The organism is Pseudoselenomonas ruminis (genome assembly GCF_008271295.1).
GTDB classification, from domain to species: Bacteria; Bacillota; Negativicutes; order Selenomonadales; family Selenomonadaceae; genus Selenomonas_A; species Selenomonas_A ruminis.
Genome location: NZ_VTOY01000004.1, coordinates 115,343 through 171,753, shown reverse-complemented (window position 1 = coordinate 171,753; position 56,411 = coordinate 115,343). Strand labels below are relative to the sequence as shown.

At 50.6% G+C, this 56,411-nt stretch carries 66 protein-coding genes and 1 other RNA gene (2 of these 67 running past the window's edge); 61 read left to right on the top strand and 6 right to left on the bottom strand.

Annotated features, from left to right (window positions below; translation table 11 throughout):
* Positions 1–2,950 carry the 3' end of an MBG domain-containing protein gene (locus FZ040_RS07570; protein ID WP_187620279.1) on the top strand. Its footprint begins 7,229 nt before the window's first position, so the window shows 2,950 of its 10,179 coding nt (coding positions 7,230–10,179); its start codon lies beyond the left edge, outside the window; it ends in the stop codon at positions 2,948–2,950.
* A gap of 92 nt (positions 2,951–3,042) precedes the next feature.
* Here FZ040_RS07570 and FZ040_RS07565 read toward each other — a convergent pair whose 3' ends face one another.
* From FZ040_RS07565 to FZ040_RS07555, 3 genes are read right to left on the bottom strand one after another with little or no spacing between them, the layout of a single operon-like run.
* On the bottom strand, positions 3,043–4,320 hold the full coding sequence (locus FZ040_RS07565) for a TRAP transporter large permease (protein ID WP_149171421.1): 1,278 nt from the start codon (positions 4,318–4,320) through the stop codon (positions 3,043–3,045).
* 2 nt (positions 4,321–4,322) lie between these two features.
* Positions 4,323–4,871: a TRAP transporter small permease subunit gene (locus FZ040_RS07560; protein ID WP_149171420.1), complete on the bottom strand. Its 549-nt coding sequence runs from the start codon at positions 4,869–4,871 to the stop codon at positions 4,323–4,325.
* Between the two features lie 15 nt (positions 4,872–4,886).
* Positions 4,887–5,927: a DctP family TRAP transporter solute-binding subunit gene (locus tag FZ040_RS07555; RefSeq protein ID WP_149171419.1), complete on the bottom strand. Its 1,041-nt coding sequence runs from the start codon at positions 5,925–5,927 to the stop codon at positions 4,887–4,889.
* A 202-nt stretch (positions 5,928–6,129) separates the two neighbouring features.
* Between FZ040_RS07555 and FZ040_RS07550 the strand changes: the two genes are divergently transcribed.
* A complete protein-coding gene (locus FZ040_RS07550; RefSeq protein ID WP_149171418.1) occupies positions 6,130–6,891 on the top strand; it encodes a class I SAM-dependent methyltransferase in 762 nt (253 codons plus the stop codon).
* Between the two features lie 74 nt (positions 6,892–6,965).
* Here FZ040_RS07550 and ssrA read toward each other — a convergent pair.
* Positions 6,966–7,319, bottom strand: a transfer-messenger RNA (tmRNA) gene (gene ssrA / locus FZ040_RS07545).
* A 345-nt stretch (positions 7,320–7,664) separates the two neighbouring features.
* Between ssrA and FZ040_RS07540 the strand changes: the two genes are divergently transcribed.
* Positions 7,665–8,618 (top strand): magnesium transporter CorA family protein, encoded by a 954-nt coding sequence (locus tag FZ040_RS07540; RefSeq protein WP_149171417.1) that lies wholly within the window; start codon positions 7,665–7,667, stop codon positions 8,616–8,618.
* Positions 8,619–8,631: 13 nt separating this feature from the next.
* Entirely contained in the window at positions 8,632–8,856 is a 225-nt protein-coding gene (locus FZ040_RS07535; RefSeq protein WP_149171416.1) for a hypothetical protein, read from the top strand.
* Between the two features lie 49 nt (positions 8,857–8,905).
* Here the strand turns inward: FZ040_RS07535 and FZ040_RS07530 are convergent, their stop codons facing one another.
* Entirely contained in the window at positions 8,906–10,165 is a 1,260-nt protein-coding gene (locus FZ040_RS07530; RefSeq protein WP_149171415.1) for a purple acid phosphatase family protein, read from the bottom strand.
* 18 nt (positions 10,166–10,183) lie between these two features.
* Complete coding sequence (locus tag FZ040_RS07525; RefSeq protein ID WP_149171440.1) at positions 10,184–10,867, bottom strand: TVP38/TMEM64 family protein; 684 nt, start codon at positions 10,865–10,867, stop codon at positions 10,184–10,186.
* Positions 10,868–11,034: 167 nt separating this feature from the next.
* On the opposite strand from FZ040_RS07525, the gene FZ040_RS07520 reads away from it, so the two are divergent.
* From FZ040_RS07520 to FZ040_RS07245, 57 genes are all read left to right on the top strand, one after another.
* Positions 11,035–12,321, top strand: a complete 1,287-nt coding sequence (locus FZ040_RS07520; protein ID WP_149171414.1) for an NCS2 family permease — start codon at positions 11,035–11,037, stop codon at positions 12,319–12,321.
* 76 nt (positions 12,322–12,397) lie between these two features.
* On the top strand, positions 12,398–13,162 hold the full coding sequence (locus FZ040_RS07515) for a glucosaminidase domain-containing protein (RefSeq protein ID WP_149171439.1): 765 nt from the start codon (positions 12,398–12,400) through the stop codon (positions 13,160–13,162).
* Positions 13,163–13,213: 51 nt separating this feature from the next.
* Entirely contained in the window at positions 13,214–14,833 is a 1,620-nt protein-coding gene (locus tag FZ040_RS07510; RefSeq protein ID WP_033169674.1) for an ABC-F family ATP-binding cassette domain-containing protein, read from the top strand.
* A gap of 32 nt (positions 14,834–14,865) precedes the next feature.
* Positions 14,866–16,467: an ABC1 kinase family protein gene (locus FZ040_RS07505; protein WP_149171413.1), complete on the top strand. Its 1,602-nt coding sequence runs from the start codon at positions 14,866–14,868 to the stop codon at positions 16,465–16,467.
* 14 nt (positions 16,468–16,481) lie between these two features.
* Entirely contained in the window at positions 16,482–16,844 is a 363-nt protein-coding gene (aroH, locus tag FZ040_RS07500) for a chorismate mutase (protein WP_033169672.1), read from the top strand.
* 183 nt (positions 16,845–17,027) lie between these two features.
* Entirely contained in the window at positions 17,028–19,016 is a 1,989-nt protein-coding gene (gene tkt / locus FZ040_RS07495) for a transketolase (RefSeq protein WP_439653912.1), read from the top strand.
* Between the two features lie 239 nt (positions 19,017–19,255).
* On the top strand, positions 19,256–19,501 hold the full coding sequence (locus tag FZ040_RS07490; RefSeq protein ID WP_149171411.1) for a ribosomal L7Ae/L30e/S12e/Gadd45 family protein: 246 nt from the start codon (positions 19,256–19,258) through the stop codon (positions 19,499–19,501).
* A gap of 90 nt (positions 19,502–19,591) precedes the next feature.
* Positions 19,592–19,969, top strand: coding sequence for a 30S ribosomal protein S12 (rpsL, locus tag FZ040_RS07485; RefSeq protein WP_021771527.1), 378 nt, complete (start codon positions 19,592–19,594; stop codon positions 19,967–19,969).
* Between the two features lie 41 nt (positions 19,970–20,010).
* Positions 20,011–20,481 (top strand): 30S ribosomal protein S7, encoded by a 471-nt coding sequence (gene rpsG, locus FZ040_RS07480; protein WP_005842089.1) that lies wholly within the window; start codon positions 20,011–20,013, stop codon positions 20,479–20,481.
* Positions 20,482–20,516: 35 nt separating this feature from the next.
* Entirely contained in the window at positions 20,517–22,595 is a 2,079-nt protein-coding gene (gene fusA, locus FZ040_RS07475; protein ID WP_149171410.1) for an elongation factor G, read from the top strand.
* A gap of 17 nt (positions 22,596–22,612) precedes the next feature.
* Positions 22,613–23,806, top strand: coding sequence for an elongation factor Tu (gene tuf / locus FZ040_RS07470; protein ID WP_033169668.1), 1,194 nt, complete (start codon positions 22,613–22,615; stop codon positions 23,804–23,806).
* A gap of 178 nt (positions 23,807–23,984) precedes the next feature.
* On the top strand, positions 23,985–24,296 hold the full coding sequence (gene rpsJ, locus FZ040_RS07465; RefSeq protein WP_014423834.1) for a 30S ribosomal protein S10: 312 nt from the start codon (positions 23,985–23,987) through the stop codon (positions 24,294–24,296).
* An 18-nt stretch (positions 24,297–24,314) separates the two neighbouring features.
* Positions 24,315–24,959 carry a 50S ribosomal protein L3 gene (rplC, locus tag FZ040_RS07460; protein ID WP_033169667.1) on the top strand — a complete coding sequence of 215 codons (645 nt, stop codon included), beginning with the start codon at positions 24,315–24,317 and terminating at the stop codon, positions 24,957–24,959.
* A 23-nt stretch (positions 24,960–24,982) separates the two neighbouring features.
* On the top strand, positions 24,983–25,606 hold the full coding sequence (gene rplD / locus FZ040_RS07455) for a 50S ribosomal protein L4 (protein WP_033169666.1): 624 nt from the start codon (positions 24,983–24,985) through the stop codon (positions 25,604–25,606).
* Positions 25,606–25,887: a 50S ribosomal protein L23 gene (gene rplW / locus FZ040_RS07450; RefSeq protein ID WP_149171409.1), complete on the top strand. Its 282-nt coding sequence runs from the start codon at positions 25,606–25,608 to the stop codon at positions 25,885–25,887. The genes rplD and rplW overlap by 1 nt, the downstream gene beginning before the upstream one ends.
* 23 nt (positions 25,888–25,910) lie before the next feature.
* The gene (gene rplB, locus FZ040_RS07445) at positions 25,911–26,738 is read left to right on the top strand and encodes a 50S ribosomal protein L2 (RefSeq protein ID WP_033169664.1); all 828 of its coding nucleotides are present in this window, start codon (positions 25,911–25,913) and stop codon (positions 26,736–26,738) included.
* 52 nt (positions 26,739–26,790) lie between these two features.
* Positions 26,791–27,072, top strand: coding sequence for a 30S ribosomal protein S19 (rpsS, locus tag FZ040_RS07440; RefSeq protein WP_033169663.1), 282 nt, complete (start codon positions 26,791–26,793; stop codon positions 27,070–27,072).
* A gap of 21 nt (positions 27,073–27,093) precedes the next feature.
* The gene (rplV, locus tag FZ040_RS07435) at positions 27,094–27,429 is read left to right on the top strand and encodes a 50S ribosomal protein L22 (RefSeq protein ID WP_033169662.1); all 336 of its coding nucleotides are present in this window, start codon (positions 27,094–27,096) and stop codon (positions 27,427–27,429) included.
* 16 nt (positions 27,430–27,445) lie between these two features.
* A complete protein-coding gene (rpsC, locus tag FZ040_RS07430) occupies positions 27,446–28,114 on the top strand; it encodes a 30S ribosomal protein S3 (protein ID WP_033169661.1) in 669 nt (222 codons plus the stop codon).
* Positions 28,114–28,557: a 50S ribosomal protein L16 gene (gene rplP, locus FZ040_RS07425; RefSeq protein ID WP_033169660.1), complete on the top strand. Its 444-nt coding sequence runs from the start codon at positions 28,114–28,116 to the stop codon at positions 28,555–28,557. The genes rpsC and rplP overlap by 1 nt, the downstream gene beginning before the upstream one ends.
* Positions 28,547–28,741: a 50S ribosomal protein L29 gene (rpmC, locus tag FZ040_RS07420; RefSeq protein ID WP_033169659.1), complete on the top strand. Its 195-nt coding sequence runs from the start codon at positions 28,547–28,549 to the stop codon at positions 28,739–28,741. The genes rplP and rpmC overlap by 11 nt, the downstream gene beginning before the upstream one ends.
* Positions 28,742–28,777: 36 nt before the next feature.
* Entirely contained in the window at positions 28,778–29,035 is a 258-nt protein-coding gene (gene rpsQ / locus FZ040_RS07415; RefSeq protein WP_033169658.1) for a 30S ribosomal protein S17, read from the top strand.
* Between the two features lie 30 nt (positions 29,036–29,065).
* Complete coding sequence (gene rplN / locus FZ040_RS07410) at positions 29,066–29,434, top strand: 50S ribosomal protein L14 (RefSeq protein WP_033169657.1); 369 nt, start codon at positions 29,066–29,068, stop codon at positions 29,432–29,434.
* Between the two features lie 18 nt (positions 29,435–29,452).
* Positions 29,453–29,785 (top strand): 50S ribosomal protein L24, encoded by a 333-nt coding sequence (gene rplX, locus FZ040_RS07405; protein ID WP_033169656.1) that lies wholly within the window; start codon positions 29,453–29,455, stop codon positions 29,783–29,785.
* Positions 29,786–29,805: 20 nt separating this feature from the next.
* Complete coding sequence (gene rplE, locus FZ040_RS07400) at positions 29,806–30,345, top strand: 50S ribosomal protein L5 (protein WP_033169655.1); 540 nt, start codon at positions 29,806–29,808, stop codon at positions 30,343–30,345.
* A 14-nt stretch (positions 30,346–30,359) separates the two neighbouring features.
* Complete coding sequence (locus tag FZ040_RS07395) at positions 30,360–30,545, top strand: type Z 30S ribosomal protein S14 (protein WP_033169654.1); 186 nt, start codon at positions 30,360–30,362, stop codon at positions 30,543–30,545.
* A 32-nt stretch (positions 30,546–30,577) separates the two neighbouring features.
* Positions 30,578–30,976, top strand: coding sequence for a 30S ribosomal protein S8 (gene rpsH / locus FZ040_RS07390; RefSeq protein WP_033169653.1), 399 nt, complete (start codon positions 30,578–30,580; stop codon positions 30,974–30,976).
* A 24-nt stretch (positions 30,977–31,000) separates the two neighbouring features.
* Positions 31,001–31,552, top strand: a complete 552-nt coding sequence (gene rplF, locus FZ040_RS07385; protein WP_149171408.1) for a 50S ribosomal protein L6 — start codon at positions 31,001–31,003, stop codon at positions 31,550–31,552.
* A gap of 30 nt (positions 31,553–31,582) precedes the next feature.
* Positions 31,583–31,942 (top strand): 50S ribosomal protein L18, encoded by a 360-nt coding sequence (gene rplR / locus FZ040_RS07380; RefSeq protein ID WP_033169651.1) that lies wholly within the window; start codon positions 31,583–31,585, stop codon positions 31,940–31,942.
* Between the two features lie 25 nt (positions 31,943–31,967).
* Positions 31,968–32,474, top strand: coding sequence for a 30S ribosomal protein S5 (gene rpsE / locus FZ040_RS07375; protein ID WP_149171407.1), 507 nt, complete (start codon positions 31,968–31,970; stop codon positions 32,472–32,474).
* Between the two features lie 14 nt (positions 32,475–32,488).
* Positions 32,489–32,674: a 50S ribosomal protein L30 gene (gene rpmD / locus FZ040_RS07370; RefSeq protein WP_033169649.1), complete on the top strand. Its 186-nt coding sequence runs from the start codon at positions 32,489–32,491 to the stop codon at positions 32,672–32,674.
* A 23-nt stretch (positions 32,675–32,697) separates the two neighbouring features.
* Positions 32,698–33,138: a 50S ribosomal protein L15 gene (rplO, locus tag FZ040_RS07365; RefSeq protein ID WP_033169648.1), complete on the top strand. Its 441-nt coding sequence runs from the start codon at positions 32,698–32,700 to the stop codon at positions 33,136–33,138.
* A 1-nt stretch (position 33,139) separates the two neighbouring features.
* Positions 33,140–34,396, top strand: coding sequence for a preprotein translocase subunit SecY (gene secY / locus FZ040_RS07360; protein ID WP_033169647.1), 1,257 nt, complete (start codon positions 33,140–33,142; stop codon positions 34,394–34,396).
* A gap of 14 nt (positions 34,397–34,410) precedes the next feature.
* Complete coding sequence (locus FZ040_RS07355; RefSeq protein WP_149171406.1) at positions 34,411–35,055, top strand: adenylate kinase; 645 nt, start codon at positions 34,411–34,413, stop codon at positions 35,053–35,055.
* Positions 35,056–35,245: 190 nt separating this feature from the next.
* Entirely contained in the window at positions 35,246–35,464 is a 219-nt protein-coding gene (gene infA, locus FZ040_RS07350; protein WP_009645081.1) for a translation initiation factor IF-1, read from the top strand.
* Between the two features lie 126 nt (positions 35,465–35,590).
* Positions 35,591–35,704, top strand: coding sequence for a 50S ribosomal protein L36 (gene rpmJ / locus FZ040_RS07345; RefSeq protein WP_014423857.1), 114 nt, complete (start codon positions 35,591–35,593; stop codon positions 35,702–35,704).
* Positions 35,705–35,730: 26 nt separating this feature from the next.
* Entirely contained in the window at positions 35,731–36,102 is a 372-nt protein-coding gene (gene rpsM, locus FZ040_RS07340) for a 30S ribosomal protein S13 (protein WP_033169645.1), read from the top strand.
* 17 nt (positions 36,103–36,119) lie between these two features.
* Positions 36,120–36,512, top strand: coding sequence for a 30S ribosomal protein S11 (gene rpsK, locus FZ040_RS07335; protein ID WP_005842142.1), 393 nt, complete (start codon positions 36,120–36,122; stop codon positions 36,510–36,512).
* 19 nt (positions 36,513–36,531) lie between these two features.
* Positions 36,532–37,125: a 30S ribosomal protein S4 gene (rpsD, locus tag FZ040_RS07330; RefSeq protein ID WP_074513525.1), complete on the top strand. Its 594-nt coding sequence runs from the start codon at positions 36,532–36,534 to the stop codon at positions 37,123–37,125.
* 58 nt (positions 37,126–37,183) lie between these two features.
* Positions 37,184–38,143 (top strand): DNA-directed RNA polymerase subunit alpha, encoded by a 960-nt coding sequence (locus FZ040_RS07325; protein ID WP_074513524.1) that lies wholly within the window; start codon positions 37,184–37,186, stop codon positions 38,141–38,143.
* 14 nt (positions 38,144–38,157) lie between these two features.
* On the top strand, positions 38,158–38,496 hold the full coding sequence (rplQ, locus tag FZ040_RS07320) for a 50S ribosomal protein L17 (RefSeq protein WP_033169642.1): 339 nt from the start codon (positions 38,158–38,160) through the stop codon (positions 38,494–38,496).
* 124 nt (positions 38,497–38,620) lie between these two features.
* The gene (locus FZ040_RS07315) at positions 38,621–39,469 is read left to right on the top strand and encodes an energy-coupling factor transporter ATPase (protein ID WP_149171405.1); all 849 of its coding nucleotides are present in this window, start codon (positions 38,621–38,623) and stop codon (positions 39,467–39,469) included.
* Positions 39,454–40,323, top strand: coding sequence for an energy-coupling factor transporter ATPase (locus tag FZ040_RS07310; protein WP_149171404.1), 870 nt, complete (start codon positions 39,454–39,456; stop codon positions 40,321–40,323). The genes FZ040_RS07315 and FZ040_RS07310 overlap by 16 nt, the downstream gene beginning before the upstream one ends.
* The gene (locus tag FZ040_RS07305; RefSeq protein ID WP_149171403.1) at positions 40,313–41,113 is read left to right on the top strand and encodes an energy-coupling factor transporter transmembrane component T family protein; all 801 of its coding nucleotides are present in this window, start codon (positions 40,313–40,315) and stop codon (positions 41,111–41,113) included. Before FZ040_RS07310 ends, FZ040_RS07305 begins: the two co-directional genes overlap by 11 nt.
* Positions 41,114–41,130: 17 nt before the next feature.
* Entirely contained in the window at positions 41,131–41,907 is a 777-nt protein-coding gene (gene truA / locus FZ040_RS07300) for a tRNA pseudouridine(38-40) synthase TruA (protein WP_149171402.1), read from the top strand.
* 171 nt (positions 41,908–42,078) lie between these two features.
* Positions 42,079–46,335 (top strand): 2-hydroxyacyl-CoA dehydratase, encoded by a 4,257-nt coding sequence (locus tag FZ040_RS07295; RefSeq protein WP_149171401.1) that lies wholly within the window; start codon positions 42,079–42,081, stop codon positions 46,333–46,335.
* Between the two features lie 162 nt (positions 46,336–46,497).
* Entirely contained in the window at positions 46,498–47,370 is an 873-nt protein-coding gene (locus FZ040_RS07290) for a phosphoribosylaminoimidazolesuccinocarboxamide synthase (RefSeq protein ID WP_149171400.1), read from the top strand.
* Between the two features lie 73 nt (positions 47,371–47,443).
* Positions 47,444–47,929 carry a 5-(carboxyamino)imidazole ribonucleotide mutase gene (purE, locus tag FZ040_RS07285; protein WP_149171399.1) on the top strand — a complete coding sequence of 162 codons (486 nt, stop codon included), beginning with the start codon at positions 47,444–47,446 and terminating at the stop codon, positions 47,927–47,929.
* Between the two features lie 87 nt (positions 47,930–48,016).
* Complete coding sequence (gene purF / locus FZ040_RS07280; protein WP_149171398.1) at positions 48,017–49,456, top strand: amidophosphoribosyltransferase; 1,440 nt, start codon at positions 48,017–48,019, stop codon at positions 49,454–49,456.
* 12 nt (positions 49,457–49,468) lie between these two features.
* Positions 49,469–50,521 (top strand): phosphoribosylformylglycinamidine cyclo-ligase, encoded by a 1,053-nt coding sequence (purM, locus tag FZ040_RS07275; protein ID WP_149171397.1) that lies wholly within the window; start codon positions 49,469–49,471, stop codon positions 50,519–50,521.
* Entirely contained in the window at positions 50,514–51,131 is a 618-nt protein-coding gene (gene purN, locus FZ040_RS07270; RefSeq protein WP_149171396.1) for a phosphoribosylglycinamide formyltransferase, read from the top strand. Before purM ends, purN begins: the two co-directional genes overlap by 8 nt.
* Before the next feature lie 26 nt (positions 51,132–51,157).
* Positions 51,158–51,751, top strand: a complete 594-nt coding sequence (locus FZ040_RS07265) for an IMP cyclohydrolase (RefSeq protein WP_149171395.1) — start codon at positions 51,158–51,160, stop codon at positions 51,749–51,751.
* A gap of 12 nt (positions 51,752–51,763) precedes the next feature.
* The gene (gene purD / locus FZ040_RS07260) at positions 51,764–53,038 is read left to right on the top strand and encodes a phosphoribosylamine--glycine ligase (protein ID WP_149171394.1); all 1,275 of its coding nucleotides are present in this window, start codon (positions 51,764–51,766) and stop codon (positions 53,036–53,038) included.
* 187 nt (positions 53,039–53,225) lie between these two features.
* Positions 53,226–54,659, top strand: a complete 1,434-nt coding sequence (locus tag FZ040_RS07255; protein WP_187620278.1) for an alanine/glycine:cation symporter family protein — start codon at positions 53,226–53,228, stop codon at positions 54,657–54,659.
* 15 nt (positions 54,660–54,674) lie between these two features.
* Positions 54,675–55,304 (top strand): C39 family peptidase, encoded by a 630-nt coding sequence (locus FZ040_RS07250; protein ID WP_149171393.1) that lies wholly within the window; start codon positions 54,675–54,677, stop codon positions 55,302–55,304.
* 286 nt (positions 55,305–55,590) lie between these two features.
* Positions 55,591–55,764: a hypothetical protein gene (locus FZ040_RS13985; RefSeq protein ID WP_187620277.1), complete on the top strand. Its 174-nt coding sequence runs from the start codon at positions 55,591–55,593 to the stop codon at positions 55,762–55,764.
* Positions 55,765–55,973: 209 nt separating this feature from the next.
* On the top strand, positions 55,974–56,411 hold the start of the coding sequence (locus tag FZ040_RS07245; protein ID WP_149171392.1) for a class I SAM-dependent methyltransferase. Its footprint extends 471 nt past the window's final position; the window shows 438 of its 909 coding nt (coding positions 1–438); the start codon lies at positions 55,974–55,976; the stop codon falls past the right edge of the window.

Below are 56,411 nucleotides of genomic sequence, written 5' to 3'. Positions count from 1 at the left end.
AAATGGCCCTGCATCTGGTGCTGTATATGGTACGAATGCCGGTGCATCCGATAAGGACCGTTTGGTGCAGTATGTGGGCGATAATAACCTCAATGCGACGGTAAATATCGATTTCAAGATTACGCCGCGCAAGGTAACGGTGACGGCTGGCAATGACAGAAAGACCTACGACGGTACGGCCTATACCAGCATTGGCAATGCCAATACCAAGGTGAGTTATGAAGGCTTCATCGGAGCGGATAAGAATGCGGATGGCACTGTCAAGAGTGGTGTTATCCAAGCAGGAAGCATCCGGTATGGCAAGACAGCAGCCGGGAAGTTTTCGGCTGAGGGTGCCAAAGATGCTGGCAGCTATGCAATCGGGATTCAGGATAGCAACCTGGTATCCAACGGCAACTATGTATTCGAATATAAAGATGGTACCCTTATTATTGATAAGCGCGCTTTAACGATTGGTGCAGGTGATGTTGTCAAAACGTATGGTGCGGACGATCCGGCAAATGTAACTGGTACGGTTACGCAGGGGAGTCTGGCAGCCAACCAGCAGTCGCATATGGAAATAACGACTGCTGGCAGAAAATATCAGAATGTCGGTGAGGTAACCGATGTAAGCGTCAAGCGTGTAACGGTTTTCGATGAAAATGGCCGTGATGTTACCAATAACTATGAGATTACTACGACAGGCGGTACCTTGAAGGTTACACCGCGTGAGGTAGTGGTAAAGGCCGCTGACCGTGAGCGTGTCTATGGGGAAGACAATTCGAAATTTGTCAGTGCAGATGGTCGGGACTATATCATTGAGGATGCTGTCGATCAAGATGGTGTCCATACCGGCCTGGTAAATGGCGACACGATTACGGGCATTAAAGTCAGTACGGTGCTGCCGGGACTGGATGCTGCCAGCAATGCTGGAACTTATGAGGGGAAATCCCAGGTAAGCGGCGGTTCGGTTACAGGTGACACCGTGGGAAACTACAAGATTACCTATAAAAATGGTGACGTAATCATCCGAAAGAAAAAAGTAACGGTAAAAGCCCAGGATGACAACCGCAAATACGATGGTACAACGTATCATGGTGGCAATGGCGTTACTTTTGAAGGCTTCGTTGCCGGCCAGGATATCAGCAGTATTGCGGGCCGGACAGGTGATATCCGTTATGGAAGCCTGAAGGACGGCTCGGCAGAAAATGCGGAAGGTGCAGTTCATGCTGGAACTTATACCATTGGCATTCAGGGCAGTGACCTTGCCTCGACGAACTATGCCTTTGAATTCCAGGATGGATCACTGACTATTACACCGCGCAAAGTAAAGGTGAAAGTGAACGATGCGGAGCGTGTCTATGGCCAGCCCAATCAGGTGGTTCAGACAACTGGTACGGTTGTCTGCGGCGAAGGTTATGATACGCTTCTGGATGGCGATACATTCAATAACTACACCATTACCTCCGAAGCTGATGAAAAATCGGATGTTGGGACTTATCGGATGCATGCAAATGGCGTGGGCCTTTCAGACGGCAGTATGAGTTTTGCTTCCGACTACCATATTATATCGGAGGATGGAAAACTTGTAGTCAAGCCGCGGCTGCTTACGTTATATGCCGGGGATAAATCCCGTGAATTTGGCGACGGAAATGATGCGGCAGTATATACTGCCGGCACATCAAAATTCCGTGAAGCGGCGGTGTCGGCCGATACTGGCCTGGTAAATGGTGATACCGTAACGGATGTGACCGAGCAGATTGATGCCCGGGCAACGAATCGGACCAATGCCGGGACAGCAGGTCTTTCCGTCGAGATCCGTGATGCCGTATTTGGGAAAGGGAAAGCCTCGAACTATGATATTCATTATGTAGGAGGGAATTTCTCAATCAAACCGCGGGAAGTGCTCATCAAGGCCGGTTCTGCATCGCGCAATTATGGTGAACAGAATCCAGTCGTGACGGAGTACACGATGACACGCAGCGGCAACAAAAGCGGAGAAGCCTTGCTGTTTGGTGACACGATTACTGGCGTTGCGATGTCGTATGATGCGAACATTACACCGGTTGTGTCTCGCGGAATCCATAGTGGCGTGATCCATGCCAATACGGATTGGAAATTCTCTGATAACAGCATGGATAACTACAGATTCAGTTATGCACCAGGGGACTTGGAAGTCAAATTCAATGGATTGCTTCCGGGAAGTCCTGAGCAGATTGGGGTAGATATTGGTACGCAGACAAGCACTGCCCATACAGCGACGGATTCAGTGGCTGTTCGGCCGATGGATCCGGTTGTATCGCCGGCTAAGGCAATAGTTCCCGAGCATAAGGATCCGGATGCTGGCGAAATATCTGTCAATACGGTCGGGACCATGGCACAGCCGGATTCGATTGTCATCATGTCGGAACACGGAGAGGTGTCGGCACAGACTTTCCAGAATAATGCAGATGGTTCCTTTGGCATCAAGACATGCAGCAATACGGAAAAGGCTGTTCCTTCGAATATGGGCGGCAGTGATACCAATTCGGTTCGAGTCGCTGGTTATGTAGAAAAGGGGGCAGGTCAGAGCGAGACACCGGGAGCTGTTCCGGTCCTTTATACGGATGGTGAAAAGCGTAAGCTGGATGGTATCTATACTATCAACTATAGTACAGAAGGCCTTTCGATTATGCCGTCTTCGCTGAAAGTTACGATTCCGGATCCCTCCGAAATTCGCAACGAATCTGTCAAGGGATATAACTTCATGTACCAGAGCTGTGAAGGAAGTTATACGGTCACGTACGGAAATGGTATTGTAGCAATTTATCCGCAGGATGAGTTGTCGCGGAAGATGCTCATGAATGGAAGCAAGAAGGCTGGCCGTGCTGTGCTGGCGACAGGTATCCTGTCGGCGGTTCAGGACCTCGGTGTCATGCCGGACATGATCCGTGCAGTCTACATGTTCACGAAAGTAGAAGACGAGGCATAAATTTATAGGAAACGGGATGGTGGAAACACTGTCCTCGAAAGGGGAAAGCCCGTTGACTCAAACTACGAGTCAACGGGCTTTCCTTTTTTTATTTATTGCAATACGGATGGGAGCCAGGTGCTAAACTGCGGTACAAAGCAGAGCAGGATGATTTCCAGAACCATGATGATGGCAAAGGGAATCGAACCGGCTATAATCTGCTGCAGGCGGCTGTCGGGACTGATTCCTTTTATAACGAAAAGGTTCATGCCAATGGGCGGGGTAATCAAAGCCAGCTCCATATTGATCAGCATGACGACATTGAACCAAATGAGATCAAACCCAAGCTGCTTGACAATGGGGAAGAGCATGGGCAGCGTAATGAGGATGATGGATACGGTTTCCAAGACACAGCCGAGCAATAGCAGGACGATGTTGATGCCGAGGAAGATTAGCCAGCGGTTGACGTCGCTTTCCGTGACCAGGGCGATCAAGGCCTGTGGTGCCTGCAACGCCGTCAAAATGAAACCAAACAGCATGGCACCAATCATGATGGCGAAAATCATGGAAGTCGTCTTGACGGTTTCGGTGAAGATAGCGGGCAGGTCTTTTAGCGAAACGGTGCGATAAAGGAAAAAGGTAATAAAAAGACTGTAAAGCGTGCCAATCGCGGCGGCTTCGGTTGGTGTGAAGAAGCCGGTGTAGATGCCGCCGACAACGATGACAGGCAGCATGAGGCCCCAGAAATTCTTGCCGAGGACATGCAGGCGTTCGGACCAGCTGGCTGGCTGCTGGCGCTTCATATGGCGGCAGCGGAAGACCAGATAGAGGATAAACAGCAGCGTCAGCAGTGCACCTGGAATGATACCCGAGAGAAAAAGTTTTCCGACGGACTCACCGGTAATGGAACCGAAAAGAATCATAGGGATGCTCGGCGGGAGCAGGATTCCCAGCGTACCGCCAGCCGCGACAGCACCCAAGACGGTTGTGCGCTCATATCCCCGCTTTAGCATTTCGGGAATAGCCATGGCGCCAATTGTAACAGCCGTGGCGACACTGGAGCCGGAAATGGCAGCAAAGATGGCACAAGCGAAAATGGTAGCGACGCCAAGCCCGCCGGGGAGATGCCCAAGCCATTTATTGCCAAGTTCAAAAAGGCCATTGCCGACTTTACCTTGCAGCAGGATATGGCTCATGAGGATATAGAGAGGGACGGCAACCAGCACAAAATCGTCCAGCGTTTTATAGGCAATGACCGGAATCTGCGTGAAAGCAGCAGGCCCGCCGAGAAACAGCAGCATGCCGAGGATACCGGCAAAAATCAGGGTAAAGGCAACGGGCATGCCCGCAAAAAGCAACAAGAGGATGAAAATACTGTAGAATAAGGCCATGGTCAGTGCGCCTCCTTATCGCTTTTGCCGGTGTTGTTTAATGGCGTGGGCATATCCGGCAGGCAGAGCAGGTCAAAGAGAAAACGGCGGATGATTTCTCCCAGCAGCAGGGCCGAACCGAGTACGAGAGCAAACTGTGGAATGTAGAGCGGGAAGCGAAGAATCGACGGAGATAGTTTGTGGTAAACAAACGATGCTGTGACCTGGTCCATGCTCTCGGTCATAAAGATAAGGAAGGTGAAGATGGCAAGCAGGTTTAAACAAAGATTGACATTTCGGCTATTTTTTTTCGACAATTTGCTGGCGAACAGATCAACCTGGATGTGTGCCTTTTGGCGGAAGGTAATAGCGAGGCCGAGGAATCCGGCTGTGATGATGAAATAGGTGGATATTTCGAGTACCCATTCCGTAGGGGAGTGAAAGAGGCCGCGCATAATTACTTCGTAGACGATGATAAACGCCGTAGCGAGAATGAAAATACCGGCGAGAATCGCGGCGGCTTTGCTGAGTTTTTCGAGAAATTTGTCAAAGGCTAAGAGGAATTGCTTCATAGTTTGTCTCCTTTTTTAATTGTTGGCAGCAAGGCATTGGTTGACGAGCTGCTGCCCGAGGTCACCGGTGTTGCGGATGAAGTTTTCCCGGACGGACATCGTGGCTTCCTGCCAAAGCGGAATATCTTCGGGAGGAATCGTATAGACATCCATGCCGTGTTCCTGTAAAAGCTTCATGGCTTTTAAATCTTCTTCTTTTGTTTGCTGGTGGATTTCTTCGCGTGTTTCTTCGGCACATTCCTCGAGAAGTTGTTTTTGTTCCTCGGACAGTTGCTCCCAGGCGGTATTGTTCATCGCCAGGACGAATTCACAAAAGGCGTGATTGGTCATCGTAAGGTACTTGCCAACTTCATAGATTTTTCGCTGATACATGGCCGTGGTGCCCGAGGTCTGTCCGTCGATCGTGCCGCGCTGCATTGCCATGTAGACTTCGCCAGAACTCATGGTGACAGGCGATGCGCTGAGGGCTTTGATGGTTTCAGCGGGAATCTGTCCATAGCCGCGCAGCTGAAGCCCTTGAAAGTCTTCCGGCTTTTTGAGCTGGCGGGAATTGTTGCAGAACTGTACATAGCCGTAATCAACCCAGATAAGAGGATGGACACCTTTTCGTTCCATTTCGGTAGTCAGTGTGTGTCCGAGACTGCCGTTCATAGCTTTGCCGACGGCTTCGTAGCTGTTGAGCAGGAAGGGGACGTCCAGCACGTTCAGCGAGGGGACAACGGTGGTCCACATGGCGGTGGAATTTAGTCCCATATCCAAACCGCCGGACATGATCGCGTCATTCATGCTTTTATCGGTATAAAGCTGTCCGGCAGGATAGGTGGTAATCTTGATGGTCCCTTGGGAGCGTTCATTCACCCGTTGGGCAAATCGCTCCATTCCTTGGGAAAGATAGTGATTGGCTGGCAGATGATAAGCCAGTTTTAACTCAACGCATCCGCTCTGCGCCTGCTGATGTTCCCGGGCCATTTTACCGAGTCCGCATCCGCTGAGTGTTAATGAGAAGATGCAGAGAAGAATGAGGATAAAGGGAGTAGAATTTGACTTTTGCGTCATAAAATGCGCCTCCTGCGTATAAAAGTAATAAAATAATACCATATAACAATAATATAAGTGTAAAGTTGTAAAGCAACATTGTTATACAGTGTATACCAATTGAAGGGGAAATGCAACAGGAAAAGAAAGATTCTGACAGCGGCAGGAAATTTCTCATTGAGGGCGAATAGCTTCTGATAGTGACTGAATAGGAGGGGATCTTGTGAATCTGAATTGGAATGCCAAAGATTACGGTAATGGATTTTCCTTTGTACACGAATATGGCGAGGATGTCATGAGCTTGATTACTGCGCCCAAGGGAAGTCAGGTGGTTGACCTTGGTTGTGGCAATGGTGCTTTAACGGCTAAGCTGGCCCAGGCCGGGTTCAAGGTGTTGGGAATTGACGCGTCAGCCACAATGCTTGAAGAAGCGAGGAAAAATCATCCGGAGTTATCCTTTAAGGAAGCCGATGCGTTATCCTTCCGTTTGGAAGAGCCTGCCGATGTAATCTTTTCCAATGCAGTATTTCACTGGATTGATGAAGATAAGCAGTATCTGATGTTGCGCAATATTGCCGCGAATCTTCGTACGGGAGGCCAGTTGGTAACCGAATTTGGCGGTATTGGCTGCGGGGCAAAGGTACATGGAATGTTGGCGGAGAAATTTGCAGAATATGGCTATAGCTACCATCCTATTCAATTTTTCCCCAGCATTGGCGAGTATACCCCGCTGGTCGATCAGGCAGGTTTGCGCGTGGACTACGCAATCCTGTTTGACCGCCCGACGCCGCAGCCGGAGGGGCTCAGTGTTTCCGACTGGATACGCATGTTTATCCAACAACCCTTTGACGGGATGGCGGAGGAAATGAAGGCGCGCATTATCCGGGAAACGGAGGAAGCACTAGCGCCAGAACTCTGCCAGGATGGGATCTGGACTATTGATTACGTCCGCATTCGCCTGCGGGCTGTGAAAATAGAAAACTGATTCAGGCACACAAAAAGGCCGCAACTGTAAAAAGTTGCGGCCTTTATCACAAGGCGAAAAATCGCCGTATATACTGGTGGAGATGAGGAGAATCGAACTCCTGTCCGAAAATACTGTTGCATAGATTTCTCCGAGCGCAGTTTGTGGTTAGATTTAAGAAATCGGCCATCCACAAACAAACGGCTTCATTCCGATCTCGATAAGAGTTCCCGTCAGCGCCTCCGAGAATTGGCACTGAGGTATCCCGCTGTTAGCCCCTTATCCGTCTTCGCGGGAGAAAAACAGACAGGGGTTAGCCTTAAGCGGCTAAAGCGTAATCTTCGTTAGCTTTTATATTTAAATAAAAGTTTTCACCTTACTAACGGGGTGATGACCCCCCGGCTCGCTATCCATGGAACATATATCCCCGTCGAGACCATTACATCCCCACGATGAAATCTGCCCATTCAAGCAGTATTTAGTTGTGTTCATATATTATAGTAATAATAAGTGATAATGTCAAGAAAAAAGAGGCGAGTCAGGGGAAGTTTCGCTAGACAAGATGCGGGGAAAAGGCATATAATGGAGGACGGGAAAAATAGCGGTGCTATAGTTCTCTTACTATGAAAGGAAAGGCTGGTGAGGAAAATGGACGATCACCCTGGTACGACAGACCCTAAACGATGCAAGTTAAATACCGATGGGGAACGTGTGCCATTTTCCTGCCGGCTGTTTGTATAATCCCGGCAAAAGGATAATGCTCCCTTCCTCATGAAGAAAGGAGACATTCCGCCATGCTTCAGATTTATAAATCCATGGAGAGTGGCCCTTTACAGGAGCTCACCTTGAAGACGCTGGAAAAAGGTGCCTGGATCAATATTGTTGATCCGACGCCTTATGAGCTGAAGGTAGTCAGCAATCTGACCGAGGTAGATTCGGATTTTTTGCGCTCTGCACTAGATGATGAAGAGCGCTCTCATACGGACGTCGAAGACGATTCGGTCATGGTCTTGACCAACGTCGCAATTTGCCGCGGACAGGACAGCTATGATGTTTTGCCGTTGGCTATTATTGTCACTGAGGAATATATCATTACTGTATGCCTCGAGGAAACGCCGGTTATGGCTGAATTCAACGAGCGCACGGCCAAACTGTTCCGCACGTATAAAAAGACCCGGTTCTTATTCCAGATTCTCTATAAGTCTATGACATTTTATCTGCGTTATTTGCGCCAGATCAGCAAGCTTTCCGATGAAATCGAGGAACAGCTTCGTCATGATATGAAAAATAGCGAAATCCTGCGCTTGTTGGAGCTACAGAAGGGCTTGACCTATTTTAATGCCGCTATCCGATCCAATGGTGCGGTGCTCGATAAACTGATGCGCATGCGCAACAATCCGCAGCTTACGCCAATCCTCAAGGCCTATGATGAGGATGAAGACCTGCTGGAGGATGTTATTATCGAGAATAAGCAGGCCAAGGAAATGGTGGAGATGTACAGCAAGATTCTGGCCCGCATGGCCGATACCTTTACCTCCATTATCGCTAATAACCAGAATTTGGTCATGAAATTCCTGGCCGCTATGACGATTATCATCGCTATTCCAACGGTTGTATCGAGCTTTTTCGGCATGAATGTGCCGGTTCCGTTTGCCGATGACGGTCATGGCTTCTTCTATGTTATGATTATTGCTTTCGGCATCAGCGTGTCTGGTGCTTATGCGTTGTGGAAAAAAGATATGTTTTGAGAGGGAACTTCTTATGATGGTCGAGTCGAAACTGAAAGCTGGTGTCATTTTTGGTGATGCGGCGAATCAGGAATATGTTTATATGCCCGGCAGCGAAGTCGGGATGGCCCAGCCAATCTGTGTGTATGAATCGGAAAAGGGACGTGAGGATGTCACGATGCGTGAGGCGTTGCGTCTGGTGACGGTTCGCAGCCTTCGTCCTATTAAACATCCGATTCTCGGAGATAGTTCCTGCTGAAATTTATTATGAAAAAAACTTCCCAATCGGGAAGTTTTTTTCGTTGCGGTTATTTTTTTAGTGTTACCGTATCGATATGTTCACCGCTGGCGGTGTAATCTTTTATCACCAGGCTGGTGGTGCTGGCATCGAGAACCAGATAATTTTCTGGTGTAGGCTGATAGATTGCACTGCGGTCATAGGTTTCATCGGCGGGAACATGATACTGTTCGTTGCCGGCAGGACCGCTCATGATGTATACCGGTCCCTGCTCGGCTGGTTTCATGTTTTTGATATGGCCACGGTTGCGGTAGGTATGCATATGACCGGTCAACACGAGGTCGATGGGCAATTCATCAAAGGCTTTCATGAAGGCATGGCCGACATCGCTGATGCCGCCAGCCTGTTTGGTGCCTTGCTGGTATTCGTCGTAGGAGAGGATATCCTTGTGCATGAGTACGACCTGCCATGGCTTTTGATGGTTGTGCACATCCTGCTTGAGCCAGTTTAGTTGTTCCTGAAGCAGGCCTGGGGCAAAGTCATTGAGTTCGAGCATCTGGGTATTCAACACAATAAAGTGGACGGGGCCGTAATCATAAGAGTAGTAGTAACCCTGATAGCGGCTGCTGCCGTTTTTCGGCAGGGTAAATGAGTCAAGATAACGCTCGGGACGGCAGAATTTCCAATCGAGACTGTAACATTCGTGGTTTCCCATTACGGGGACAAATAGATGGTTCTCGGGAATATCGCCCATGGCCGTAAAGAAACTTTCCCAATGCCAGTTTAACTGGCCGTTGTCGGTGAGGTCGCCAATATCGGTAAAGAAATGAGCTTCGGGATGGCGCTGCCAAGCGCTGGTAAGGGTGCGCGTCCACACGGAGTAATCCTGCCCGCATTGGGAATCGCAGAATATCAGCGCGGAAAAGGCCGTTACGGTAGCAGGCGAGGTGGTAAAGTGATGCCAGCCCGTGGCGCGGCTGCCGGAAATGATGCGGTATTCGTAATCGGCCGCTGGGGTGAGTCCGGTAAGTTCGGCCGTATAGTAGTAATTGGTGGTATTATCCTCCGTGAGTTTTTTACAGCTGACGGGGTGCGTTTTTAATGGAATATAGGTACTGCGGTATTCCAGCCGGCATTCGGGAAGTTCTTCGGTGGTTTGCCACATGATGGTGCGGCTTTTGGCTGGATTTTCCGTGATGATTTGGCGGAGGTATTTGATGGGGAGCGTGCCGTCAGCGGCGGCTGCTAAAGACGGGGCGAAATTTTCGAGCCCGAGAACAAGAAGTAATTGGCCGCAGCGCTTTAAAAAATTTCTTCGGGTGAGTTCCATGAGGCAAGGCCTCCTTTCTTATAAGTCCTTGGCTGCTTTTTTGGCGGCGCTTCGCTCATACCACCAGGCGCCGGCAATCAGCAGAATGGCAAAGATGATGACGACAACAAGACGCGTCGGGTCTTCCTGATGCGTGATGGTATCGTGACCGATGATGGCCTCGATTCCCGTCGAGGGGAATTTGCCAACAAATGAAGCGATGACGTAGTCACGGAAACTCATGGCAGATAGAGCACCGAGCGCATTGAGCATAACCGATGGGAAGTAGGGAACCATGCGGGCAATCAGCATGACCACGAACCCGCGGCTGCCACTGTATTTGTCAATGTTTGACAGCGTTTTGTTCTTGCTGATGATTTTTTCTGCAGCATCACGAAAGAAAAAGCGCATCAGGATAAAACTGAAGGCAACGCCGATTGTTTCGGCGATGACCGAAAGTACAATCCCCCAGACAATGCCGAAAATCAAGGTGTTGGCCGTGGAGAAAATGATGGCTGGCGGGAAGCCAAGGGCGTTGACGAAAAGCGTCAGGAGAAAGCTGAATACTACTGCCCAGGAACCAAATGAGGCGATATAGCTGGCAGTTTCCTGTATGTCTCCGCGCGCCAAAAGGCCAAACATGTGTGGCAAAAAAGCGGGATTGATAAGATGGATGATGGCAAAAAGCAGAAGAATTGCCAGAGCAGCGCCAGCTTTTACCATTCCCATCGAAAATCTGGTTTTCAAAAAAATACCTCCTGTTGCTGTGTTTAATTTCTATTATAGCATTAAAAGTGTGTCTGTGAGCTGAAAATACGCGCGGGAAACTGTTATTTTCATGCGGGGTGTGATAGAATAAAATTGTTATATAATGGGAAAGGTGAAAGTTCATGACAGTTCATGGGGGAGAGCAACAGGATAGATGGCAGGATTTTGGCGCCGGCATTGTTATGGGAGCTGCTATGATTCCGGTGTTTGTTCTGGTGCCGCTTATGCTCCGTGAAGTGGGCATGGACTTTGCCGGTGCATATACAGCTGCTATTTTAGCCGCACTTTTAGGAACGCTCGTCATGGGGCTGATGCATTTGCCGGTGGCGGTGATGCCGTCGGCAGCGCTGACCAGTTATCTGGTATATCTGGTGGGAATATCCCAGGGGCTTTCCTGGCAGCAGCTTTTGGGGGCGGGGGGTGCGGCCTCCGTGCTGGGCATGCTTTTGTCGGTTCCTGCTATTGGCAGGTATTTTAGCGGGGCGGTTCCTTCGGTTATCGGCCGATTGATTCCTGGTGGGATTGGCGTTATGCTTATTGTCATGGGGTTGATAAAGTCCCGAATCCTTATCCGCTCTCCGTGGACCGTTTCGATGTTAGGTAATTTTCAGGATCCTATGGCATACTTAGGTCTTATGGGGATTTTGCTCACCTTAGCTATGATGGCGATGCAGTTTCGCGGGGCTTTGCTTTGGGGCTTTGTGCTTACAGCGGCTGTATCCCTGGCCGAAGGCTTTTGGGCTTTTCCCGATGCGCCGTTTATGCTTCCCGAGGGCTTGGATAAGGTTGCCTGGCAGCTGAATCTGTTGCCGGGCAATGAGGCTGAGACGGTAAATATGGCAGCTGCGGTGCTCACGCTATTGGTCATGTGGGGCAGCATGAATTGGTCTTGCCTGCAGGTGCTTCCTGTTGAGCCACCAAAGAAGGAAAAATCACTGGCGGCAATTTTTGCCGTGGGGGGCGTTTCGTCGTTGGGAGGAAGTCTTCCGGTATCGCTGTCGCCACTATCGGTTGTGGGCAGTATTTGTGGTGGTCGAGGCTTTTTGACCGTTATAGGAACCTCACTGGTATTGGCGGCAGCCCTGTTTTGTGGACCGGTACTGCGTTCCATGGCGGATTTTCCCGTGATGATAGTTCCTGTATTGGTGGGGGCTGGCTTAATGCTGATACAGCGCATGCTGAGTGAATTCGACCGTAATCCTGTAGAATGGAGCCTGCCTGAACTAGTGGCGGCGGTTGGCGTACTACTGATTATGCCGCTTTCGGGCAGTATGGCCGCAGGACTCGGGAGCTCTGTTATTGGCTATTGTCTGTTGCGTGGGGCAGCTGGTGAGAGCAGCAGGATTCCTGCCGTTTCATGGCTGCTAGCAGTTTTGTTTATCCTTTATTTTGTATATGCAGCTCTATGAGCTTCATTAAATAGAAGAGAAATTAGTGAGAAGATTAAGGAGTGTACATTTCGTGAGTTTTAATCGTTATCCGAAAATGATTGTTGCCGGTACGTTGGCAGGAGTGTTTGTGTTATCTCTGCCATCGTTTGGTGAAGCGCGTCATTCGAGCAGAACAGACCAGACAATGGTAACGACAACGCGTTCGGTTAATACGGGAAGCAGCCGTAATGTGTCCCGTAACGCAGAGAAGCAGATGTTTCAGGAGCGCATTGATGCCATTTTGAATGCGCACAAAAAGGGTGCCGAAGAATCGGTGTCATCATCTGTCAGCGTACCGACGACCGTTTCCGAGTACGATGATTCTATTATTGGTACGCCGATGGCGAGTCAGCAGCAGTGTGTGGATTATCTGCTCAGCGTCAATCCGACCCCGAATATTTCGGTAACGCCGCAGGAGCTGGTCTCCTATTATTACGAAGAAGGGGCTCGGGAGGGCATTCGTCCCGATGTTGCGTTCGCACAGGCTTTGAAGGAAACGGGCTTTTTCCGTTACGGTGGTACGGTTACGCCGGACCAGAACAACTATTGCGGGCTGGGCACTACGAGCAGCCAGGTAAAGGGTGCTTATTTTGATTCGGCACGGATGGGTGTGCGCGCACAGATTCAGCATTTGCTGGCTTACGCATCTACGCGCCAGCCGTCGGCAACGGTGGTTGACCCGCGCTATGCGTTGGTTCGTTCTTCGTATGGCTCCACTACGCTTGGTCATTGGGGAGACCTCAATGGCCGCTGGGCAGTGCCGGGATACAGCTATGGTCAGAGCATCATGAGCATGTTTCGGGCTATGCTGACGAAGTAAATAACGATATAACAAGTATTCATATATACCAAGAAGGGAACTAAAGACGAAATGATTACAACCAACAATGTGAGCCTCCAGTTCGGCAAGCGTGTCCTGTACAAGGATGTCAACCTCAAATTCACGCCGGGGAATTGCTATGGTATTATCGGTGCCAATGGTGCAGGTAAATCGACCTTTTTGAAATTGCTGTCCGGCGAGATTGAGCCGACCGGTGGTCATATCGAGATTACGCCGGGCGAGCGCCTTTCTGTTTTGCAGCAGGATCATTATGCGTTTGACGAGTATCAGGTTCTTCGTACGGTAATCATGGGCAATAAACGCCTCGTCCAGATTATGGATGAGAAGGATGCCCTTTACGCGAAACCGGATTTCAGTGAAGAAGATGGTATGAAGGCTTCGGAACTTGAAGCCGAGTTCGCTGAGCTCAACGGTTGGGACGCTGAATCCGAGGCGGCACGTCTGCTCAATGGTCTCGGTATTCCGGATGCTGAGCATGAGATGATGATGTCGGAACTTACGGCTAAGGAGAAGGTTCGTGTACTTTTGGCGCAAGCCCTTTTCGGTAATCCGGATATCCTTCTGCTGGACGAGCCGACCAACCATCTCGACGTCGAATCCATCAACTGGCTGGAAAACTTCCTGGCTGGCTTTGAGAATACGGTTATCGTCGTATCGCATGACCGTCATTTCCTCAATCAGGTCTGCACGCATATCTGCGATGTTGACTTTGGCGAAATCAAACTCTATACCGGTAACTATGATTTCTGGTACCAGTCCAGCCAATTGGCATTGCAGCTGCAGAAAGAGCAGAACAAGAAGGCTGAGGAGAAAATCAAAGAGCTGCAGGCCTTCATCGCCCGCTTTGCCGCTAACGCTGCTAAATCCAAGCAGGCCACGAGCCGCAAAAAATTGCTCGATAAGATTCAGGTTGAAGACATCAAGCCGTCTTCGCGCCGCTATCCGTATATTGCTTTTTCGCCGGACCGTGAAGCTGGCGACCAGCTGCTGCAGGTAGATGGTCTTTGCAAGACAGTTGACGGTGAGCAGGTCCTGAAAAATGTCAGCTTTACGTTGAAGAAGGGCGATAAGGTTGCGTTTGTTGGTCCAAATACCATTGGCAAGACGATGCTCTTTAAAATTCTCATGGGAGAAGAGGAGCCGGATGCCGGTACGTTCAAATGGGGTGTTACGACGACCCGTGCTTATCTTCCGGCGGATAACAGCAAATATTTCGATGGCGTTGACCTGAGTCTGGTAGATTGGCTTCGCCAGTATTCCAAAGACCCGGATGAGACCTTTGTTCGCGGTTTCCTGGGACGTATGCTGTTCTCCGGTGAGGAAAGCCTTAAGAAAGCTTCGGTCCTTTCGGGCGGTGAGCGCGTACGCTGCATGCTTTCCCGCATGATGCTTTCGGGAGCTAACGTCCTGATTCTGGATGAGCCGACCAACCATCTTGACCTTGAGTCGATTACAGCTCTCAATAATGGTATGATTGCGTTCAACCATACGGCTCTCTTTACGTCGCATGACCATGAGTTTGTGCAGACCATTGCCAACCGCATTATCGAAATCACGCCGGATGGTGTTGTGGACCGTGTCTCGACTTATGATGATTATCTTTCCAATGAGACGGTTAAACAGCAGCTGGCTGAAAAATATAAGAAATAATCACGGAGTCATTCTTGAAGGAGTCTGGCATTATGCTTGGAGATTTCTTTCAAAATAAAATAGAAGATGCCGGAGCTACTGCCAGACTGCGGGGGATGGTTGGTGTTTTGCGCAAACGCGATGTCGTTCGTGGCATGACGCCTGCCAAGCTGCGGCTGGTGTTGGAAGATTTGGGGCCTACGTTTGTAAAGCTTGGGCAGGTCATGAGCATGCGGCCGGACTTTTTACCGCCGGAGTATTGTGATGAACTGATGAAGCTGCAATCGTCGGCCAAACCACTGCCGTTTTCGGTTATCCTCGAGGTAATCGAACGGGAATACAGCCGGCGCTGGAATAAGATTTTTTCCTATATCGATGAAGAGGCTCTGGGGTCAGCCAGCATTGCGCAGGTTCATCGGGCAATTTTGACCACTGGCGAGAAGGTAGTAGTCAAAGTTCAACGGCCGGGGATTTACGACATCATGAATCAGGATATTGTCCTGTTGAAACGAGCGGCAACGCTTTTAAAGATTGTGAGCCATTCGCAGGATGTCGTAGACTTTAATATGGTGCTGGATGAGATGTGGACCATTGCTAAGCAGGAAATGGACTTTCTTATGGAAGCTGACCATATTGAGGAATTCCAGCATTTGAACCGCGATGTCGAGTATATTTCCTGTCCCCATGTTTATCGGCAGTTGTCGACCCAGCACATTCTGGTGATGGAATCTGTCGAAGGAATCCGTATCGATGATTTTGATCAGCTCAAAAGCCGAGGCTATGATATTGACCAGTTGGGGCACCGGTTAGGAGAAAACTACGTCAAGCAGATTATTGAAGATGGTTTTTTCCACGCCGACCCCCATCCGGGAAATATCTGGATACGAAATGGCCGGATTGTCTGGCTGGATTTGGGCATGGTCGGACGGCTTTCCGGCCGCGACCGGGCGGCAATCCGCAAAGCGGTGTTTGCTTTGACAAGTCATGATACATTTGAGATGAAGGCGGCGGTTCTTTCACTGGGCGTAGTCCGGGGGAAAATCAATCACACGGCACTGTATCAGGATATTGATGCAATGCTCTCCCAATATGGTTCGCTGGATTTTAGTGATTTGCAGATGGGCGTATTGACTCGTCAAATCATGAACCTCATGCGAGTTCATCACATTGGCTGCCCGCAGGGATTATCGATGTTTGCCCGCGGCGTGCTGACCGTAGAGGGCGTTATGCGAATGTGCTGCCCTAAAGTCAGCTTCGTGGAAATCTTTGCCAAAAGTCTTGCTTTGGATTATAAGAAGCATTTCCATTGGCGGGATGAGCTGGACAAGGCCAAGCGGGAGGGCTTCCTGCTTCTAAGGAAATCGGCCCAGCTTCCTGAGCAGATTTCAGATATTCTGAAAATGACTATGAGTGGCCAGACAAAGGTAAATCTGGATCTTACGGGGTCCGAGGAACCACTGCGAAAATTTGACCAGATGATTAATAAGCTCATATTGGCATTGCTGGTGGCAGCTTTGCTTTTAGGATCCAGTACGATTTGTACAACGCAAATGACGCCCAAAATCATGGAGATTCCGCTGCTTGGTTTTGTGGGGTATTTGATAGCGTTCATACTCAGTATGCGTATAATATGGGAAATTCATAAAGGCCGTTAAGGAGGAGAAAAACCATGAGAGGCATTCGTGGTGCTATCACCGTTGGTGAAAATAAAAAAGAAGAAATATGGCAGGCTGCCAGAATTTTACTGTCGCAGATTTTGCGTCGTAATAAAGTGCAGGCAGAGGACATTGGGGCAGTTATTTTTTCTGCAACGGATGACCTTACGGCCGCGTTCCCATCTACGGGTGCCCGCCAGCTTCCTGGCTTTGATTTGGTTCCGCTGTTTGATACGCGCCAGTGTGCAATTGATGAATCGATGGACCATTGTATCCGTGTGCTGTTATTAGTAGATACGGAACGCAAACAGTCGGAGATTCAGCATGTCTATATGGGGCGTGCCCAGGAATTGCGCCCGGATTTGCGTAATTTCTGATAATCGGCTGCTAATTGTTGGAAAACGAAATTATATATAATCGATTCTTACGCAGCGATAAAAGAAATTTATGAAAATGTATGAGAGGACTGTACATTTACCAAGGAATTTAGTAGAATGAAGTTTGTGATAAATACAAATCTTTCATAGGATAAGGAGAGATATACCTTGAGTAACATTGATATGACTTGTGTTAATGCCATCCGCGTTTTGGCAGCAGATGCAATCCAGAAGGCTAATTCCGGTCATCCGGGGCTGCCGCTTGGCAGTGCAGCTATGGCTTATGAGCTGTGGGCAAAACACATGAAGCACAATGGCAAGAACCCGAAGTGGGCTAACCGTGATCGTTTTGTTCTTTCGGGAGGCCATGGTTCCTCACTGCTTTATTCGCTGCTTCATTTCTTTGGTTATGGCCTGACGCTGGATGATATGAAACAGTTCCGTCAGGACGGCTCGCTTACGCCGGGACATCCAGAGTATGGTCATACGGTTGGTGTCGAAGCTACGACTGGCCCGCTGGGCGCAGGTATGGGTATGGCTGTTGGTATGGCAATGGCTGAGGCACATCTGGCTGCTGAGTTCAACCGTCCGGGTTACGAAGTCGTTGACCATTACACCTTCGCGCTGGGTGGCGACGGCTGCATGATGGAAGGTATCTCTTCGGAGGCGTTCTCTTTGGCTGGCACGCTTGGCCTGTCCAAACTGATTGTCCTCTATGATTCCAATAAAATCTCCATCGAGGGTGATACGGATATCGCCTTCACGGAGAATGTTCAGGCACGCATGGCTTCCTTCGGCTTCCAGACGATTACGGTCGAAGATGGCAATGACCTTGAAGCTATTGGCAAGGCTATTGAAGCTGCTAAGGCTGATAAAGAGCATCCGTCCTTCATTACGGTTAAGACGCAGATCGGCTATGGCTGCCCGGCTAAACAGGGCAAAGCTAGCGCTCATGGCGAGCCGCTGGGTGAGGAGAATGTAAAAGCTCTTAAAGAGAACCTGGGCTGGCCGGAACCGGAAAAAACGTTTAACATTCCGCAGGAAGTTTACGCTCATTATGAAGAACTTGCTGCACAGGGTGCTGCTGAGGAAGAAAAATGGAATAAACTCTTTGCTGAGTATTGCGAGAAATTCCCGGAAGAGAAGGCTCGCTGGGAGAAATTCCATGCTCCGGTTGATGCCGATGCACTGATGAGCGATGAGTCCTTCTGGGCTTATGAAGATAAAGCACAGGCAACGCGCAACCTGTCTGGTATTATGATTAACCGTATCAAGGATATGGTTCCGCAGCTCATCGGCGGCAGTGCTGACCTGGCTCCGTCCAACAAGACGATGATGAATGGCGAAAGCGATTTCAGCAAAGACAACTACGCTGGCCGCAATCTGCATTTCGGTATCCGCGAGTTGGCTATGGCTGCAATGGCTAACGGCATTACGCTTCATGGCGGCCTGCGCACGTATGTTGCTACGTTCTTCGTATTCAGTGATTATACGAAACCGATGATGCGTCTGGCTTCGCTGATGAATATTCCAGTTACCTACGTTCTGACGCATGACAGCATCGGCGTTGGTGAAGATGGTCCGACGCATGAGCCGATTGAGCAGCTGGCTATGCTCCGTGCAATGCCGAACCTCAATGTATTCCGTCCGGCTGATGCTACGGAAACGGCTGCCGGCTGGTATCTGGCTATTACGGCTGATAAGACGCCGACGGCTCTGGTTTTGACTCGTCAGAATCTGCCGCAGCTTGCTGGTTCGAGCAAAGAGGCGCTCAAAGGTGCTTATGTCGTTTCTGAGGCGAAGGATGCTTCTAACATGGATGGTATCCTGATGGCTTCCGGTTCGGAAGTTTCGCTGGCTGTTGATGCTCAGGCAGAACTTGCCAAAGAGGGATTGGATGTCCGCGTCGTTTCAATGCCGTGCATGGATCTCTTTGAGCAGCAGAGTGATGCCTATAAGGCAAGCATCTTGCCGAAAAATGTTCGTGCTCGTGTATCGGTTGAGGCACTTTCGGACTTTGGCTGGGGCAAATATGTAGGCCTTGATGGTGCTTCAGTTTGCATGGAAGGCTTCGGTGCTTCTGCTCCGGGACCGCTGCTCTTCAAGAAATTCGGTTTCACGGTTGAGCATGTTGTTGAAGTTGCCAAGAAGGTTATTTCGGATAACAAATAATTTTGCTGTTAAAGCATTAAAAAACGGTCAAGATGGAAAAATCCATCTTGACTGTTTTTTTGTCCTCAAATAAAAGACAATTTTAGGGATGAAAAAATTTTTTTTACATTACGACACGCTAGGAGACGTGTGCACGTGAATCTTTATAAATAAAGTGTTGACAAGCATTTTGGCGGGTGCTAATATATAGAAGTGCCTGATTTGAGCGCATGATTTAGTGATACAGGGGAGTGAAAACAATGACACTGGATACACTGAAAAGTGCCAATCGGGTGATTGGTATCAAACAGGCTACCAAGGCTGTAAAACGTGGGAATGTCCAGACGGTTTTCGTTGCGGATGACGCCGATGACCGAGTAATCGAACCGCTGAAAGTGCTTTGCCAGGGGAATGAAATCCCGGTAGGCCATGCGGAGACGATGAGGGAGCTTGGACAGGCATGCGGCATCGAAGTCGGTGCAGCAGCAGTGGCAGTCCTAAAGTAAGGTTCTAGTATATTTGTTAAAAACTTTAAAGCATTGCTTTGGAGTTTTAATAAATAATAAATTCTCAATATGAAGGAAGGAGGTGCATGTATGCCTACTATCAACCAGTTAGTTCGTAAGAGCAGAAAGAGCATGCAGGAGAAGTCCAAAGCACCAGCACTCAAGAATTGCCCGCAGAAACGTGGCGTTTGCACGCGTGTATACACGTCTACGCCGAAGAAACCGAACTCGGCACTGCGTAAGGTAGCTCGTGTTCGTCTGACGAACAGCATCGAGGTTACCGCATACATCCCGGGCATTGGTCATAATCTTCAGGAGCATAGTGTTGTTCTGATCCGCGGCGGTCGTGTTAAGGACCTGCCAGGTGTTCGTTACCACATCATTCGTGGTTCTCTCGATACTGCCGGCGTGCAGGATCGTGGTCAGGGCCGCTCGAAGTACGGTGCGAAACGCGCGAAAAAGAAATAATACAGCTTCGTAAACGAAGACTATGATAAGGAGGTAAATCAATGCCAAGAAAAGGTTCCGTACCTAAGCGTGACGTACTGCCGGATCCGGTGTACCACAGCAAAACGGTTACGAAATTCATCAACAAAGTAATGCTTTCCGGTAAGAAGAGCGTTGCTGAACGCGTTGTATATGATGCGTTCGAAACGATCCGTGCTAAAACGGGCAAGGATCCACTGGAAGTTTTTGAGACTGCTCTCAAAAATGTTATGCCGGTCCTCGAGGTACGCGCACGCCGCGTTGGTGGTGCTAACTACCAGGTTCCGGTTGAGGTTCGTCCGGACCGTCGTATGACGCTCGGCATTCGCTGGATCGTCAACTACGCACGTCTCCGCGGTGAGAAGACCATGGATGAGCGCCTCTCGGGCGAGCTCATGGACGCTGCAAACAACACGGGCGCAGCTATTAAAAAGAAAGAAGATACGCACAAGATGGCAGAGGCCAACAAGGCTTTCGCTCACTATCGTTGGTAATCCTTTCTTATAATTATTAAGGAGCGATATTAAAAGTGGCAAGAGAGTATTCCCTTGAAAAAACTCGTAATATCGGTATCATGGCTCACATCGATGCCGGTAAAACGACTACTACTGAGCGTATCCTCTTCTACACGGGTGTAAATCACAAAATCGGTGAGGTTCATGAAGGCGCTGCTACCATGGACTGGATGGTTCAGGAGCAGGAACGTGGTATCACGATTACGTCTGCTGCAACGACCTGTCACTGGAAAGACCATCGTATCAACATTATTGATACGCCGGGTCACGTGGATTTCACGGTAGAGGTTGAGCGTTCCTTACGTGTCCTTGATGGCACGGTTGCAGTTCTGACTGCACGTGGTGGCGTTGAGCCGCAGACTGAGACCGTATGGCGTCAGGCTGAGCGCTATCATGTTCCGCGCATGGCGTATGTCAACAAGATGGACATCACCGGCGCAAACTTCTTCAACGTTATCAATATGATGCATGAACGTCTGCAGGCAAATGCCGTAGCAATTCAGCTGCCAATTGGTGCTGAAGATACGTTCGAAGGCATCATCGACCTGGTCAAGATGGAAGCAATCGTATATGAGGACGATCTCGGTAAGGTCGCTGATGAGATTGCTATTCCGGATGAAATGAAGGATCAGGCTGATGAGTATCGTGAAAAGCTCCTCGAGGCGCTTTCCGAACTCGATGACGAATTCATGGAGAAATATCTCGGTGGCGAAGAGATTTCGGAAGAAGAGATCAAAAAAGTTATCCGTAAGGGCACCCTTTCTGGTGAACTCGTTCCGGTAACTTGTGGTACTTCTTATCGTAACAAGGGCGTTCAGCCGTTGCTCGATGCTATCGTTGATTATATGCCGGCTCCGACGGATATCCCGCCGATCGCTGGTGTAAATCCGGATACTGGTGCAGAAGACCATCGCCCGTCTAGCGACAGTGAGCCGTTCTCCGCACTGGCATTCAAAATCATGACTGACCCGTACGTTGGTAAACTGGCATTCTTCCGTGTATACTCCGGTGTACTCGATGCTGGTTCCTATGTATTCAACTCGACGAAGGGTAAGAAAGAGCGTATTGGCCGTATCCTCCAGATGCATGCCAACAACCGTAAGGAAATCGATAAGGTTTACTCCGGTGATATCGCTGCTGCTGTCGGTCTGAAAGATACGACGACGGGCGACACGCTCTGCGATGAGAACGCACCGATTATCCTCGAGTCCATGGAGTTCCCGGATCCGGTTATCTCTGTTGCTGTTGAACCGGCAACGAAGAACGACCAGGAGAAGATGGGCGTTGCGCTCCAGAAACTCGCGGAAGAGGATCCGACGTTCCGCGTTCGCACAGATCAGGAAACTGGCCAGACGATCATCTCTGGTATGGGTGAGCTTCACCTCCAGATTATCGTTGACCGTATGCTCCGCGAGTTCCATGTTGACTGCAAAGTCGGTGAGCCGCAGGTTGCATATCGTGAGACGATCCGTAATACGGTTAAGGCTGAAGGTAAGTTTGTTCGTCAGTCCGGTGGTCATGGTCAGTATGGTCATTGCTGGCTCGAACTCATTCCGCAGGAGCCGGGCGAAGGCTTCAGCTTCGAAAACAAGGTCGTTGGTGGTGCGATTCCGAAGGAATTCATCAACCCGATCGAGGCCGGCGTAAAGCAGGCTATGGAAGCTGGCGTTGTCGCTGGTTATCCGATGGTCGACATCAAGGCTATCGTATTCGATGGTTCTTATCATGAGGTCGACTCCTCTGAGGCAGCATTTAAGGTTGCTGGTTCCATGGCATTCAAGAACGGTTGCGAAAAGGCTAACCCGGTTCTCCTTGAGCCGTACGTTAAAGTCGAAGTTGTCGTTCCGGAAGAGTACATGGGCGATGTAATCGGCGACTTGAACTCCCGCCGCGGCCGTATCGATGGTATGGAAGCGCGCAACGGTGCTCAGGTCATCAACGGATTTGTTCCGCTTTCCGAGATGTTCGGTTATTCGACGGATCTCCGTTCTAAAACTCAGGGCCGAGGGAACTACAGCATGGAAGTAGCTTACTATGATGAAGTTCCTAAAAATATAGCCGAAAAGGTTATTGCTAAAAACAAAGGCGAATAAGGGAGGAAAAATTTACAATGGCTAAAGAAAAGTTTGAAAGAACTAAACCGCATGTTAACATCGGCACCATTGGTCACGTTGACCATGGCAAGACGACGCTGACGGCTGCTATCACGAAAGTTCTGTCCGAGACGGAAGGCTGCAAGGCTGCATTCGAGGACTACGCTGATATCGATAAGGCTCCGGAAGAGCGTGAGCGCGGTATCACCATCAACACGGCACACGTTGAGTATGAGACGCAGAAACGTCACTATGCACACGTTGACTGCCCGGGCCATGCTGACTATGTCAAGAACATGATCACTGGCGCTGCTCAGATGGATGGTGCTATCCTGGTTGTTTCCGCTGCTGATGGCCCGATGCCGCAGACTCGTGAGCACATCCTGCTCGCTCGTCAGGTCGGTGTTCCGGCAATCGTTGTCTTCCTGAACAAAGTTGACCAGGTTGACGATGAAGAGCTCCTCGAGCTCGTAGAGATGGAAGTTCGCGAGCTGCTCTCCAGCTACGATTTCCCGGGCGATGACATCCCTGTTGTTGCTGGTTCCGCTCTGAAAGCTCTCGAAGGCGATGCTGACATGAAAGCTAAAATCGTTGAGCTCATGAACGCTGTTGATGAGTACATCCCGACTCCGACTCGTGACACGGATAAACCGTTCCTGATGCCGGTCGAGGACGTCTTCACGATCACTGGCCGTGGTACGGTTGCTACGGGCCGTGTTGAGCGTGGTGAGCTGAAACTGAACGATACGGTTGAGATCGTTGGTCTGCAGGATGAGCCGAAACAGACGGTTGTTACGGGTATCGAGATGTTCCGTAAGATGCTCGACAGTGCTGTTGCTGGTGATAACATCGGTGCTCTGCTCCGTGGTATCGACCGCAAAGAGATCGAGCGCGGCCAGGTTCTGGCTAAGCCGGGCACGATCAACCCGCACACGAAGTTCAAAGCTCAGGTTTATGTCCTGACGAAAGAAGAAGGCGGCCGTCATACTCCGTTCTTCACGAACTATCGTCCGCAGTTCTACTTCCGTACGACGGACGTTACGGGTGTCGTTTCCCTGCCGGCTGGCACGGAGATGGTTATGCCTGGCGATAACGTCGAGATGGACGTTGAGCTCATCACCCCGATCGCTATCGAGAAGGGTCTGCGTTTCGCTATCCGCGAAGGTGGTCACACGGTTGGTGCTGGCCGCGTAACGGAAGTTGAAGGCTAATTTCCAAGTCAATTAAACCAATAGGTAAGAGCGGCGCTCGCGTCGCTCTTATTTAAAGGTTTAAAATAATATGGTACCCCCCAATGCGATGACGTGGCAGATGGCTCGGCATTGTCCGAGGGAACTGTTACGGAGAAATGTTTGGGCCGAGAGTCCGGACGATAAGGAGGAAAAACAATTGTCTAAGAATCAAAAGATTAGAATCCGTTTGAAGGCTTATGATCATAAAGCCCTCGATCAGAGCGCAGTAAAGATTGTGGATACTGCAAAGAAGACTGGTGCAATGGTATCTGGTCCGATTCCACTCCCGACGGAGAAGAATATCTACACGATTTTGCGTTCCCCGCATGTCAATAAGGATTCCCGCGAGCAGTTCGAGATGAGAACTCATAAGCGTCTTATCGACATCCTGCAGCCGACGAACAAGACGGTAGATGCGCTGATGCGCCTTGACCTTCCGGCTGGTGTAGACATCGAAATCAAATTATAATCCGAGGAGGTGGAATGAATGTCTAAAGCAATTTTAGGTAGAAAACTGGGCATGACTCAGATCTTCACGGAAGAGGGCAAAGTTGTTCCTGTTACGGTTGTTGAGTCTGGTAACAACATCGTTATCCAGAACAAGACGGTCGAGAATGACGGTTACAATGCTGTTCAGCTTGGCTTCGGTGAAGTTAAGGAATTTAAAGTTAATAAACCAATGAAGGGTCATTTCGCTAAAGCTGGTGTTAAACCGGTAAAATTCATCCGCGAGATGCGTCTTCAGGATCCTTCTGAATATAAAGTCGGTGATTCCATCGGCGTTGACATATTTAGTGCTGGAGAATTAGTCGATGTTACGGGTACTTCCAAAGGTAAAGGTTTTGCCGGCGGTATCAAACGTCACAACTTCGCCCGTGGTCCTATGGGACATGGTTCCAAATCCCACCGCGAGCCGGGTTCCACTGGCGCAATGATCAGTGGTCCTGGTGGACGCGTGCTCAAAGGCAAGAAACTGCCGGGCCGCATGGGTGGCGAGCGTGTTACGGTTCAGCGCCTCACGGTTGTCCGTGTTGATGCAGACCGCAACCTGATTCTCATCAAGGGTGCTATTCCGGGCCCGAAGAAGAGCTTCGTTGTGATCAAAAATACCGTAAAACCGGGCAAAAACTAATTGGAAGGAGGATAACCTAAATTATGGCTAATGTAGCAGTTTATGACATCACCAACAAAAAAGTTGGCGATATCGAATTGAATGACAGCATCTTCAGCGTAGAGATGAACGCAGGTCTTCTGCATCAGGCTGTTGTAATGCAGCTGGCAGCACAGCGCCTCGGCACGCATGCTACGAAGACGAGAAGCTTCGTCCGTGGCGGTGGCCGCAAACCTTGGAAGCAGAAAGGCACTGGTCGTGCACGTGCTGGTTCGACGCGCAGCCCGCTGTGGGTCGGTGGCGGCACGGTCTTTGGACCGCATCCGCGTAAGTACGCTTTCACGATGCCGCGTAAACAGCGTCGTCTCGCTATCAAATGCGCACTTTCCGATAAAGTTAAGAGCGGTGAGCTCGTAGTTCTCGACAGCCTCAACTTTGATGCTCCGAAAACGAGCCAGGTCGTCAAAATGCTTGGCGATTTCAGCGTTGACTCCAAAGCACTCCTCATCACTTGCGATGAAGCTGAGAATGTAGAGAAGTCCGCACGCAACATTCCGGGTGTAAAAGCTATCAACACGATGGGCCTGAATGTCTTTGATATCCTGAATCATGACAAACTGTTCATCACGAAGGATGCCATCACCCGTATCGAGGAGGTATTCGCATAATGGAAGCACGTGATATCCTGATCCGTCCGCTGATCACTGAGAGAACGACTCAGCTCATGGCTGAGGGCAAATACGTCTTCGTTGTTGCGAAAGCAGCCAACAAGATCGAGATTGCTAAAGCTGTTGCTGAAATCTTCAACGTTAAAGTTGAAAAAGTCAACACAGTCAATGTACTGGGTAAAACGAAACGCATGGGCCGTACGATGGGCAAGCGTTCTGACTATAAAAAAGCTATCGTTAAACTCGTTGCTGGCGAAAGCATTGAGTTCTTCGAAGCATAATTGAGAAAAGGAGGTACATTTAAGTGGCAGTAAAGAGTTTTAAACCATATTCTGCAGGCCGTCGCTTCATGACCGTTGCTTCGTTCGACGAAATCACGGCAAGCAAGCCTGAGAAATCCCTGACTGAGCGCCTGACGAAAAAAGGCGGCCGTAACCAGCAGGGTAAACTGACCGTTCGCCATCAGGGTGGCGGCCACAAACGCCTTTATCGCGTGATCGACTTCAAACGCAATAAGGACGGTATCCCGGCTCGCGTCGCTACCATCGAGTACGACCCGAACCGCAGCGCACGCATTGCTCTCCTCAACTATGTTGATGGTGAGAAGCGCTACATCCTCGCACCGAATGGTCTCAAGGTTGGTGACAAGGTTGTTTCCGGTCCGGAATCCGATATCAAAGTCGGTAACGCTCTTCCGCTGAAGAACATTCCGGTTGGTACGACGATCCATAATATTGAGCTCAAGATCGGCAAGGGTGCTCAGCTCGTTCGTAGTGCTGGTACTTCTGCTCAGCTCATGGCAAAGGAAGGCGATTATGCACTCCTTCGTATGCCGTCTGGCGAGCTCCGTAAGGTTCACATCAACTGCCGTGCAACGATCGGTGAAGTTGGTAACCACGAGCATGAGAACATCACGATCGGTAAAGCAGGCCGTAACCGTTGGCTGGGCGTTCGTCCGGAGAACCGTGGTACTGCAATGAACCCGAATGACCATCCGCATGGTGGTGGTGAGGGTCGTTCCCCAGTTGGCCGCAAGAACCCTGTTACGAAGTGGGGCAAATGCGCTATGGGTGCCAAGACTCGTCGCAAGAAAGCTTCGGATCGTCTCATCGTCAAAGGACGTACGAAATAATCATAGAAATCGACAGGCTGCCTGATGCCGCCTGACGAAAGGAGGAGACACTTTGTCAAGATCTATTAAAAAGGGACCTTACGTTGCAGAAAGCCTCATGAAGAAAATCGAGGCTCTCAACGAAGCTAACGATAAAAAAGTTGTAAAGACCTGGTCGAGAAGCTCCACGATTTTCCCTGATTTCGTCGGTCACACGATTGCCGTTCATGACGGCCGTAAACATGTACCGGTTTACATCACGGAAGATATGGTTGGTCATAAACTCGGCGAATTCGCACCGACCCGTACGTTCAAGGGTCATGCTGGCGAAGAGAGAAAGACCGGACTTAGATAATTTTGCGAAAGGAGAATCCTTGTGGAATCTAAAGCAGTAGCTAAATTTGTTCGCATCACTCCGCGCAAAGTTCGTATCGTCCTGGATCTTATCCGTGGCAAGAACGTTGCAGAGGCATTTGCGATCCTTAAATTCACGCCGAAAGCTGGCGCTGATGTAGTAGAGAAGGTTCTGCGTTCCGCTGTTGCAAACGCTGAGAACAATTTTGATATGGACGTTGACAAGCTGTTTATCAAAACGGCTTTCGCTGACCAGGGTCCGACGCTCAAACGTATCCATCCGCGTTCCCGTGGACAGGCTTTCAAGATTTTGAAGCGCACGTCCCATGTAACCATCGTCGTCGACGAGAAGAACTAATAAGGAGGGAAACGGATTGGGTCAGAAAGTAAATCCGCATGGTATTCGCCTTGGCATCGTCAAGACTTGGGATGCTAAGTGGTATGCAGATAAAGATTTTGCAGCAAACCTGCATGAAGATATTAAAATCCGTGACTATCTGAAGCAGAGCCTTCAGGCAGCCGGTGTGTCCAGAATCGAGACGGAGCGCAGCAAAAACCGTCTTAAGCTGACGATCCATACTGCTAAACCGGGTATGGTAATCGGCCGTGGTGGTTCGGGCATTGAGCAGATCAAAGAAGGTCTGAAGAAATACACGGAAAAACGTGTTGACATCAACATTGCTGAAATTAAACAGCCGGATATGGACGCAACGCTCGTCGCTGAGAACATCGCTCAGCAGCTGGAGCGCCGCATCGCTTTCCGCCGCGCAATGAAGCAGGCCGTTGGCCGCACGATGCGTCTCGGCGCAAAGGGCATCAAGGTCGCTCTTGGTGGTCGTCTCGGCGGTGCAGAAATTGCCCGCAAGGAATCCTACCGCGAAGGCAGCATTCCTCTTCACACGCTGCGTGCTGATATCGATTATGGTACGGCAACGGCTCATACGACTTACGGCGATATCGGCGTAAAAGTATGGATCTTCAAGGGTGAAGTTCTTCCGGAAAGAAAGCAGCGCAAGGCTGTAGCTGAAGGGAGCGAAGCTTAATGTTATTACCAAAGAGAGTAAAATATCGCAAACAGTTCCGTGGCCGTATGAAGGGTAAAGCTCATCGCGGCAACACGGTTAGCCATGGTGAGTATGGTCTGGTCGCTCTTGAGCCGGCTTGGATCACGAACCGCCAGATTGAGGCTGCTCGTATCGCTATGACCCGTTACATCAAACGTGGCGGTCAGGTTTGGATTAAGATCTTCCCGGATAAGCCGGTAACGGCTAAACCGGCTGAGACCCGCATGGGTTCCGGTAAAGGTTCGCCGGAGTACTGGGTTGCAGTTGTTAAGCCGGGCCGCGTCCTCTTTGAGATGGACGGTGTATCCCGTGAAGTTGCACAGGAAGCTATGCGTCTTGCAGGCCACAAACTGCCAATCAAGACGAAGTTCGTTGTTAAAGAAGACACTAAAGCAGAGGGCGGTGAAGTAAATGAAGGTTAATGAGATTCGTGAGATGAGTGCTGACGAGCTTAACCAGAAACTTGCTTCGCTCAAAGAGGAACTGTTCAACCTCCGTTTCCAGCTCGCTACTGGCCAGCTTGAGAACCCGATGCGTATCAAAGAAGTAAAGAAGACGATCGCTCGTATTAAGACGATCCAGCGCGAGACTGAGCTCAAGGCTTAATCGCAAACTGATATGCAGAAGGAAGGAGGCTCCCTAATGAGCGAAAGAAACGTACGTAAAGTAAGAATCGGTAAAGTCATTTCCGATAAAATGGATAAAACGGTTGTCGTTGCTATCGAGGAACTCGAGCAGCACAAACTGTACAAAAAGCCGGTAAAGAGAACGGTTAAGTTCCATGCCCATGATGAGAAAAACGATGCTCATGTTGGCGATAAAGTTTCTCTGATGGAAACTCGCCCGCTGTCCAAGACGAAACGTTGGAGAGTTGTCGAAGTAATCGAGAGAGCTAAATAATCCAAAAATATCGAAGAAGGAGGTCAAACAATGATCCAACAGCAAACTATCCTGAATGTTGGCGATAACACTGGTGCAAAAGAAATCATGTGCATCCGTGTTCTCGGCGGTTCTTATCGCAAATACGCTAACATTGGTGATGTAATCGTAGCTGCAGTCAAATCGGCTGCACCGGGCGGCACGGTCAAGAAGGGCGATGTCGTTAAAGCAGTTGTAGTTCGCAGCGTAAAAGGCCTGCGTCGTACGGATGGCTCTTACATTCGTTTCGATGAGAACGCAGCCGTTATCATCAAAGACGATAAGACTCCGAAAGGCACGCGTATTTTCGGACCGGTAGCTAGAGAGCTTCGCGATAAAGACTTCATGAAGATCGTATCTCTGGCTCCTGAAGTACTTTAATTGTGAGGAGGTGCGATTTTGGCATTCGTTAAATTGAACGTAAAAAAGGGCGACACGGTCGTTGTGCTGTCCGGTAAAGATAAAGGCAAACAGGGCAAAGTCGTTACGGCTATGCCGAAAAAAGGTAAGGTTGTTGTCGAGGGCGTTAACAAAGTAAAACGTCACACGAAACCGAACCAGAAGGCTCCGCAGGGTGGTATCCTCGTTAAAGAGGCTCCGATGCATGCTTGCAAAGTTATGCTCGTTTGCCCGGCTTGCTCCAAAGCAACGCGCGTTGCTCACAAAGAAGTAAATGGTAAGATGGTTCGCGCCTGCAAGAAATGCGGCGAAGTTATCGACCAGACGAAATAATCAGGAAAGGAGGAGCATAAGTGGATAGATTACAGGAAAAATACCAGAATGAAGTTTGCAAGGCAATGACCGAGAAATTCGGTTATAAAAACGTCATGCAGCTTCCGAAAATCGAGAAAGTCATCATCAACATGGGTGTTGGCGAAGCTGTCGGTAACCCGAAAGCTCTGGATTCTGCTGTTGGTGATCTGACGATCATCTCCGGTCAGAAACCGCTGCTGACTCGTGCAAAAAAATCTCTCGCTGCTTGGAAGCTTCGTGAAGGCATGCCAATCGGCTGCAAAGTAACGCTGCGCGGCACGCGTATGTATCAGTTCCTCGACAAGTTCATGAACGTTGCACTCCCGCGTGTTCGTGACTTCCGTGGCGTAAGCGACAAAGCTTTCGATGGTCGCGGTAACTACGCTATCGGCCTCAAAGAGCAGCTGATCTTCCCGGAAATCGAGTACGATAAAATCGACAAGATCCGTGGCATGAACATTGTTATCGTTACGACGGCACAGACGGATGAAGAAGCCAGAGAGCTCCTGAAACTCATGGGTATGCCGTTCAGTGCATAAGGAGGTAAGGAAATTTGGCTAAGAAGTCTATGGTAGAAAAGTGGAGCAAAGAGCCGAAATTCTCCACGCGCGCTTATAATCGCTGCAAAATCTGCGGCCGTCCGCACGGCTACATGCGTAAATTTGACATGTGCCGTATCTGCTTCCGTGAGCAGAGCTACAAAGGCGCTATTCCTGGCGTAACCAAAGCCAGCTGGTAATTATTTAAAGATAAAAGGAGGATATCGATTCAATGGCAATGACTGATCCTATTGCAGATATGCTGACTCGTTTGCGCAATGCAAACAATGTATTCCACGAGAGTGTTGAAATCCCGGGTTCCAAAGTCAAGACCGCTATCGCAGAAGTCTTGAAGGAAGAGGGTTTCATCAATGACTACACCTTCACTGAGGATAACAAACAGGGTGTCATCACTGTTTCCCTCAAATACGGTCCGAACCGTGAGAAGGTTATTTCCGGTATCAAACGCATCTCGAAGCCTGGCCTTCGTCAGTATGCTAAACACGATGAGCTCCCGCGCGTTCTCGGCGGCCTCGGCATCGCTATCATTTCCACGTCCAAGGGAATCATGAGCGACAAACAGGCTCGTAAAGCTGGTCTCGGCGGCGAAGTCGTTGCATACGTTTGGTAATCGAAGTAGTCAGGAGGTGTACAGATGTCAAGAATTGGTAATGCACCGATTGAAATCCCAGCTGGCGTAACCGTTACGGTTGGCGAGGACAATCTGGTCAAAGTAAAGGGCCCGAAAGGTGAACTTTCCCGCCATATTCATCCGGATATTAAAGTAACTGTCGATGGCGCAATCATTAAAGTCGAGCGTCCGTCCGACGATAAGAACCACAGATCTCTCCATGGTCTGTCCCGTTCCCTCATCAACAACATGGTTGTTGGTGTAACGGAAGGTTTCTCCAAGAATCTCGAAATCAATGGTGTCGGCTACCGTGCCCAGCTTAAGGGCAACACGCTGAACCTGTCCCTTGGTTTCTCTCACCCGGTTGTTGTTGAGCCGCCGCAGGGCATCAAATTCGAGTGCCCGTCTGCGAACGCTATCACGGTTTCTGGTATCGATAAAGAAGTCGTTGGCCAGATTGCTGCTGAAATCCGCAGCTTCCGTGAGCCGGAGCCGTACAAAGGCAAAGGTATCAAATATGCTGGCGAGCATATCCGTCGTAAAGAGGGTAAAGCTGGCGCAAAGGGTAAGAAATAAGGTACTGATTCGAGAAAGGAGTGAATCCCTGTGCTTCTTAAAGCAGATAAGAATAAGGCACGTCAGAAACGTCATCTGCGTGTCCGCAACCATATCGCAGGTACGGCAGCTCGTCCGCGCCTCAACGTTTATCGCAGCCTGGCAAACATTTACGCTCAGGTTATTGATGATGAGAACGGCGTGACGCTCGTGTCCGCTAGCTCCCAGGATAAGGGTTTCGAGAACTACGGTGGTAACATCGAGGCTGCAAAAGCTGTCGGTGCTGAAGTTGCTAAACGCGCTCTCGAAAAGGGCATCAAAGAGGTCGTATTTGACCGTGGCGGTTATGTTTACCATGGCCGTGTTGCTGCCCTGGCTGAGGCCGCTCGTGAAGCTGGTCTGAAATTCTAAATCATCGATATAAGGAGGTAAATGAATGGCTAGAAATATGGACAACGAAACTCCAGAGTTTGAGGAGAAAGTTGTATATATCAATCGAGTAGCTAAAGTCGTCAAAGGCGGCCGTCGCTTCTCGTTCAGCGCCCTTGTCGTTGTTGGCAACAAGAAAGGCAAAGTTGGCGTTGGCCTCGGCAAAGCTGCTGAGGTTCCGGAGGCAATCCGTAAAGGCGTTGAGGATGCAAAGAAGAATCTCGTAGAGATCTCTCTCCTCGATGAGCGCACGATTCCTCATGAAATGGTTGGTATCTTCGGTGCTGGCCGCGTAATGCTCAAACCGGCTGCAAAAGGTACTGGTGTCATCGCTGGTGGCCCGGCTCGTGCCGTACTCGAGCTCGCAGGTATCAAAGATATTCTGACGAAGTCCCTCGGTTCTTCCAACCCGAACAACATGGTTCGTGCAACGGTTGAAGGCCTCAAGGCTCTGAAGAATGCTGAAGCAGTTGCAGAGCTCCGTGGTAAAACGGTTCAGGAAATCTTAGGTTAATAGGAGGCTGTACAATGGCAAAAGTTAAAGTTACGCTTAAAAGAAGCCTCATCGGCCGCCCGGAAACGCAGCGCAAGACGGTTCGCGCTCTGGGCCTGCGCAAAATCAACTCTGTTGTTGAGCTTCCGGATAACCCGGCCATCCGTGGCCAGCTCCACAAAGTTGAGCATCTGATCGCAGTAGAAGAAATCGCAGACTAATCATAGAACAGGAGGTGCACTAGATGAAATTACATGAATTACAGCCAGCAGCTGGTTCCCGTAAAGTCCGCAACCGTGTAGGCCGCGGTATCGGCTCCGGCAACGGCAAGACTTCCGGTAAGGGCATGAAAGGTCAGAATTCTCGTAGCGGCGGCGGCGTTCGCACCGGCTTCGAGGGTGGCCAGATGCCGCTCTATCGTCGTCTCCCGAAACGCGGCTTCAAGAATATCTGGGCTAAGACCTACGCTGAGGTTAACGTTGAGTCCCTGAATCGTTTCGAGGATGGTGCAACGGTTGATCCGGTAGCTCTGGTTGAGTCCGGTATCCTGAAGAACGTTCAGGACGGCATCCGTGTTCTCGGCAATGGCGAGCTCACGAAGAAGCTGACGGTTCGCGCTAACGGCTTCACGAAATCTGCAGAAGAGAAGATTACGGCAGCAGGCGGCAAAGTCGAGGTGATCTGAGGTGCTCTCAGCCCTTGGCAATGTATGGAAAATCCCGGAACTTCGCCAGAAAATCACGTTTACGCTGATTATGTTTGCGATTTTCCGGATGGGAACCCATATTCCGGTACCAGGAGTTGACCCGACGGCAATTGAGCAATTATTTGCCAACGGCAATCTCTTTGGTCTGTTAGATCTTTTTTCTGGTGGTGCTTTCAGTAAGTTCTCCATCTTCGCAATGTCCATTACTCCGTATATCAACGCCGCGATTATCATTCAGCTTCTGAATGTTGTTATCCCGACGTTGGAGCAGTGGTCCAAGGAAGGCCAGGAGGGCCATAAGAAAACCACCCAGGTAACGCGCTACTTAACTGTAGTGCTGGCATTCTTTCAGGCAATTGGCATGTCCATTGGCCTGAAGGCTGCCATATTAAATCCGAATCCGGTCAACATCCTGATTATTGCAATCACGCTGACGGCTGGTACGGTGTTCCTCATGTGGCTCGGTGAACAGATTACGGCACAGGGCGTTGGTAATGGCATTTCCCTTATCATCTTTGCTGGTATCGTTGCTGCTCTGCCGAAAAACATTGGAACGATTTATCACTACGTTCAGGCTGGTACGATTAGCTACTTCAGCGTGTTCATGTTTGCCGTTATCGCGATTGCGATGGTTGTATTCGTTGTTCATGTTGAGAACGGCTTCCGCCGTATACCCATTTCTTATGCGAAACGTGTGGTAGGGCAGAAAGCCTATGGTGGTCATTCCAGCCATATCCCGCTCAAGGTTAACCAGGCGGGAGTTATCCCAATAATCTTTGCGTCATCCGTGCTGATGTTTCCGGTAACTATTGCCCAGTTTATTGATATTCCCTGGGTAAAAACGATTGCCAGTTATCTTGAGTGGGGAAAACCGCTTCAGACCACGTTATACGTTGGTATGATTATCTTCTTCACTTATTTTTATACTGCGGTTACCGTAAAGATATCGGATATGGCAGAGAATCTGAAAAAATACGGTGGTTTCATCCCGGGCATTCGTCCGGGACAGCCAACGGCAGATTATTTAGATCATGTCATGACACGTATCACCCTTGCGGGCTCCATATTCCTGGCCTTTATCGCAGTCCTGCCGAACCTGGTTGCTGGTGCAACTCATATTGAAGGGGTTTACTTCGGCGGTACGGCACTGCTCATCGTTGTCGGCGTTGCGCTGCAGACGATGAAACAGATAGAGTCCATGATTGTAATGCGTCACTACGAAGGGTTCATGAAATAAGAGGAGGCAAAACCATGCATATCTTGTTAATGGGCCCCCCGGGTGCCGGCAAAGGCACGCAGGCGGCTGAACTGGTCAAAGAGTTCAACATTCCGCATATCTCCACGGGCGACATGTTCCGTGCTGCTATGAAGGAAGGTACGGAGATGGGCAAACTTGCTAAGTCCTATATCGACGCTGGCAATCTTGTCCCCGATTCCGTTACGGTCGGCATAGTGCGTGACCGTTTGGCTCAGGACGACTGCAAAAAAGGTTTCATTCTCGATGGTTTCCCGCGTACGGTTGAGCAGGCTGATGCTCTCGACGGTATCATGAAGGACCTCGGTTTGAGCCTGAAGCGTGTACTGAACATCAACGTTCCGGCTGCTGACCTCGTTGAGCGAGCAGTAGGACGCCGCATCTGCAAGAAGTGCGGTGCTACCTATCATGTCAAATTCAATCCTTCCAAGAAGGACGGCGTTTGCGATGAGTGTGGTGGCGAGCTCTTCCAGCGTGCGGACGATACGGCTGAGACGATGACGAATCGCCTTTCCGTATACGAAGCTTCCACGAAGCCGCTGATTGAGTATTATCAGAAAGCTGGCATCTATACGGAAGTTGATGGCAGACAGGCGATTGACAAAGTCACGAAAGATCTCGTTGAGACCCTGAAAGACTGAGTTATATCTGTTGGTGAAATTCACTGAACGATAGAAGTTATTGTAAGGGCGGCAAAAAAATAATTTGCCGCCCATTACAATGATTATAAGAAATTGATAGACAACCTGTTGTTGGGCATGGCATTAAAAGAAAATGCAAAAGCTCCTTAGATGACTTTGGCCCAACCAATTTCCATAAAAGGAGAAAAACATGTCGAAGCAAGATGTTATCGAAGTAGAGGGCAAAGTTCTGGAGGCACTGCCGAATGCAATGTTCCAGGTTGAGCTCGAGAATGGTCATGTTGTACTGGCGCATGTATCCGGCAAGATTCGCATGAACTTCATCCGCATTCTTCCCGGTGACAAAGTCACTATCGAACTCACGCCATATGACTTAACGCGTGGCCGTATAACCTACCGATTCAAATAAGTCATCTCCGCTTTTGCGGGTTTAAAAATATTTACCTTTTTTTTCGTTTGCTACTAGGCAGGACGGAATAAACATGGTATACTAGCAAAATGAGACTGACAATAAAGAAAAGGGGGCAACCACAAGATGAAGGTAAAACCGTCAGTAAAACGGATTTGTGAAAAATGCAAAGTCATTAAACGCAAAGGCCGTGTTATGGTCATCTGCGAAAATCCGAAACATAAACAGAGACAAGGTTAATTATTGAATAAGGAGGTGCTTTATTAATGGCACGTATTGCCGGTGTAGATTTACCCCGTGACAAGAGAATTGAAATTGCATTGACGTACATTTTTGGTATTGGTTTGAAGACTTCGAAGGATCTTCTTCAGGAGACTGGCATCAACCCGGATACCCGTACGCGTGACCTCACGGAGGATGAAGTTGTAAAACTTCGTGATGCCATCGATAAGAGCGTTCTCGTCGAAGGTGACCTTCGCCGTGAGCGTCAGATGAACATCAAACGACTCGTTGATATCGGCTGCTACCGTGGTCGTCGCCACCGTCTTGGCCTTCCTGTCCGTGGACAGAACACTAAGAACAACGCCCGCACGCGTAAAGGCCCGAAAAAGGCTGTAGCAGGCAAGAAGAAAGACTAATAAAGGAGGGTTAACTGGTGGCAGTTAAGAAAGCAGTTCGCACGAAGAAAAAAGTTCGTAAGAACATTGAATATGGCGTAGCGCATATCAGCTCTACGTTCAATAACACGATTGTAACGCTCACTGATAAGAGCGGTAATGCACTTTCCTGGGCTAGCGCAGGCGGCCTTGGTTTCCGTGGTTCCCGTAAGAGCACTCCGTTCGCAGCTCAGATGGCTGCTGAGACGGCTGCTAAAGCAGCTATGGAGCACGGCCTCAAGCAGGTCGAGGTTTACGTTAAGGGTCCTGGTGCTGGCCGTGAAGCCGCAATCCGTTCCCTGCAGGCAACGGGCCTCGAGGTTAACATGATCAAAGATGTTACCCCGATTCCGCACAATGGCTGCCGTCCGCCGAAGCGTAGAAGAGTTTAATAGGAGGTGCAATTACTAGATGGCAATTGATAGAGTACCAGCCATTAAAAGATGCCGTGCACTTGGCATCGAGCCGGCTGTTATTGGTCGTTCCAAAGAATCGAAACGTCAGCCGCGCCGTACGAACCGTAAGGTTTCCGAGTATGGTTTGCAGCTGAAAGAAAAGCAGAAAGCAAAGTTCATCTACGGTGTACTGGAGAAACAGTTCCGTGGATACTATGATAAAGCAAAGAAGATGCAGGGTGTAACGGGTGAAAACCTGCTGGGCCTTCTTGAGCGTCGTCTTGACAATGTCGTTTTCCGCCTTGGTCTTGCTAACACGCGCCGTCAGGCTCGTCAGCTTGTTCGTCATGGCCATTTCACGGTCAACGGCAAACGCCTTGACATCCCTTCGGCACTGGTTTCCGCTAACGATGTTATCGCTGTTAGCGAGAAGAGCCAGAGCAATGCCTTCTTCAAAGAGCTCAAAGAGAGCAACAACGCTCTGTCCGCTCCGGCATGGCTCCAGGCTGACCAGGCTAACCTTACGGGTACGGTAACTCGTTTCCCGAACCGTGAAGAGATCGATGTTCCTGTCAACGAGCAGGCTATCGTCGAGTTGTACTCCAAATAATGAATATTTGTGCCTGTGTGCATAGTGTTTCATTGATTATTGAGGAGGTTCATTTCAGATGATAGACATCGAGAAACCGAAAATTGAAATTGCGGAAATCAGTGAAGACAACCGTTACGGTAAATTCATCTGCGAGCCGCTCGAGCGTGGCTATGGCACGACGTTTGGCAACAGCCTGCGCCGTATGCTGCTGTCCTCGCTGGAGGGTGCTGCAATTACCTCCATCCGGATTGATGGTGTTCTCCATGAGTTCTCCACGATTCCGGGTGTCCGGGATGACGTAACCAATATCGTCCTGAACCTGAAGCAGCTCTGCCTCAAGATGCAGGGCAATGAGCCGAAGGTTATCCGCATTGACGTGGAAGGCGAAAAGGAAGTTACGGCTGCCGACATCATCTGTGATGCCGACATTGAGATTCTCAATCCGGACCTCCATATTGCTACGGTTGATGAGACGGGCAAACTCAAAATTGAGATGACTGTTGAACGCGGCCGCGGCTATGTTCCGGCTGATAAGAACAAGAAGCCGGAAGATTCGATTGGTATCATTCCAATTGATTCGATTTTCTCCCCGGTACAGCGCGTGAACTACACCGTACAGGATACGCGTGTAGGCAATGTCACGGACTATGACAAGCTGATTCTTGAAGTTTGGACCGATGGTTCGCTTCGTCCGGAAGAAGCTGTCAGCAAGGCTGCTGGCATTCTCGTCATGCACCTCAAACTGTTCCAGAACATGGACGGTCTGCCGGATGAGATTGAGGAGGAGGAGGCATCCTTCCCAGAAGAGGTAGAGGATGATTCTTCGAAGGTCCTCGAAATGACCATTGAAGACCTCGACCTCTCGGTACGTTCCTTCAACTGCCTGAAACGCGCTAACATCAACACGGTCGCTGACCTTGCTGAGAAGACGGAAGATGACATGATGAAGGTCCGCAACCTCGGACGCAAATCTCTTGAGGAAGTCAAGAAGAAGCTCGAGGAACTCGGTTTGGCTCTGAGAGAAAACAACGATTGAAAAGAGGGAAATAAATGAGCTACAGAAAATTAGGACGTAACTCCGCAGCCCGCAAGGCGCTGTTTGCTAGCATTCTTACTTCCTTCTTCAGATATGGCCGCATTGAGACGACGGAAGCAAAGGCAAAAGAGCTCCGCAAATTTGCTGAGCAGCTGATCACGCTTGCAAAGCGTGGTGACCTGAGCGCTCGTCGCAAGGCTATTGCTGCCCTGTCTGATGAAGATGTTGTAAGAAAGCTGTTTGATGAAATCGCAGCAAAATACGCTGACCGCCAGGGCGGTTACACGCGTATCCTGAAACTCGGCGTACGCCGTGGTGACGCTGCACCGATGGTTATCATCGAGCTCGTCTAATTATGACATAAGGACCTCAGTCTTCGGACTGAGGTCTTTTTTTGTTAACTATCGCGAATATTTGAATTAACGATAAAATCACGGTATAATGGAGGGCGTGACGGATAGAAAAGAGGAGAATTGCATGTCATTCATTGAATTCCATGATTTGACACATTGTTATAATCTAGGCCAGAAAAATGAACATAGGGCGATTGATGGATTAGACCTGTCGATTGAAAAGGGAAGCTTCACAGCTATATTGGGGCAGAATGGTTCAGGAAAATCTACGCTGGCAAAGCATATCAATGGATTGCTTTTGCCAACGTCCGGCATTTGTCTTGTCGATGGCAAGGATACGCGGAATCTTGAGGAGCTTTGGCAGATTCGCCGTCAGGTGGGAATGGTATTTCAAAATCCAGACAACCAGCTCATTGCGGCGGTGGTGGAGGATGATGTGGCGTTTGGCCCCGAGAATCTGGGCCTTGAGCCGCAGGTAATCCGAGCAAAGGTCGACGAGGCATTAAAAGCGGTCAATATGACAAAGTACAAGAACTTTGCGCCGCATCTTTTATCGGGCGGGCAAAAGCAGCGTATTGCCATTGCCGGAGCGCTGGCGATGGATACCGAGTGCCTGGTGCTTGATGAGCCGACAGCCATGCTTGACCCGCAGGGTCGCGCAGAGGTATTGCGTACGGTCAGGAAGCTGCATGAGGAGCGCGGTATTACGATTGTATATATCACGCACTTTATGGAGGAAGCTGCCGTGGCTGACCGGGTCGTGCTTATGGATAGCGGCAGGGCAGCAGCGGATGGGACGCCGCGGGAAATTTTTGCCGATGTTCCAGGGATGAAGAAGCGTGGCCTCGATGTACCTTTGGCGGCGGAAGTATCCTGGCAGCTTCGGCGGCAGGGAATCAAATTGCCCGATGGCATTATAACGGAAGATGAATTGGTAGAGGCATTGGAGGCATATACGTGTCAATCGAATTAAAACAAGTCAGTTATACATATATGCCGAAGACACCTTATGAGCACAAGGCGCTTGATGCGGTTTCGTTTACCCTTGAGGAAGGAAGCTTCACTGCGATTGCGGGGCATACCGGGTCGGGGAAGTCGACGTTGGTGCAGCATTTGAATGGCTTGCTGCATCCCGAAAATGGTCAGGTGCTCGTGGATGGTACAGACCTGGCGGCTTCTTCCAAGCAGGGCCGCAAGGAGGCTATGGCTGCCCGCAATAAAGTCGGGATGGTTTTTCAGTATCCTGAGCAGCAGCTCTTTGAAGAGACGATTGCGGCAGATATCGCCTTTGGTCCCAAGAATCAAGGGATAGAGGGCAAGGAACTTGAGGAACGCATCAAGGAATCAATGGAGCTTATGGGGCTCGCGTATGATGAATTTAAGGACCGCTCGCCCTTTCAGCTCAGCGGTGGACAGAAGCGGCGGGTGGCCATTGCCGGTGTGCTGGCACTTCATCCAAAGTATCTTGTCCTTGACGAGCCGACAGCCGGGCTGGACCCGCTGGGACGCGAAGCGCTGATTCAAACGATTTGCAAGCTGCATAAGAAATGGAAGCTTACGATTGTGTTCGTTTCGCATAATATGGAGGATATTGCGCGGCTGGCCGATTCGGTTATTATCATGAATCATGGGAAAATGGCCATAAAGGCAGCTCCGCAGGAGGCATTTATGCAGACAGAACTTTTGCAGGCGGCTGGCTTGCAGGAACCTGCGATGCTTCATTTGCTCCATCGCCTGCGGGAGGCTGGCATTCCGGTAAACGATAATGCTATCGAGCTGGAGACGGGGATTAAGGCGATAAGGGAGGCTTTGTCAGATGCTGAGTAACATTACGATTGGACAATATTTTCCCGGCAACAGCATCTTGCATCGCATGGACCCGCGCGTGAAAGTCCTGCTTTTGCTGTTGTTTTTGCTCGAAGTTTTTCTGTTCAGCAATGCCGTTGCCTACGGGATTTTTTCTGCCATTACCCTGGTGATGATGCTTCTTTCAGGTGTTCCGCTGTGCATGCTTCTTCGTTCGCTGAAACCGCTCTGGTGGATTATCCTGTTTACGTTTGTGATTCATTTATTCAGCAACCCCGGAACGCCGATTGCGACGGTCTGGCTTTTTACGCTGACCTGGGAAGGAATCCAGATGGGATGCTTTATTTCCCTGCGGCTGATTTTGCTCATTTTGATGAGTTCTCTTTTGACGTTTACGACAAGTCCGCTAAAGCTCACAGATGCGATGGAGAGTTTACTGTCGCCTTTTCGGCGCTTCGGCCTTCCGGCGCATGAGCTGGCGATGATGATGACGATTGCGCTTCGCTTTATTCCGACACTTATCGAGGAAACGGATAAAATCATGAAGGCTCAGCAGTCGCGCGGGGCGGATTTTACGACGGGCAATGTGATGAAACGTTTGCGGAATATGGTGCCAATCCTGGTGCCACTGTTCCTGTCAGCATTTCGGCGCGCGGATGAATTGGCGATGGCGATGGAGGCAAGATGTTATCGCGGCGGCATCGGGCGCACGCAGATGAAATCGTTAAAGACGGGTGGCATCGATTATCTGGCGATCGGTGGCTTTGTCATTTTGACGGCGGCTTTGCTGGGTATCAAGCTGTCCACCTGAATGGAGAAAGGATTGGAATGAAACCGGAACATAAAGCGGAGATGAAGGCGAGAGCCCGCAATATCGTCTTGACGGTGGCCTACGATGGGACGGCCTATCATGGGTTCCAGCGGCAGACGCCGCCGGTGGTGGCGGTACAGAATGTGCTGGAAGAAAAATTGCAGCTCGTTTTTGGCGATACGATTGAACTGGCGGCGTCGGGGCGCACCGATGCCGGGGTCCATGCCTATGGACAGGTGGTAAACTTTTTTACGAATGGCACGATTCCGACTGAGCGGATTGTGCGGGCGGTCAACAGCCTGCTGCCGCCGGATATTGTGGTGAAGGAAGCGCACGAGGCTGATTTTGAGTTCAGTGCCCGCCACAGTGCTAAGTCCAAGACGTATATCTACCGCATCCAGCAGGGGGAGACTGGCAGCCCGTTTACGCAGCGGTATGCGTGGTATGAGCGGCGTCCCTTAGATGTGGTCTCGATGCAGCAGGCTTTGGACTGCATTGTAGGAACGCATGATTTTAGTGCCTTCCGGGCCGCTGGCGGTGCGCCGATGCTTCCGATACGCACCATGTATGAGGCCAAGGTGGAAGAAAAGGGAAATGACATGCTGGAGTTTTCTATCCATGGCAATGGGTTCCTTTATCATATGGTCCGCAACATCATCGGTACGGTGGTAAATGTGGGGCTGGGCCGGCTCACCGTAGCGGAATTCCAGCGGATTATGGAAAGCCTTGACCGAAAACAGGCCAGTGCTACGGCGCCAGCCTGTGGGCTCTATCTCTATAAAGTCGAATATTGAATTTAGGCGTTGGTAAGCAGGAAACCGCAGAGTTTTGTGTATTACTGGCGCTTATTTTTATTGGTTGTGTGATAATTCGGCTTGCACGGTACTTGTATATGGGGTAAAATATGAAAAGACCCTGTAAAAGGAGGGTCTTTACTCGTATGCAATTTTTCAGGTGGTGAAACTATGAATTCCCTATTAAAGGTTGGTATTGATGTAGGCTCTACAACCATCAAACTGGTGGTGTTGGACCATGAGAAAAATATTCTCTACAAGAACTACGCTCGCCACTTTTCGGAAATCGGCAATGCTTTGCAGGAGAATCTGACACATCTCAAGACGATTGTCGGCGACCGGAAATTCTCGTTTGCCTTGACCGGTTCGGCTGGCATGGGCATTGCCCAGCGCATTGGCCTGCCGTTCGTGCAGGAAGTTATCGCCTGTGCGACGGCTGTCCGCGAGCTTATTCCGCAGACCGATACGGTTGTCGAGCTCGGCGGTGAGGATGCGAAAATCACGTATTTCGGTGATGCACCGGAGCAGCGCATGAATGGTGTCTGTGCTGGTGGTACAGGCTCCTTCATCGACCATATGGCATCGCTGTTGTCGACGGATGCGCCGGGACTCAATGAGCTGGCGGCCAAGGGCAAGCAGATCTATACGATTGCTTCGCGTTGTGGCGTCTTTGCCAAGACCGATATCCAGGCACTCATGAATGATGGGGCGGAGAAGGCCGATATTGCGCTGTCGATTTTCCAGGCGGTAGTCAATCAGACGATTGGCAATCTGGCCCAGGGGCGTCCGATTGATGGTCATGTAGCTTTCCTGGGCGGCCCGCTGCATTTCCTGCCGGAGCTGCGCAAGCGCTTTATCGAGACGCTGGGGCTCGACAAGGAGCATGTTGTCGCTGTGGATTACGGCAACTACTTTGTCGCGATGGGCTCGGCCTTGTCGGATGAGGCGAAGAACATCGATGTAACGCAGCTTGAGACGAGCATCGAGCGCGCCAAGGAGGCGGCTGCCAGCGAGACGCGCAAGGCTGATTTCACGTTGTTCGGCAGCGAGAAAGATTATGAGGAATTCAAACGACGCCACGATAAGGATAAGGTAAAGCGCGGCGAATTGGCTAAATATGCAGGCCCCGTTTATGTCGGTATCGATGCGGGGTCGACGACTACGAAGATAACGGCAATTGGCCGCGACAAGGAGATTCTTTACACCTCGTATGGCAGCAATCAGGGCTCGCCGCTGACGACGGTTGTCCGCGAGTTCAAGGAACTTTACAAGGCGATGCCGGCGACGGCCTGGATTGCCGGTACGATGACGACGGGCTATGGTGAGGCTATCGTCAAGGCGGCTATCCATGCTGATGGCGGCGAAGTCGAGACGTTTGCGCACCTGCGCGCGGCGCAGGAGTTCTGCCCCGAGGTCACATTCGTGCTCGATATCGGTGGCCAGGATATGAAGTGCTTCTTCGTCAAGGATGGCAGCATTGGCAACATCACGCTCAATGAGGCCTGCTCGGCAGGCTGCGGCTCGTTCATCCAGAATTTTGCCGAGGGCCTGCACATGACACCGGCAGAATTTGCCCAGAAGGCACTGACGTCCAAAGCACCGGTTGATCTAGGCACGCGCTGCACGGTCTTCATGAATTCGAAGGTCAAGCAGGCGCAGAAAGAGGGCGCAGAAGTGGCCGATATTTCGGCCGGCATTGCGCTGTCGGTCATCAAGAATGCGCTGTTCAAAGTCATGCAGCTCAAAGATGTCCGCGAGCTTGGCGATCATATTGTCGTTCAGGGCGGCACGTTCTACAACGATGCCGTGCTGCGCTGCATGGAGCAGCTGCTGGACCGCGAGGTTATCCGCCCGGATATTGCCGGGCTTATGGGCGCCTATGGTGCGGCTATCCTGGCCCTTGAAACCGGGACGGAAAAGTCAGCGGTCTTATCGGTCGATGAACTGCAGAATTTTACGGTTGATACGAGTTCCTACCGCTGCAAAGGCTGCGGCAACAAGTGCCTGATCACGATGCAGAAGTTCCCAGATGGTAGCAAGTACTTCACGGGCAACCGTTGTGAGCGCGGTGTGGGCGGCGAAAAGCAGACGGAAGAGCAGACGCCGAACATTTACAAATATAAATATGACCGCGTCTTTAAATATTATCAGCCCCATGAAGGGGCAAAACGCGGCCGCATCGGCATTCCGCGCGTGCTCAATATGTACGAGGACTATCCGTTCTGGTTTACGTTCCTCGATACGCTCGGCTACGAGGTCGTATTGTCAGGCAAGTCGAGTGCGAAGATGTATTATAAGGGCATGGCAACGGTGCCGTCGGATTCGCTTTGCTATCCGGCGAAAATCACGCATGGACATATCGTCGACCTCATCGAAAAGGGTGTAAAGAAGATTTTCTACCCTTGCGAGCCCTATAACATGGAAGATGATGTCAATGAGTCGGACAACCATTTCAACTGCCCGATTGTCGCTTCGTATGCCGAAAATATCCGTGGCAATATGGATATCCTGCGTGAGCAGGCTATCGACTTCATCCAGCCGTTCCTGCCGATTCACGATAAGAAGCGCCTGATTGTGCGCCTCTATGAGGAACTTGGGCGCAAGGAAGGGATTTCAAGGCACGAAATTGCTGCGGCCGTCGAGGCAGCCTATAAAGAAATCGAGCAGTATCGCCAGGATGTCCGCGACTATGGCGCCAAGATCCTGGCGCGCATCGAAAAGACTGGTGAGCAGGCAATCCTGCTGGTCGGCCGTCCGTATCATGTTGACCCGGAAATCAACCACGGCATTCCCGAGATGATCCAGTCGTATAAACTGCCGATTCTCTCGGAAGACGCCGTCTATCATCTGCCGGTCAAATCTGGCAAACTCAAGGTCGTCAATCAGTGGAGCTATCATGCACGCCTTTATCATGCGGCGCAGTTTGTGGCTGAGCATGACAATCTGACGCTGATCCAGTTCAGTTCGTTTGGCTGCGGCCTTGATGCGCTGACGACTGGCCAGTGCAAGGATATCCTCGAGCAGCATCACCGCATCTACACGATGATTAAGCTCGATGAGGTATCGAATCTCGGTGCAGCCCGCATCCGCCTGCGCTCGCTGATGGCGGCGCTCACGCGCCGCACGCCGGTCGTTTACAAGGAAATCAAGCCGATTGCGCGGCCGCGGTTTACCGAGGACTGCAAGGCTACGCATACGATTCTGGCCCCGCAGATGGCGCCGATTCATTTTGAACTCTTCAAGACGGCCATCCGCAAGTACGGCTATAATGTCGTCATCCCGCCGATGCCGGGCAAGGAGGCTATCGACACGGGCCTGCGCTATGTCAACAACGACATGTGCTATCCGGCTATCGTCGTCATTGGCCAGCTCATTCAGGCGCTAAAGTCGGGCATGTGCGACCCGGATCACACGAGCATTATGCTGTTCCAGACTTGTGGTGCCTGCCGTGCAACGAATTATCTGAGCGTTTTGCGCGAGGCACTCAAATACGCGGGCTATCCGCAGGTGCCGGTTTTTGCCGTGCATGGCTTGAAGGATGAGACCGACGCGTTCAATCTCGACCGCGCCATGCTCACCGATGCGATTAAGGCGGCCATCTATGGCGATACGCTGATGAATGTGCGCAACCGCATGATGCCGTATGAAACGACGCAGGGTGCGACGCAGGCACTTTCCCGCAAGTGGATGGAGCGCTGCAAAGCCGAAATCAATCACGGCAGCTACTTCAAGTTCAAGAAGAATATCAAGGCCATGGTGCGCGATTTTGACAACCTGCCGATTGATGAAGAACTCTGGAAGCCGAAGGTCGGCATCGTCGGCGAGATTCTCGTCAAGTATCATCCAGTGGCCAATAACCACATCGAGAAGGTGCTCATGGATGAGGGGGCCGAAGTTGTTATGCCGGATTTTGTCGACTTCTTCCTCTATTCCGCGTATGACTCGATTGCCAAGCATCAGCTGCTTGCCGGCAAGTACAAAGACCAGTTCTTTGGCAAACTGTTCATCAAGGCTATTGAGTTCTTCCGCAAACCGATGCGCAAGGCACTCAAGGAAAGCAAGCACTTTACGCCGCCGCATACGATTTATGAGACGGCTGAACTCGCCGCGCGTCATGTCAGCCTTGGCAATATGGCGGGCGAAGGCTGGTTCCTGACTGGTGAGATGGTAAAACTCATCGATGAAGGAGTGCCCAATGTCGTTTGCCTGCAGCCATTTGGCTGTTTGCCCAACCACATCACAGGCAAGGGCGTCATGCATGAGCTGCGCACGAGTTACAAGGGCGCGAACATCACGGCCATCGACTGTGATGCTGGTTCGAGCGAAGTCAATCAGCTCAACCGCCTGAAACTCATGCTGGCCGTTGCCAAGGAGCGTGGTCCCAAACCCGTGGATGAAAAAATAAAATTGAAACAGGCAAGACAGTAATACTGTCTGGTTTAAAGCCTTCTTTCCCCAGCGAAAGAAGGCTTTTTTGTAACAAAATTTCAAGGACACATGTCCTGAATTATTGACAGAAGGAAAAAATGCCGTTATGATATTTTTTGTAGGAGTTTTCATCTATTATTTCAGTGGGAGACGATATAATCCATGAAAGAGTACAAACCATTTAAATCCGGTAAGGTTCGTGAAGTCTATGATGCAGAGGACAGCATCATCATGGTCGCTACGGACCGCATCTCCGCCTTTGACCATATCTTGAAGAACAAGATTACGGATAAAGGCGCTATTTTAACGCAGATGTCCCGGTTCTGGTTCGACTTTACGAAAGACATTCTGCCGAATCACATGATTTCGGTCGACAACAAGGAAATGCCGGAGTTTTTCCAGCAGGAAGGTTTCGTTGGCAACAGCATGAAATGCAAAAAGCTTACGATGATCCCGATGGAGTGCATTGTTCGCGGTTACATCACGGGCAGTGGCTGGGAAAGCTACAAGGAAAATGGCACGGTTTGCGGCATCAAACTGCCGGAGGGTCTCGTTGAGTCCCAGAAACTGCCGGAGCCGATCTTCACGCCGAGCACGAAAGCAGAGCTCGGTGACCACGATGAAAATGTCTCCCTCGAAAAGGGTGCGGAAGTTCTGGAGAAGGCTTTCCCGGGACATGGCCGCGAATATGTCGAAAAAGTACGCGATTATACGATTGCGATTTATAAGAAATGCGCTGAGTATGCTCTTTCGCGCGGCATCATCATTGCCGACACCAAGTTCGAATTTGGCCTTGACGAAGAGGGCAATATCGTATTGGGTGATGAAGTGCTGACGCCGGACAGCTCCCGTTTCTGGCCGCTCGATGGCTACAAAGAGGGTCAGAGCCAGCCGTCGTATGACAAGCAGTTTGTCCGCGATTGGCTCAAAGAAAATCCGGACAGCGATTATGAGCTGCCACAGGAAATCATTGATAAGACGATTGCGAAATACAAGGAAGCCTTTAAGAAGCTTACGGGCAAAGATTTTGCATAATGGTTTGGTTCAAGGAAGTGCGGACCTTAACAGGTCCGTATTTCTTAGTCAAGGAGAAAGGAGAGCATAAGTGATGAAAGTTGCAGTAATGATGGGCAGCGATTCGGATTGGCCGATTTTAAAGCCAGCCGTGGAGATTTTGAAATCCTTTGGCATTGAGGCCGAAGTGGTGGTGGCATCGGCGCACCGCACGCCGGCAAAAGTCCGTGAGGTAGTTACCAGTGCGCCCGAAAAAGGGATTGGTGCGTTCATCGTGGCAGCAGGGGCTGCTGCGCATCTGGCAGGTGTGGTGGCAAGCTATACGACGCTGCCGGTTATTGGTGTGCCCATTAACGCGACGCCGCTCAACGGCATGGATGCGCTCTTGAGCACGGTTCAGATGCCGTCTGGCATTCCGGTAGCGACGATGGCTGTCAATGGTGCCAAGAATGCAGCGATTTTTGCTGTGGAAATCTTTGCCGTCTCGGATAAGGAACTTGCACAGAAACTTGCGGATTACCGCACGAAAATGATTCAGGAAGTGGAAAAGAAAGCAGCCCGTGTTGCTGCCCAGCTTTAAGCTGCGCGCGCAATCGGACTGTTTTTTTGAACCTAAAATTAAAGCAAGCGTGTATTTATAAAAAGGAAAAGAGAGAACAAAATAACCATGTATGAAAATGGCTATAACTTAGAACCGAAATGGAAAGAGGAATGCGGCGTCTACGGCGTCTATTCCCATACGGAAGATGTATCGGGCATGACTTACCTGGGCCTTTATGCTTTGCAGCACCGTGGGCAGGAAAGCGCAGGCATTGCCATCACCGATGGCGCTTGGATGGATGTCACGCGCGGCATGGGCCTCGTCAATGAGGTATTCCGTCATCAGGTCCCGCATATGGAGAATCAGTGCATTGCCATTGGCCACGTTCGCTATTCGACGACGGGCTCGAGCCTGCTCGCCAATACGCAGCCGCTGATGGTCAACTACGCGGGCGGCAAGATTGCGCTGGCGCATAACGGCAATCTCACGAATGCCGCCGAGATCCGTCATGACCTCGAGCAGCAGGGCACGATTTTCCAGACGTCGATTGACTCGGAGGTCTTTGTCAACCTCATTGCGCGTTCGCGTCAGGAGACGATTGAAGACAAGGTCATCGAGAGCCTAAAGAAAATCAAGGGCGCGTACTGCCTGACGATTATGACCGAGAGCAAGCTCATCGGTGCCCGCGATCCGCAGGGATTCCGTCCGCTGTGCATTGGCAAGACGGAGGAAGGCAGCTATATCATATCCTCGGAGACCTGCGGTCTCGATGTCGTCGGGGCTGAATTTATCCGCGATGTACTGCCGGGCGAGATGGTCGTCATCGATGAAGACGGCATCAAGTCGTATCCGTTTGCGACGGAGGAGCCGAAGGCATCCTGCATTTTCGAGTACATCTACTTTGCGCGTCCGGATTCGGTCATCGATGGGCAGAGCGTCCACGATGCGCGTTTCATGATGGGCCGTATGCTGGCGCGCGAGTCGGGCTGCCAGGGCGACATCGTCATTTCGGTTCCGGACTCGGGCACGACGGCCGCTACGGGCGTGGCCTTTGAGTCGGGCATTCCGTTTGTCGAAGGCCTTATCAAGAACCGCTATATCGGCCGCACGTTTATCCAGCCGACGCAGAAGAAGCGCGATACGGCGGTAAAGCTCAAGCTCAATGCTATCCGCTCGGTAGTTGAGGGCAAGCGCGTCATCATGGTCGATGATTCCATCGTCCGCGGCACGACGAGCGGTAAGATCGTCAAGATGCTCCGCAATGCCGGTGCTAAGGAAGTCCACATGCTTATCAGCAGCCCGCCGATTGGCTATCCGTGCTACTATGGCATCGATACGTCGGTGCGCAAGGAGCTTATCGCGGCGACCAAGAGCGTCGAGGAAATCCGCGAGTATATCGGTGCCGATACGCTGCACTTCCTGAGCATCGAAGGACTCAAGCAGTCGGTCTCGGCCGTAGACCCTGAGGCTATGTGTTATGCTTGCTTTAACAGTGCTTATCCGATTGAGGATGGCGAGAAGCCGGCTGGCGACAGCAAATATGTATTTGAACAGCGCAAGTGTTAAGAGAGGATAGAAATGGCAGAACAACTTACTTATAAAGATTCCGGTGTTGATATCGACGCAGGCAACAAATCCGTCCAGCTCATAAAGGACAGCGTAAAAGCTACGTACCGTCCGGAGGTCCTCGGCGACCTTGGCGGCTTTGGCGGCCTGTTTGCCCTGACGGCTGGCAAATACAAAGAGCCGGTACTCGTCTCGGGCACCGATGGTGTCGGCACGAAACTGCGTCTGGCCTTTATGCTCGATAAGCATGATACGGTCGGTCAGGATGCCGTGGCCATGTGCGTCAACGACATCCTCGTGCAGGGCGCTGAGCCTCTCTTTTTCCTCGATTACCTCGCTGTTGGCAAACTTGACCCCGAGCAGGTTGCGGACGTCGTAAAAGGCGTAGCGGGTGCCTGCAAGGAATCTGGCTGTGCGCTGATTGGCGGCGAGACGGCCGAGATGTCCGGTTTTTATCCAGTCGGCGAGTACGATATCGCTGGTTTTGCGGTCGGCGTTGTCGAGAAATCGAAGCTCATCACGAGTGAGAAAGTCAAGGAGGGCGATGTCGTTCTTGGACTGCCGTCTTCGGGTGTCCATTCCAACGGCTATTCGCTCGTGCGCAAAATTTGCTTTGACCTCAAGGGATTCAAGGGCGATGAGTACATCGATGAGCTCGGCAAGACGATTGGCGAAGAGCTGTTGACGCCGACGCGCCTTTATCCGAAAGCCTGCCTGCCGCTTATCGAGAACTTCGATATCCACGGCATGGTCCATATCACGGGCGGCGGTTTTTACGAGAATATCCCGCGCGCACTGCCGGATGATATGGCCGTCGAAATCGACAGCTCGGTATGGCAGATGCCAGCTATCTTCAAACTCCTGCAGCAGTGGGGCAATGTTGACTGGAAAGAGATGTACCGCACGTTCAACATGGGCATTGGCATGATCATCATCGCCAGTGCTGATGAGGCTGAAAAAATCAAGGCGCATCTTGTTGATGCCAAGGAAACGGTTTATGAAATCGGCCGCGTCGTAAAGGGCAATCATGATGTGACGATCAAAGGCGGCGTGTTCCATGACTGAGGCTAAGCAGAAATTAGGTGTCCTGTGCTCAGGACGTGGTACGGATTTGCAGTCCATCATCGATGCAATCGGCCGCGAGGAAGTCGATGCCGAAATCGCCGTCGTGCTTACCGATAAGCCGGAGGCATTTGCCTTGCAGCGGGCCGAAAGAGCTGGCATCAAAGCAGTCTGTGTCAACCGCAAGCAGTATGAGGACCGTGAGCCGTTCGAAGAGGCGTTGATTGAGGAGCTGGAAGATGCTGGCGTTACGCTGGTGGTGCTGGCGGGCTTTATGCGCATTCTGACGCCGGTATTTGTACGTCATTTTGCTGGCCGCATCATGAATATCCATCCGGCGCTTTTGCCGAGCTTTCCTGGCGCCCATGCGCACCGCGATGTGCTTGCCTATGGCGTCAAGGTCAGCGGCTGCACCGTGCACTTTGTCGATGAGGGAACCGACAGCGGCCCGATTATCCTGCAGGCGGCAGTGCCTGTGCTCGACGGGGATACCGAGGAGACGTTGGGGGCCCGCGTACTCGAGCAGGAGCATATCATCTATCCGCAGGCCATCCAGCTTTATTGTGAGGGGCGGCTGCAGGTAGACGGACGTCATGTACGGATTTTGGATTGAGTTTTTAGATAGAGGAGAATATATCAATGCAGATCAAACGCGCACTTATCAGCGTATCGAATAAAGACGGTGTTGTAGAGTTTGCCCGCCAGCTCCATGAGGCTGGTGTCGAAATCGTGTCGACGGGCGGCACGATGAAAGCCATCAAAGAGGCTGGCATTCCTGTCACCTATGTCAGCGATGTCACGGGCTTTCCGGAAATCATGGATGGCCGCGTAAAGACGCTGAATCCGTATATCCACGGCGGCATTCTGGCGGTACGTGACAACGAAGAGCACGTCAAGCAGATGAAGGAGCATAAGATTACGGGCATTGACCTCGTAGCGGTCAATCTCTATCCGTTCAAAGAGACGATTGCAAAACCGGATGTTACGCTGGCAGAGGCAATCGAGAACATCGATATCGGCGGTCCGGCTATGGTTCGTGCGGCGGCTAAGAACTTTAAGTTCGTCACGATTGTGACGAATCCTGCCCGCTATGCAGAGATTGCCAAGCAGGTAAAAGAAAATGGCTGCGTCGATGACCGCACGCGCATGGAGCTTTCGCAGGAAGCCTTTGCTCACACGGCAGCTTATGACGCGATGATCAAGGACTATCTGGCTGAGCAGCTCAAGAAATAAGAGGGGTATACGATGAATATTCTTGTTATTGGTTCGGGTGGCCGCGAGCATACGCTGGCCTGGAAACTTTCGCAGTCGCCGAAAGCCACGAAACTCTATGCGATTCCGGGCAATCCGGGCATGGCTGAGGTAGCCGAGTGCGTCGGTGGCATTTCCATCACCGATAATGATGCGGTCGCAGCATTTGCCAAAGAAAAGCAGATTGACCTGGCTGTTGTCGGCCCGGAAGTTCCGCTGACCAATGGCCTTGTCGATGCGTTAAATGACGTTGGCATCAAGGCGTTTGGTCCGACGAAACTTGCCGCAGAGATTGAAGGTTCGAAGGCTTTTTCTAAGGGGCTGATGAAGAAGTATAATATCCCGACGGCAAAATATGAGGTGTTCACGGATGCCGATGCGGCCCGCGCCTATATCGAGCAGGAAGGGGCACCGATTGTCATCAAGGCCGATGGCCTTGCTGCTGGCAAGGGCGTTATCGTTGCCATGACGAAAGAGGAAGCCCTCGCTGCCATTGCCGATATCATGGAGGACCAGGAATTTGGTGCGGCTGGCAGCCGCGTTGTCATCGAGGAGTTCATGGAGGGCGAGGAAGCCTCGCTGCTCTGCTTTACCGATGGCAAGACCATCTGCCCGATGATAAGCTCACAGGACCACAAGCGCGCTTATGATGGCGACAAAGGCCCGAACACGGGCGGCATGGGAACCTATGCACCGGCGCCGGTCATGACGAAGGCCATGGTCGATAAGGCGTATGAGACGATTCTCGTGCCGACCATCAAGGCCATGGAACAGGAAGGGCGCCTCTATAAGGGCTGTCTCTATGCCGGCCTTATGATTACGGCTGAGGGCCCGAAGGTTGTCGAGTTCAATGCGCGCTTTGGTGACCCGGAGACGCAGGTCGTTTTGCCGCTGTTGGAAAGTGACCTCGTCGATATCATGCTGGCCTGTGCCGATGGCACGCTTTCTGCGCAGGATATCAAGTGGAGTGATGGCGCTGCTGTCTGTGTCGTCATGGCCTCGGGCGGTTATCCAAAATCCTATCAGAAGGGATTTGTTATTGACGGCTTGGATGATGCCAAGGCTGCCGGCACGGAAGTCTTCCATGCTGGTACGGCCGAAAAAGACGGTCAGGTTGTTACGGCCGGTGGCCGCGTACTCGGTGTTGTTGCCAAGGCTGACGATGTCAAGACGGCAGTCGATAAGGCTTATGCTGGCGTCAAGAAGATTTCGTTCCAGGATGCGTTCTATCGCAATGATATCGCACATCGTGCGCTGGAACGTCTTTAAGAATCACGTACATAACAGGTATGTCTATTTTTGTATACTTGCTATAACTATTTACAACTTGACAGCTGTCTATTATAATTAATCATATAGACGTCAATGGCGGACGCTCTGAAGTCTCTTTTGAGATTGCAGGGCGTTTTCTGTATCTGTATGATAGAGGTAATGTGTAGACAAGCTGGAGGGTTTTATGGATTTTGCAAAACTGATGGCTGATATTAACGATTTTGTCTGGGGCCCCATCATGCTGGCATTATTGGTGGGAACGGGCGTATTTTTGACTGTGCGGTTGAAATTTTTGCCGTGGCGTAATCTTGGCTATGCCATACGGATGATTTTCCGGCAGAAAAAAGAACATGAAGGGGATATTTCTCCGTTCCAGTCGTTGATGACGGCACTTTCGGCAACGGTTGGGACCGGCAATATCGTCGGCGTGGCGACAGCGATGGTCTTAGGCGGCCCTGGTGCGCTGGTCTGGATGTGGATCAGTGCGGCGTTTGGCCTGTCGACGAAATACGGTGAGTCGGTGCTCGCGGTCAAGTACCGGGAGACCAACAGTGTCGGCGAGATGGCCGGTGGTCCGATGTATGCCATGAAGAACGGCATCAAAAATAAGTATATCGGCCGGGGACTGGCTGCTATGTTTGCGTTTTTTGTCGTTGTTTCGTCATTTGGTATCGGCAATATGACGCAGGCCAATTCGATTTCGGCGGCACTTGCTACGAGCTTTTCCATCCCGTCCTGGCTGACGGGCGGCGTCGTCGCAATACTGGCGCTGTCGGTACTGCTTCGCGGCATCCGCAGCATTGGCAAAGTGTCGAGTGTGGTCGTTCCGTCGATGGCAGCCTTTTATTTTGTCGTAGCGGTTATCGTAGTAGTGGTAAACTTTGCGGCAGTACCGGCAGGCGTGGCGGAGATGTTCCGCATGGCCTTTTCCTTTGACTCGGTAGCTGGCGGTATCGGGGGCGGCATTGTCGCCTCGATGCTCACTTCCATGCGCTGGGGCGTAGCCCGTGGTGTATTCTCCAATGAGGCCGGACTCGGTTCGGCACCGATTGCGGCAGCGGCAGCCCAGACGGACCATGCATCGCGCCAGGGTTATGTTAATATGACGGGCACGTTCTTTGATACGATGATTGTCTGCATGCTTACGGGATTGGTCATTGCTTCTTCGGGAGCACTGGGTACCGTTGACCCCGAAACGGGCAAACTGGTATCGGGGGCACAGCTTACGATTTTGGCATTCAGTTCGGTGTTTGGCGAATACGCTAAGCTGATTGTATCGGTGGCGCTGGCGTTGTTTGCCTTTTCGACGATTCTTGGTTGGGAATATTATGGCGAGAAGGCATTGGAGTATCTCGTGAGCAATCGCAAGGTTATCATGAGCTACCGCGTTTTGTTCAGCCTGGTCACCTTTATTGGCGCAACGACAGCGCTCGAGGTTGTATGGAATTTCTCAGATACGATGAATGGCCTGATGGCGATACCGAACCTTATCTGCCTGCTTTGGCTCAACAAGGATATTGCCGATGAGTGTTTTGAATTCCAGAAGGTTGTAGTAGAACGGGAGAAACAGGGGGAAGACGTTGATTATCCGATTGACTCAGAAGATTTACAGATTTGAGCGTGAGAATCGATGATGCGCAATCCATTACGATATCAGATTTCCAGCTATGATTGTGGTCCCACGTCGCTATTGAATGCAATAAGCTATTTGTTTCCGCGGGAGGAAATTCCCGCGGAAATTATTCGCAATATCATGCTTTACAGTCTCGACTGCTATGGTCCGGGAGGGACTCCCGGCAAGGCTGGGACCTCCCGGATGGCCATGCGGTTCCTTTCCAATTGGCTCGATGGGTTTGGCAAGGCGACGCCGTTGCCGCTGGCCACGCGTTATCTTTCGGGACGTGAAGTGCGATTGAGTCAGGAGAGCCTGATAAATGATGCGTTGTATCGTGGCGGGGCAGTCGTTGTCCGCCTGTTCTATGATGTGGAGCATTATGTTTTGCTGACTGGCATTTGCGATGACAAGGTATTGATGTTTGACCCTTGGTATTTGCCGGGCAACGACCAGCAGATGTTTGAAGCGAAGGTTGAAGTTACACTGTCGCATGAGGGGGCGTATAATCGCATTGTTCCCGAGGCGTTGTTTAACCGCGAGGCAAAGGAACTATATGCATTAGGTCCAGTTGATACGCGCGAAGCGGTGCTGTTGTTCAATAAGCAGACAGAAAAGACAGCGGCGGCGACGATTGAATATTTTATTTGATTGTTTTTCAGAAAAAAAGGTTGACACGGTAAAATCTCTGTGATAGTATATGACACATACAAAACATATCTGATTAATTAAAGCAACCGGACACCCGGTAGGAGAAATGTTTTGTATGGTGATAATTTTAAATTGAAGCGAGCAGCTGATTATACAAATAAAGGCTGGATGGCATAAAAAATGCTGTCCAGCCTTTTTGTTATTCACTCATTTGTGAATGCCCATTTGCAGGCAGCGGCTTCAAAATGATGCCAGAGGCATTAAACAGAAAGGGAGGAATGACGACATGACAACGACGGCAATCGCGCGGATTTATTCCGCATACGAAGGTGGGGCTACCGATTTGATGATTGTTCCGGAGGCTATGTGCTGTATGTGTTCTTGGTACAGTTGCAGAAGCGGCGGACAGAAAAAAGATATCCGTGAGGATGCCATGTGTTCATTCGCAGTTCCGTTCTGATGGAGCCCGCTGATAATCTGTATAGTTACCGGAAAGACTTTTGGTGCAGTCGCCTTTCATTTGGGCGATTGCACGGAAAAGTCTTTTTCTTTTAACGAAAATACAATGTTTTTTGATGGGAGTTGGATCGTATGAAATGTGTTTGTATTCTGGCCGAAAAAGATAACAACAGAAAACATGAGCGAATGTGCAGGTAAGGAGGGATTGATATGATTGCCGCGCAGGAGAGTATGACGGCGAAGCTTTGCTCCTTTGCCCGGGCTTATCACTCGATGCTGGGGAAGAACAAGATTTTTGATGATTATCTTGCCTATGACATCATCGGGAAAGACGAGTACGATAAGATTGGTGATTTGCTGAAGGGGAAGGCAGTGAGCGACGGATACCTGCCAAGGTATGGATTTGAGAGCTTACAGGTTTTTGACGAGATGGATCATTATTTTTCGCCAGTAGCGCTTTCCCGTATCGCATTTGCCGAGCGGGCTTTGGAGCGCTTTGCCAGAGGCAGGGCGGAATGCCAGTATGTAATCTGCGGAGCGGGCATGGATACGTTTGCTTTCCGCAACACCGATGAGGTGGTGCAGATTTTTGAACTCGACCATCCCGACACGCAGGCCTATAAACTCCGCCGGATTCATGATTTGCGT

Bases quoted from the DNA above. Each gene is read 5' to 3' on its own strand.
- FZ040_RS07565 (WP_149171421.1), bottom strand. From the start codon at position 4,320: ATGGCCTTATTCTACAGTATTTTCATCCTCTTGTTGCTTTTTGCGGGC.
- FZ040_RS07560 (WP_149171420.1), bottom strand. From the start codon at position 4,871: ATGAAGCAATTCCTCTTAGCCTTTGACAAATTTCTCGAAAAACTCAGC.
- FZ040_RS07555 (WP_149171419.1), bottom strand. From the start codon at position 5,927: ATGACGCAAAAGTCAAATTCTACTCCCTTTATCCTCATTCTTCTCTGC.
- FZ040_RS07540 (WP_149171417.1), top strand. From the start codon at position 7,665: ATGCTTCAGATTTATAAATCCATGGAGAGTGGCCCTTTACAGGAGCTC.
- FZ040_RS07535 (WP_149171416.1), top strand. From the start codon at position 8,632: ATGATGGTCGAGTCGAAACTGAAAGCTGGTGTCATTTTTGGTGATGCG.
- FZ040_RS07530 (WP_149171415.1), bottom strand. From the start codon at position 10,165: ATGGAACTCACCCGAAGAAATTTTTTAAAGCGCTGCGGCCAATTACTT.
- FZ040_RS07525 (WP_149171440.1), bottom strand. From the start codon at position 10,867: ATGGTAAAAGCTGGCGCTGCTCTGGCAATTCTTCTGCTTTTTGCCATC.
- FZ040_RS07520 (WP_149171414.1), top strand. From the start codon at position 11,035: ATGACAGTTCATGGGGGAGAGCAACAGGATAGATGGCAGGATTTTGGC.
- FZ040_RS07515 (WP_149171439.1), top strand. From the start codon at position 12,398: ATGATTGTTGCCGGTACGTTGGCAGGAGTGTTTGTGTTATCTCTGCCA.
- FZ040_RS07510 (WP_033169674.1), top strand. From the start codon at position 13,214: ATGATTACAACCAACAATGTGAGCCTCCAGTTCGGCAAGCGTGTCCTG.
- FZ040_RS07505 (WP_149171413.1), top strand. From the start codon at position 14,866: ATGCTTGGAGATTTCTTTCAAAATAAAATAGAAGATGCCGGAGCTACT.
- aroH (WP_033169672.1), top strand. From the start codon at position 16,482: ATGAGAGGCATTCGTGGTGCTATCACCGTTGGTGAAAATAAAAAAGAA.
- tkt (WP_439653912.1), top strand. From the start codon at position 17,028: ATGACTTGTGTTAATGCCATCCGCGTTTTGGCAGCAGATGCAATCCAG.
- FZ040_RS07490 (WP_149171411.1), top strand. From the start codon at position 19,256: ATGACACTGGATACACTGAAAAGTGCCAATCGGGTGATTGGTATCAAA.
- rpsL (WP_021771527.1), top strand. From the start codon at position 19,592: ATGCCTACTATCAACCAGTTAGTTCGTAAGAGCAGAAAGAGCATGCAG.
- rpsG (WP_005842089.1), top strand. From the start codon at position 20,011: ATGCCAAGAAAAGGTTCCGTACCTAAGCGTGACGTACTGCCGGATCCG.
- tuf (WP_033169668.1), top strand. From the start codon at position 22,613: ATGGCTAAAGAAAAGTTTGAAAGAACTAAACCGCATGTTAACATCGGC.
- rplC (WP_033169667.1), top strand. From the start codon at position 24,315: ATGTCTAAAGCAATTTTAGGTAGAAAACTGGGCATGACTCAGATCTTC.
- rplD (WP_033169666.1), top strand. From the start codon at position 24,983: ATGGCTAATGTAGCAGTTTATGACATCACCAACAAAAAAGTTGGCGAT.
- rplW (WP_149171409.1), top strand. From the start codon at position 25,606: ATGGAAGCACGTGATATCCTGATCCGTCCGCTGATCACTGAGAGAACG.
- rplP (WP_033169660.1), top strand. From the start codon at position 28,114: ATGTTATTACCAAAGAGAGTAAAATATCGCAAACAGTTCCGTGGCCGT.
- rpmC (WP_033169659.1), top strand. From the start codon at position 28,547: ATGAAGGTTAATGAGATTCGTGAGATGAGTGCTGACGAGCTTAACCAG.
- rpsQ (WP_033169658.1), top strand. From the start codon at position 28,778: ATGAGCGAAAGAAACGTACGTAAAGTAAGAATCGGTAAAGTCATTTCC.
- rplN (WP_033169657.1), top strand. From the start codon at position 29,066: ATGATCCAACAGCAAACTATCCTGAATGTTGGCGATAACACTGGTGCA.
- rpsH (WP_033169653.1), top strand. From the start codon at position 30,578: ATGGCAATGACTGATCCTATTGCAGATATGCTGACTCGTTTGCGCAAT.
- rplF (WP_149171408.1), top strand. From the start codon at position 31,001: ATGTCAAGAATTGGTAATGCACCGATTGAAATCCCAGCTGGCGTAACC.
- rpsE (WP_149171407.1), top strand. From the start codon at position 31,968: ATGGCTAGAAATATGGACAACGAAACTCCAGAGTTTGAGGAGAAAGTT.
- rpmD (WP_033169649.1), top strand. From the start codon at position 32,489: ATGGCAAAAGTTAAAGTTACGCTTAAAAGAAGCCTCATCGGCCGCCCG.
- rplO (WP_033169648.1), top strand. From the start codon at position 32,698: ATGAAATTACATGAATTACAGCCAGCAGCTGGTTCCCGTAAAGTCCGC.
- FZ040_RS07355 (WP_149171406.1), top strand. From the start codon at position 34,411: ATGCATATCTTGTTAATGGGCCCCCCGGGTGCCGGCAAAGGCACGCAG.
- infA (WP_009645081.1), top strand. From the start codon at position 35,246: ATGTCGAAGCAAGATGTTATCGAAGTAGAGGGCAAAGTTCTGGAGGCA.
- rpmJ (WP_014423857.1), top strand. From the start codon at position 35,591: ATGAAGGTAAAACCGTCAGTAAAACGGATTTGTGAAAAATGCAAAGTC.
- rpsM (WP_033169645.1), top strand. From the start codon at position 35,731: ATGGCACGTATTGCCGGTGTAGATTTACCCCGTGACAAGAGAATTGAA.
- rpsD (WP_074513525.1), top strand. From the start codon at position 36,532: ATGGCAATTGATAGAGTACCAGCCATTAAAAGATGCCGTGCACTTGGC.
- FZ040_RS07325 (WP_074513524.1), top strand. From the start codon at position 37,184: ATGATAGACATCGAGAAACCGAAAATTGAAATTGCGGAAATCAGTGAA.
- rplQ (WP_033169642.1), top strand. From the start codon at position 38,158: ATGAGCTACAGAAAATTAGGACGTAACTCCGCAGCCCGCAAGGCGCTG.
- FZ040_RS07315 (WP_149171405.1), top strand. From the start codon at position 38,621: ATGTCATTCATTGAATTCCATGATTTGACACATTGTTATAATCTAGGC.
- FZ040_RS07305 (WP_149171403.1), top strand. From the start codon at position 40,313: ATGCTGAGTAACATTACGATTGGACAATATTTTCCCGGCAACAGCATC.
- truA (WP_149171402.1), top strand. From the start codon at position 41,131: ATGAAACCGGAACATAAAGCGGAGATGAAGGCGAGAGCCCGCAATATC.
- FZ040_RS07295 (WP_149171401.1), top strand. From the start codon at position 42,079: ATGAATTCCCTATTAAAGGTTGGTATTGATGTAGGCTCTACAACCATC.
- FZ040_RS07290 (WP_149171400.1), top strand. From the start codon at position 46,498: ATGAAAGAGTACAAACCATTTAAATCCGGTAAGGTTCGTGAAGTCTAT.
- purE (WP_149171399.1), top strand. From the start codon at position 47,444: ATGAAAGTTGCAGTAATGATGGGCAGCGATTCGGATTGGCCGATTTTA.
- purF (WP_149171398.1), top strand. From the start codon at position 48,017: ATGTATGAAAATGGCTATAACTTAGAACCGAAATGGAAAGAGGAATGC.
- purM (WP_149171397.1), top strand. From the start codon at position 49,469: ATGGCAGAACAACTTACTTATAAAGATTCCGGTGTTGATATCGACGCA.
- purN (WP_149171396.1), top strand. From the start codon at position 50,514: ATGACTGAGGCTAAGCAGAAATTAGGTGTCCTGTGCTCAGGACGTGGT.
- FZ040_RS07265 (WP_149171395.1), top strand. From the start codon at position 51,158: ATGCAGATCAAACGCGCACTTATCAGCGTATCGAATAAAGACGGTGTT.
- purD (WP_149171394.1), top strand. From the start codon at position 51,764: ATGAATATTCTTGTTATTGGTTCGGGTGGCCGCGAGCATACGCTGGCC.
- FZ040_RS07255 (WP_187620278.1), top strand. From the start codon at position 53,226: ATGGATTTTGCAAAACTGATGGCTGATATTAACGATTTTGTCTGGGGC.
- FZ040_RS07250 (WP_149171393.1), top strand. From the start codon at position 54,675: ATGCGCAATCCATTACGATATCAGATTTCCAGCTATGATTGTGGTCCC.
- FZ040_RS13985 (WP_187620277.1), top strand. From the start codon at position 55,591: ATGACAACGACGGCAATCGCGCGGATTTATTCCGCATACGAAGGTGGG.